Source organism: Paraburkholderia ferrariae NBRC 106233, from assembly GCF_000685035.1.
Taxonomy (GTDB): domain Bacteria; phylum Pseudomonadota; class Gammaproteobacteria; order Burkholderiales; family Burkholderiaceae; genus Paraburkholderia; species Paraburkholderia ferrariae.
This window is the reverse complement of record NZ_BAYB01000049.1, coordinates 1-52,631: the sequence shown is the minus strand read 5'-3', so window position 1 is coordinate 52,631 and position 52,631 is coordinate 1. Positions and strand designations below refer to the sequence as shown.

The following is a 52,631-nucleotide window of genomic DNA, read 5'->3' as shown; positions in this document are numbered from 1 at the left end:
GACTACCGTCACCTGGCCTCTGCTTACCGAATTACGCTAAAGTCGCTGGGACGTAGGTATCTGAGGACCGGCAACGGTCATGCTCACGCTGCAGCCTCCGTCGATTCATGAACAGAAGACACCAGGCTGTCACGCGTGATGTCGGCGATGGATCGGGCCCCGGTCAACGTCATCGCGACCTGCATTTCCCTGGCAATGAGGTCGAGCAGGTTGGCGACGCCTTTCTGCCCGGCTGTCGCAAGCGCATAGATGAAGGCGCGGCCGAGAAGCACGGTGTCGGCGCCCTGCGCGAGCATGCGCACCACGTCGAGGCCCGAACGGATGCCGGAATCCACCAGGATGGTGAGATCGCCCTTGACCGCATCGGCGATGGCCGGCAGCGCCCGAGCCGTGGAAAGCACCCCGTCGAGCTGACGGCCGCCGTGATTGGACACGACGATGCCATCGGCACCGAAACGCACGGCCTCTCTTGCGTCCAGCGGATCGAGAATCCCTTTGAGAACCATGGTCCCTTTCCAGGATGCACGAATCCACTCAAGGTCACGCCAACCGATCGACGGATCGAAATTGGTCCCGAGCCAGCCGACGTAGTCTTCCAGCTTCGTCTTGCGTTTCAGATAGGCCGAGACGTTGCCCAGATCGTGCGGACGGCCCATGACACCGACATCCCAGGCCCAGCGCGGATGCACGACGGTCTGCAGGATCCGGCGCAGTGCAGCGTTCGGCCCCGACATGCCCGAATGGTTGTCGCGATAGCGCGCGCCCGGCACGGGCATGTCCACGGTAAAGACCAGGGTGCGTACACCGGCATTCCACGCTCTGTCGAGCGCGTTTTTCATAAAACCCCGGTCCTTGAGCACGTAGAGCTGGAACCAGATGGGGCGCTCCACCTGGCTCTGCACTTCTTCGATGGAGCACACGGAAACCGTGGAAAGAGTAAAAGGGATGCCCTTTGCAGCCGCCGCGCGCGCGGCCTGCACTTCGCCGCGCCGCGCGTACATGCCGGTCAATCCGACGGGGGCAAGTGCCACTGGCATGCTCAATGTCTGGCCGAAGACCTGGGTCGATAAATCGACTTCCCCGACCTCTTTCAGAACCCGCTGACGCAGCGCCAGCTTGTGGAGATCCCCGGAGTTGCGCCGCAGCGTGTCCTCGGCATAGGCGCCGCCGTCAATGTAGTGGAAGAGGAAAGGCGGCAGGCGGCGCCGGGCAGCCTTGCGATAATCCAGTGTCGATGAAATGATCATGGTCGGGTTTCTTTCTCCAGGGTAACTTGCCGGAGCGCACGGAAAGACCTGCGCTGACGCGCCGCAGCATCTTCGATGAACTGCAGGCGGCTCCCTACAAAAACAGGGTGCCCAGTGACGGCGTCGCGTGCGGCATCCTCGCGGCCGTCGACGACGGCGTCGAGGATCTGGCGTACAGGCCAACCTTCTCGCGACGCAAACTTAGCTCAGTGCCGGGGCGGATGCGCTCACCCGGGTAGCATGCCTGTCAGCACATATGCCTGAAGCGCAGTGATGACGCACACGACCAGCAAAAACAGCAGGCTGTGACGGAGTGTGAAGCGGAACAGTTCGGCTTCCTTGCCGGCCAGGCCGGTCGCCGCACAAGCCACCGCAATCGACTGCGGAGAAATCATCTTCCCCGTCACGCCGCCGGTCGTGTTGGCCGCGACGAGCAAGGTGTTAGAGACGCCGATCTGATGCGCAGTGGTGTGCTGGAGCGAGCAGAACAGCGCGTTCGACGAGGTATCGGAGCCCGTGAGGAAAACTCCCAGCCAGCCAAGGATCGGTGAAAAAAACGGAAATGCGGCGCCCGTGCCGGCCAGCAACAAGGCCAGAGTCGATGACATGCCCGAGTAGTTCGCGACGAAGGCAAAGGCTAGCACCAGGCCAATCGAAAGAACTGGGCGCCGCAGCTCCACCACCGTTTCACCGAAGAGCGAGATCGCATCGCGCGGTTTCAGACGCAGCAGCAGGATCGAAATGATCGCCGTGAGCAGAATCGCGCTGCCGACCGCAGATAGCAGGTCAAGCTTCAGCACCGCCTCATAGGCCTTGGGCGTTGCGACGATGGGCGCAGCCTTGATCACCAGCTGGTCAAGCCCGGGCACCTTGAATTTCAGAACCGTAGCGGCCAGGACGCCGTGGCCGGCGAACAGCGCCTTGAATGCCGGCAGGCTCCATACCGTCACGATAGCGGTGAGGATGCCAAACGGCGACCACGCGCGGATGGTTTGAGCCAGCGTGTACGGGGACGCCTGCGAACTACGGGCCTGACTGAAGCTTTCCGTGCCGTGACCGAAGTTCGACAGCACCGCCGTAGCCCCCGCTGCTGCGCCGCCGGCGGCGGTCGCCGCCTGCTTGGCGGTGCGCGGCCGCCACACCTTCAGGAACGTCGCCAGTGAGACGAGACTGACGAGTGCCGACGTGACGTCCGGCAATTCGGGGCCGAGGTGGTTCGACGTGAAGTACTGTGTCACCGCGAAGCTGCCGCCGACGACCAGCGCGGCGGGCCACGTCTCTTTGACACCACGCGTACCATCCATCATGAACACCAGCCAGAACGGCACCGCGAGGGACAGGAGCGGCAACTGGCGGCCAGCCATCGCTCCAATCACGAACGGATCGATTCCGGTGACCTGTCCGGCCACAATGATCGGGATGCCCATCGCCCCGAATGCGACCGGCGCAGTATTCGCGATCAGACACAGTCCAGCGGCATAGAGTGGGTTGAAGCCTAGTCCGACCAGCAGCGCGGCGGTGATCGCCACCGGCGCGCCGAAGCCGGCGGCACCCTCGAGGAATGCGCCAAACGAGAAGCCGATCAGCAGCATCTGCAGCCTCTGGTCGTCGGTAATCGAGAGTACAGAAGCACGGATAATGTCGAACTGCCCCGTCTTCACCACAATCTTGTAGAGAAATACCGCCGTGACAATGATCCATGCAATCGGCCAGATGCCGTAAGCGAAGCCGAAACCTGCAGCGGCCAGTGCCTGCGGCATGGGCATGCGGTAGGCGAAAACCGCTACGCCGAGCGCCAGCACGAGGGTAATCCCCGCGGCGACGTGACCCTTTATGCGCAAACCAGCCAGCGCGACGAAAAAGAAGACAATCGGAATCGCCGCCACGAGGGCTGACAGCCAAAGACTGCCAAGTGGCGTGTAGATCTGGGTCCAGGGTTGCATATCGGTCTCCTCCGAAGATGCGGATCAAAGAATCGGCTTCGCCTGTTGCATATGTTCGGGCTGCATAGACGTGGTCGTTCGAATCGGTTCGTCAGCAGTGGTTGTGGATGCGTATCGGAATTGCGCCGTCCGTGCGATTCGTCGATGTCGCGGGTATTCGGTTGGGTCGCAGGAATCCCGAAGCACGAAAGGCTTGGGCGCAAGTGCGACGTGAGTCATCTAGCTCATCACGTGAGCGCAGCGGATATCTTGGTAGCCGTCAATGCGAGGCAGCTTGCGGGACTTCGCCGGCGTCGCCACTCCGCGGACGCAAGCGATCATGCGCATGCGCCGCGGTGCGAACGAACGTGCATGGGCGGCCGCGGTGGGGTGTCGTTTCGGCACGTCTCGCTCCAGAAAGGTGCCCTGCGCTGAACGCGGGTCGATAACTATTTGAGCGGATAATCTCTGACTACGCGTTAAACTTCAAATTGGTTGGACCAGTGGTTCGAGCACATGGGACGGAGGCGGATGATGACGGTGAACGACAGTGCACGGGGACAAGTCGAAGCAGTGATGCGCAAGCTCGAAACTGCCCTGCTGGACGGCACTTGGCCTGTCGGGTCACGTTTGCCCGCCGAACGGGCGCTGGCGCAACAGCACGACGTTGCACGCAACACGATTCGCGAGGCGATCCAGCGGCTTGCTGCGCGCGGCCTCGTGAAGAGCCGGCGCGGCGCGGGCGTTTTCGTCACGGACCGGTTGCGCGTGGGCATCGCGTCGCCGTGGGGTCAACTGGTCGCCGATCATCCTGCGCTGCGTAAAGACATCGTTGAGTTTCGTCGCGTGCTGGAAGGTGCTACCGCGTACTTCGCCGCCTTGCGGGCGAATCCGGGCGAGCGCAAGAAGATCCGCGCACTTATGCGCGAACTCGAGCGTTGTCACCGCGTCGATGACAACGCAGCCGAAGCAAAAGCGGACGCCATGTTGCACGACGCCATCGCCATGGCCTCGCACAACACGATGTTTCTACATCTGCATTCGAGCGTGATTGCGATGCTGCGCGAACATATCACGATCAGCGGGAACAGCTTGCGCGAGGACGGGAAGGCCTCGTCCGAGCAGCTTCTGCTGCAGCATCGCGCGGTATGCGAAGCGATTTGCGCACGCCGCCCCGAGGAAGCCCGCACCGCGATGCAAACACATATCGACTTCGTACGGAACTGGATCGACCGAAATGATTCTTAGCCCGCACGGTGGCCCAACCAGCGATCTCCGGTTTGGTCGCAGTAAGCGTCGGGTATCATCCGCGACACCTGCGCCCTTGCGCCTATCGCCGAGGTGAACCGCCCCGGGAATCGTGGAGGCTGGTTGGTTTAAGTTAATGCAGGTTCAGCGGCGGCTGTTTCAAGTTGCCGATAGTACTTTGCCTCAGCGGGCGGGATATAGCCGAGGGGTTCCAGCAAGCGATGATGATTGAACCAGGCCACCCACTGCAGCGTTGCCAGTTCAACGGTTTGCGCCGCGCTCCGAATCCCGCGCATTGATCGACCGCCATCGCCAGTGTCAGTTGTTTCATCGTTTTTGTTTTTACCGTCGCATGTCCACGCTATAACGCATGACAGCCATAAGTGGTGGACTTGATCAGCATTGCCTTAAAGCAAAAACGGCGCATGCGAACTGCATGCGCCGTCGTTAAAAGGCCTCACTGTGCAGTCAGATCGCCGCTCTTCAGATTGGCCTTGACCAGCGTCGGCAGTCGATCCAGAAATGCCGTCGGATTCGTGTACAACTGATCGTAGTAACCATTCACGTTGTTCTTGTCGACTGGAATCATATTGAGCAGCGCTTTCTTCGGATAAGGACGTCCCTGCAGATAATCGACGGCTACCTGCACGGCCTCGCCCATTTCCAGCGCGGCGTTCTGCAAGCTCGTGCCGACCATCGTGCCGCCCTGCACTTCGCGCATACCGTCCTTGATGCCGTCGATGCCGGCTACCACGATCTTGCCGTCGAGGCCCTTGGCTTTCAGCGCCTGCGCCGCGCCGATCGCCATGTCGTCGTTCTCGGCGATGATGCCGTTCACCTGTCCGCCGAAACGCGAGAGCCAGTCCTGCGTAACGTTGTACGACAGCGTGCGGTCCCATTTGCCCGGCTGCCACGCGAGTACCTTGATGCCCGGCGCTTTCGCCAGTGCCTGCTTGATGCCCTTCGTGCGATCCACTTCCGCCGATTGACCAATCGGCCCTTGCAGGATCACCACGTTACCCTTGCCGCCAAGTTTCGTGATCACCTGATTCGCCACCTGCGCGCCCGCGCCCACGTCGTCGGGGCCGACATACGATGCGAGCAACGCGTCGCTCGGCGCATTGATTGCCATGTTCACGCCGACCACCGGCACGCCGGCTTTCTTCGCCGCTTCGAATTGCGGCGCGAGTGTGGCCGAATTGACCGCGCCCACGATAATCAGATCCACCTTGCGGTTGATGAACTGCTGCATTTGCGAAATCTGCGTATTCACGTCCATGTTCGCGCTGACCCACAACAAATCCACGTTATTGGCCGCTGCGATCTTCTCCGCACCCTGCTTGCCCCATGCAACCCACGAAGGCATACCGTACACGGCGAAACCGATCACGGGCTTGTTCCTGTCGGCGTGCGCGCCGAAAGGAGTCAATGCAAGCATCGACGCCGCCAGCAGCAATGCATTCCTTCGCGATACCATCGTTTTCTTCAAGTTCATGTCTGCCTCCATCCGTTTTTTAGGTAGGCCGGGTTTCAGGCTCCGGCCACTTCACGCGTTACTACGAAGACTTCCGGTTGACGATCACGTCGATGAAAACGGCGCTGACGATGATGCAGCCCTTCACGATGTTCTGATAGAACGGCGAGACGTTCATGATGTTCAGACCGTTGTCCATCACACCAATAATCAGGATCCCAAAGCACGCCCCTTTGATCGATCCGCGTCCGCCGGAAAGACTGATCCCGCCGATCACCGCCGCCGCAATCGCATTCAGTTCATAGCCCGCACCCGTGGTTGGAATACCGGCCGTCACACGCGAGGCCAGCAATACGCCGCTCACGGCCGCCAGTAATCCGCTGATTGCGTACACGCTTGCCTGCACGACCCGCACTTTCACGCCCGCCACGCGCGCCGCCTGCGCATTGCCGCCTACCGCGTAGATATGCATGCCCAACTGGGTTCGCGACAGCACGATGTGCGAGACGACGATCACGACGATCATCACCAGCACCGAGGTCTGCAGAATGCCGACGCTGCCGGACAAACCGAGAAACGTAGTGGACAGGCCGGAAATAGGCTGACCGTCACTGATCACCGACGCGACGCCGAGCATCACCGTCATCGTGCCGAGCGTGGTGACGAAGGCCGGCAATCTGCCGAATGCGATCAGGATTCCGTTCACTGCGCCGATCGCCGCGCCCGCCGCCAATGCCGCAGCGACGGCGGCAACAGTGAAACCCATACCGTCCTGCTGCGCGATCAGCGCCGCGATCACGCCGGTCAATCCGACGATGCTGCCGACCGACAGATCGATACCACCCGTCAGAATCACGAACGTCGCACCCGTCGCGAGCAATGCGTTCGTCGAGACCTGCGAGAGAATCACGCCCATGTTCGAGAAGGTCAGGAATTCGCTATTCGATAGCGAAATGCCCGCCATAAACACCACCATGATCACCACCAGCAGATACCGCACGAGCATTCTCTGCCAGCCGCCCAGCAGGCTCCTCGCCCGTTGAAGCGTCGAATGATTGTCCAGCTGCAAGGTTCCGTTTTCAGCGTTCATCTGCCGCTCCCATCGCAAGGCGAAGAATGGTTTCCTGATCCAGTTGATGCCGCGGCAATTCGCCGACGATGCGTCCCGCGCGAAACACCAGCACACGGTGGCTCAGATTCAGCAATTCGGGCATGTCCGACGATGCCAGCAGAATGCTGACGCCGCTTTTCGCAAGCTCGATGATCTGGTTGTAGAGATCGCTGCGCGCCGACACGTCGATGCCGCGCGTCGGCTCGTCGAGAATCAGCACCTTCGGTCGCTGCGTGATCAGCCAGCGCGCCAGCGCGATCTTCTGCTGATTGCCGCCGGACAGATGCGTGACCTTCTGATTCAGGCTCGAATAGCGCACGCCGGCCGTATTCAACGCGTCGAGCGCGGCACGTCGACGCGGTTTGCGCCTGAGCAGCCCGAATGCATTCCTGAATGCGCCGATATGCGGCAGCGTGGTGTTGTCGAGTACATTCATTTCGACCACAACGCCGGCCAGTTTGCGATCTTCCGGCACCATCGCGATGCCGCCGCCGAGCGCCGCACGTACGTTGTTACGCGGCAGCGGCACGCCGTCCAGTTCGACCGATCCGCTCGAATGACGCAAGCCGAAAATGGCTTCGAGCAATTCGCTGCGCCCCGCACCGACGAGTCCGCCGAGCCCGAGGATCTCGCCTTCCGCCAGCGAGAAACTGTTCTCGGCGCCGAAGCCCGCTACGCTCAAACCGTCCACCTTGAGACGCGCTTTCGCACCGGCCGCCACGCTTTGCAGATCCGGAAACAGGTTGTTGATTTCGCGTCCCACCATGGCCGCGACGATCTGCGGCTCGGTGATGGTATTGGCCGGCTGCTGCGTGATCAGTTGCCCGTCACGCAGCACCGCGACGTAATCGGCAACCGTCGCGATCTCTTCCATACGGTGCGTGGTGTAGAGAATGCACGCCTCTTTGCGACGCAACCGATCGATCACACGGAACAGGTGCTCGGTTTCGCGCGACGACAGCGACGACGTGGGCTCGTCCATCAACACGATGCGCGCGTTACGCGAGGTGGCCTTGATGATCTCGACCAGTTGCGTGGCGGCAATGCTCAGGCGCCGCATCGGCATGCGCGGATCGACATCCAGTTCGACCGATTCGAGCAATGCTTCGGCCTTACGGATCATCTGCCGGCGATTTAGAAAGCCGTAGCGGTCGCGGATTTCCTGGCCGATCAACAGGTTCTCGTACACCAGCATGTCGGGAATGGGCAGCAGTTCCTGCGGAATGATCGAGATGCCTGCCAAGCGCGCATACAGCGGACTGAAATGCGCGATCCGTTCGCCGCCGATATGAATCTCGCCCGCATCGGGCGCAATCTGGCCGGTCAGGATCTTGAACAGCGTCGACTTGCCCGCGCCGTTTTCGCCGGCCAGCACCGTCACTGCGCCCGCCGGAAACGACGCCGTGATGTTGCGAAGCACGGGAATGCCGTCGTAATGCTTCGATACGCCCTGGCAATCGATCGCCGCCGTATCGATCAGACGCGCGGCAGCCGCACCATTTGCGTTGCCTGCGCCGTCCGCATCGTCTGTTTCATGCAGATGACTGGATGTCGCGCGCGGCGCCGCCGCGTACGACATCACGGCATGTTCTGCAGCCATAGATTGCTCCACTGAGTTCGGGTTGAACACGCCACGCATGCGTCGCGCGGCTAAACCAGTGTCTCCTCGGATTGGCGCAAGTCGGCGGCCGCGCGCCATTGGCGCAATTCATAAACGGTGCCGGGGCGCGCCGCCACTTTGCCGCTGGTATCGGCAAGACGTCGGCGGAAGCTGTGAATCGGCGTGGCGCGCGGATCGACGATCACTTCGATCACGCTCGGGCCGTCGAACGCGAACGCGGCGTCGAATGCAGCGGCGAGTTCCGATGCTTCGTTAACCTTGATACCGAGCAGACCCATCGCGTCCGCGGCGGCCGCGAAGTCCGGCTTGTTGCCGAACGACAGATCGACCGATTGACGCAACTCGGAGAAGAAGATCTCCTGCCACATCTGCAGCCAGCCCAGCGTGCCGTTGTTCAGCACCACGTTGACGACCCGCATGCGGTTTTGCGCGAGCGTGGCGAGTTCTCCGACCGAGAACGAATGGCCGCCGTCGCCCGCCACGGTCACGGCATAACCGCCGGTTGCACGCAGCACGGCGCCCGCGCCGATTGCCGCCGGAATCGAGTAACCGAGTCCGCCCTGACCGCGTGCATAGAGAAACTGACGGCCGCTCTGCTGCGCCGGAATGTATTGCGCGATCCAGCCGGCCGACCAGCTCGCGTCGCTAATCACGACGTCGGCGGCTTTCAGACGCTCGCGCACTTCGTGCATCACGCGCTGCGGTTTGAGCGGCAACGTGTCCGTCGTGGAATCGATGCGCAGCTTGTTTTCCAGCGCGGCCTTTCGCGTCGCGATGAAATCGAGCCATTCGGGTTGCGCTTCCACACCGGCTTCGCGCAACGCCGCGTGCAGGTCTTCGATCGTGAGACGAATGTCGCCGCACAGCGCGACCGTCGGCTCGAAGGTGCGTCCGTGTTCGGTCGGGTCCGCGTCGATCGTGATCGTGGCCTGACCGGCGAGCGGCAACGTCCAGTTCATCGCCGTGTTCTGGCTCGCCTTGCTGCCGCACCAGATCAGCAGATCGGCCTCCTTGATCAACTCGATCGCGCCGGCCGAGCCGAGCGGATTCAGCACGCCCGCGCTATACGGACGCGATTCCGGTACCGCGCCCTTGCCCGACAGACTCGTGACGACGAGTGGCTTCAGCCTATCCGTCAATGCAGTCAGTACATCCGAGGCGTCCGAACCGTGGACGCCGCCGCCCGCGATAATCGCCGGCCTGCGCGCACGCGATATCAATGCCGCGGCGCGCGCCACGTCGTCCTGCGGCGGACGGTAACGAACCGACGGCGCGTGAATGCAGCGCGCCTCGATCGGCGTGGCGAGATTCTCCGGATACGGCGCGTCCATTACGTCGTGCGGCACGATGATGACGACCGGACCGGGACGCGGCGACGTCGCGATCCGGAACGCGCTGCGCACGACGTCCGGCAGCGCCTCGACGCTCGGCACGGTAAACGTAGCCTTGGTGATGGTCTGGAAAAACGCCTGCTGATCGAAGCCTTGCGATGCCACACCCTTGTGGCGCAGCGTCACCCAGTCGAGCGGCAGTTCGCCTACGATGGCGATCATCGGAATCGACGCGTTAAAGGCCTCGACGAGGCCGTCGGGCAATTTGGTGGCGCCCGGCCCGACCGTGACGTCGCACACGCCCGGTTTGCCGGTCAGACGTGCGTAGGCATCTGCCGCATACGGCGCGGAACGCTCGTCGCGCACGAGAATGTGCTGGATCGCCGGTGAGAGTCGCGAGATGCCGTCGTGCAGCGCGGTGGTCTGGCCGCCCGGCATGCCGAAAACGTACTCGACACCATAATCCAGCAGCATTTTTGCAAGAAGATCGCCCACGTGTATCATACGCACTCCTATACGATTTAAAAGTTTCGAATCAGATCACGGTTGAAGTGAATTCGAATAAGCCGGTTTGACGCGCCCTCGCGGGAGCCTAGTGTTGATTCAGCGCGGAAAGCGCGTTCACATGTGCCTTGAAGCGGTCGAATTTGCGCTGATACACGCCCTGCCATTCCGCACGCGGCGCGATGTGCTGCGTAACGTGAACCATGTTGTCGATCGCGCTATGCCAGTTCTCATACTCGCCGAGACCGACCGCTGCCGCCATCACCGTGCCGAGCGCGCCGAGTTCGCTGCAGCCGGTAATCTCCACCGGCAGACCCAGCACGTCCGCGAAAATCTGTGCCCACGGTTCGCTGCGCGCCGCGCCGCCGGTCAGGCGAATCGAATCGACTGGTGCAATATCCTTGCCGGCCGACAATGCTTCGATATCCAGACGATGTGCGAACGCGATGCCCTCGAAAATGGCCCGCACGATATCTGCGGACGTATGCGCGGCTTCGAGTCCGATGAAACCGGCCGGTGCGCTGTCCGGTCCGCCGAACAGAAACGGCATGAACAGAATGTTATTCTCGCGATCCATCGCGCTCTGCACGCGGCTGCTCAGCGACTCGTAGATCGTGCGCCCCGAGTCTTCGGCTGCTGCGGCCACCACAGGTCCAAGCACCGACTTGCAGTACCACTCGAAATTGCTGGCGGACGTGGGCGAGCCTTCTGTCGCGAGATAGAGGTTGTCGATCGGGTAAGGGCTTTGCAGCAAAGGCAAGCGGTCGAGCCGAGGCGATGCGTGCAACGTGGAATTGATGCTGAAGGTACCCGCCACCACGCTCATCTGGTTGGGCGCTTTCACGCCCGAGGCCAACGCCGCGGAGACCACGTCCACCACGCCGCGAATCACGGGCGTGCCTTCGAGCAGCCCCGTCAGCCCGGCAGCGGTCGCGGTGACCTTGCCGGCCACGTCCGTGCCCGGTGCGATGTCCGGCAACTTGCCGAACCATCCGTCGATACCGAGCGATTCGAAGAATTCCAATTCATAGCGCTGCTTCGTGACGTCGCTGAGACCGGCGATGCCTGCGTCGGTCGGGTCGGTATCGAACACGCCGCACAACTTGCCGCGCAGGAAGTCCTTACAAAATAGAATCCGATGAGTGCGTTGGCACACTTCGGGTTCGCGCGCTGCGAGCCAACTCAACAGCGGCGCGGGTTGCCCGCTCCACAGGCGTTGCTGCACACGCAGTTCGTTCGGTGCTGCAACGCGGTCGCGGGTCCATCCTTCTATTACGTGATTGGCGCGCGAATCCGTCGACATGATGCCGGGGCGCGTGGGGTTGCCGCGCTCATCCACCAGGTACAGACCAGCGCCATAACCCGAGGTGCTGATCGCGACGATGTCCGACGGCGCAACGCCGGTGTTCTGCAGCAATGCGCGAATTGCTTCGGCCGCTTCCTGCCACATTCTGTCGGCGTCACGTTCGGTATGGCCCGGCGCCGAAAAGCGAATCGGGTTGCGCCGTCTTTCCGCGCCAATCTCCTTGCCTTGCAGGTCGAACAGGACGGCCTTCGTCATCGTATTGCCGGCGTCGAGTCCTACTAAATAGCGGGTCATCGCAGGTGTCTCCTTCTTGCTCAACTTGTCGTTACAAGTTCTAGTTTGAGTGGATTCTATATGCTCGATTCGGCAAGTCAATTAAAAAGCAGTGCAGCATTGATAGGGGTTTTCACTGCGTATCGCCGCGGCTGCGTGACAACTAGCATAGCGACAACGACGATTTGTAATTACAAGCTGAAGAGCGTTCCGCGTACCGTCGCAATCCAGGAGACCCGATGAGATCCCGAGCTTCAGTCCTCACGACGCTGCGAGCCCAACCTGCTGTCGACGTGCTGATCGTCGGGGCCGGCATCAACGGTATCGGCCTGTATCGCGATCTCGCTGCGCAGGGAACCGCGGCACTCCTGATCGATCAGTCGGATTTTTGCAGCGGCACGAGCGCTGCGCCGTCGCGTCTCGTGCATGGCGGCTTGCGTTATCTGGAGACGGGCGAGTTCGCGCTGGTACGCGAATCGGTGATCGAGCGCAACCGGCTGCTGCAGAACGCGCCGCATCTCGTGAAGCCGCTGGCGGTGTGGGTGCCGTTGCGCGAGCATTGGGCGGGTCTGCTGAAAGCGCCGGCCCGGCTATTCGGCTGGACGCGCACGCCGGGCGCGAAGGGTTCGCTGGTGACGAAGCTCGGGCTCGTGGTGTACGACTGGTTCGGGCGCGGCAATCAGGCCACGCCGCGTCACCAGATGATTGGCCGCGCCGACGTGCAGCGGCTGATGCCCGCCATGGACCGCTCCGTGCGCATGGCCGCGCAGTTTTACGATGCACGTCTCGTACATCCCGAGCGCCTCGCGCTGGAACTGATCGACGACGCGGAAGCGGATTGCCCTGAATCGCTCGCCATTCCTTATCTTTCGCTCGAAGATTCGAAAGATGGCGCGATCACGTTGCGCGATCTGCCCAGCGGGCAGACCTTCACGGTGCGCGCAAAGCTCGTCGTGAATACGGCAGGACCATGGGTGGATCGCGTCAACGAGCGGCTCGGCATTACGGGGCGCTTGATCGGCGGCACGCGTGGTTCGCATCTCGTGCTGCGTCATGCGGCGCTCGCCGCGCAACTCGCCGAGCGCATGATCTACTTCGAAACGCCGGATCATCGCATCTGTCTCGCGTACGGCATCGGCAACGGCAACGTATTGCTCGGCACGACGGACATCGGCACGCAGGACCCGGACGACAATCGCTGCACGTCGGCGGAAGTGGGTTATCTCTTCGACGCGCTGAAATCGATCATGCCGCACATCGACGCGTCGGCCGCGCATATCGTGTTCCAGTACGCGGGCATACGTCCGCTGCCGCATGCCGACGCCGACGTCACGGGTGCGATCAGCCGCGATCACAGCCTGCACGCATTCGAACCGACGAGCGATCGCCCTTACACGGTACTCGCGCTAGTGGGCGGCAAATGGACCACGTATCGCGCATGCGCCGAACAGATTGCCGACGACGTGCTGGCCCGTTTGCAACGCAGCCGCGTACGCAGCACCGCGTCGCTGCCTGTCGGCGGCGGTGCCGACTGGACTCACGACGCGCGCGAACTCGAATCGCGTATCGCCACGCTATCGCAACGCTTTAACGTGCCGCCCGAAACCGTCCGCACGCTTGCCAGACGCTACGGCTCGATGTGCGCGACGGTGCTCGAATCGGTCGCGCAACGCGGCGGCGAGCCGGCACGCGCGGCACGCGGCTACTGGAGCGGCGAACTCGTGCACCTGATCCGCCACGGGCGCGTCACGCATCTCGACGACCTCGTATTGCGGCGCACGCTACTCGTACTCGACGGCCAATGTACCCTCGATACGCTGACCGAACTCGCCGCCTGCATGGCCGCGGAACTGAACTGGAATAGCGACGAAACCGCCGCTGAAATCGACCGTGCCGCTACCCTATTGCGCGAACGTCACGGTGTTAAGATAGCGCACGCCCCCGCTGCGCTTCGTTCACGACCGACTGCACCGCTCCAATGAAATCCGACGTTGCCACCATGCTGCCGCCTGCTACCGAATCCGGCACCACGGCACCGCGCCAGCCGCTTTGGTCCCAGGTCAAGCATGCCATCCTCAGCCTGATTCAGGACGACCATCTACCGGCCAACGCGCCGCTGCCTTCCGAAAGCGATCTATGTCAGCGCTTCGGCGTGTCGCGTACCGTCGTGCGCGAAGCGATGAATCAATTGGTCTACGAGCACGTTATCTACAAGCGCCAAGGCAAAGGCGCGTTCGTCGCGGGGCGCCGCGAGAGTCAGGAATTCGTCGGCTCGATCATCGGTTTCTCCGACGAGTGGTTCGAGAAGCATCGCGCGGTAGACCGCCGCATTTTGCGTCAGGTCAGCACGTTTCCCTGCTCGCGCGCGCGTGAATTGCTGCAATTGCCCGAAGGCCAGGGACCCGGGTCGCGCGTGATCGAAGTGTCGCGTGTGCTGAGCGTCGAGGGCATCCCGCATATGCTCGTCACCATTTCCATTCCCGAGCGTCTCGTGCCCGGTCTCGACCAGGTGCCGTTGCAAACACGTTCACTGTACGACGTGCTGCGTCGCCAGTATGGTCTGCACTTCCAGAATGCCGACCGCTGGATTGAAGCGGTAACCACCACCGCCGAAAATGCCCAACTACTCGAAGTAACGACCGCGACGCCCCTGATCGCGATCGAGTCCTGCGCGCATTCCGATTCGGGCCAACCGATCGAATACTGGAAAGCACTCTGCCGTACCGACGTGGCCTCGCTGCATTTCCAGATTCGCCGCTAGAACGATGAAAATGACTGGCAAGCCAAAACTGGCAGCCATCAAAGAAGACCTTCATGGCCAGCTGCGCCGCGCGCATTAATCCGCTGCTGACGGCGGCCATAGCGTCCCGCAGCGCTGCCTCGTCGAATGATCCCTCTCGGGTAAGCTCATCATCCACCGAGAGCTGCAAGAACTTGAGATAGTCCAGACCGAGCACACCGGCGGGTAGTCAGGCTGATGAACTGACAGGCGAGCGTGGATCGCTTGGCATCTTGATGGCAGATTATGCAGGATAACTTACTTATACGAACAGGAAATCCGGTCGTGCCATGCACCTCGAACTGGCCGTGCCAGTCCAGTTCACTCGTCAGCCATGAGATGGCGAATCACGAGTGCCGGGTCAGCGATATCCAGAATCAGCCTGCGCAGGATGCGCTTGCGCATGTGCTCCTCGTCGAGAGTCCAGGGTGCACCCTTCTCGCTCAGATAGCGAGCGAGGGCGTCCCGGTTGTCCGCACCAGCTGGCAGGTCAAGCCGCACGGCCAGCAGTCCCGCCACGACATCATCGATCTCGACGTCGAGCGGTCTTGAGTCAATGCGAAGTTCGAGTTTCATGACGGTCTCCGGTAAAAAGCGGTGCCGCATGACGGAGAGGTGGCCGCGCAAATTCGGACAGCCGGATAAGTGGATAGCCCGGGGCCTGCGCCAGCGATAATGTTGGCAAAGGAATCGAGGAAATGACGAAGAGAACCCGACGGACGCACTCAGCGGCGTTCAAAGCGAAGGTGGCACTGGCAGCGGTCAAAGGCGAGCGGACGCTGGCCGAACTGGCGCAGCAGTTCGATGTGCATCCGAACCAGATCACAGAATGGAAGCGGCAGTTGCAGGAGCGCGCGGCAGACGTGTTTGGCGCGGCAGGCACGCCGTCGAGCGAGCCACCGGTGGATGTGAAAACGCTGCACGCGAAGATCGGCCAGTTGACGCTGGAGAATGATTTTTTAAGCGGCGCGCTCACCAGGTCGGGATTGCTGAGCGCAAAGCGATGATCGACCGTACGCATGCGCTGCCGGTTTCGCAACAGACGCGGCTGGTTGGCATCGCGAGATCGAGCGCGTATTGCCGACCGCAGCCGGTCAGCGAGGCCGATCAGTTGCGGATGCGACGAATCGACGAACTGCACACGGAGTTTCCATTTGCCGGAGCACGGATGCTGGCGCGCCTGTTGCGCCGGGAAGGCCATGAAGTGGGTCGTCGTCGCGTGCGCACGCTGATGAAGCGCATGGGCGTCGAGGCGCTCTACTGCAAGCCGGACACGAGCCGCCGCAACGCACAGCACAAAACCTGGCCGTATCTGCTGCGTGGCCTGAAGATCGAGCGGGCCAACCAGGCGTGGGCGCTCGACACGACCTACATTCCGATGACACGCGGCTTCGTGTACCTGACGGCAGTGGTGGACTGGGCGAGCCGCAAAGTGCTCGCCCACCGTGTCGCCATCACGCTGGAAGCCATGCATGCTGTCGAGGCGCTGGAAGAAGCGTTTGCCCGCTATGGGCTGCCCGACATCGTGAACACCGACCAGGGCAGCCAGTTCACGGCGGGCGGGTTCACCGAGGCTGTGCTGAGCCGAGGCATCCGGCTGTCGATGGACGGCCAGGGTTGCTGGCGCGACAACGTGTTCGTCGAGCGAGTGTGGCGCAGCATCAAGTACGAGGAGGTGTATCTGAAAGCCTACGAGTCGGTCAGCCATGCCCGGCGCTCCATCGGCGAATACATCGAGTTGTATAACCGGAAGCGGCCTCATTCGAGCCTGGCGGATCGCACGCCGGATGAGGCATACTTCGCGACGCTGCCTGCGATCAAAACGGCAGCATGATCGCCTCGGATGTTCCACTTAAAAATCTCAGAAGACTGTCCAAACGAGCGAGGCCACCTCTAGGCACGGAAGTCGTCGGGCACTCAGGCCATGCGTCCTGGCTTTAGCTCTGCTACGCTTTTTAGCGGCTAAAATGCTGCGCCCCTCAAGTGTCAATGAAATCCGAGGCAATGCCTCGACGCTCGAGCAACGCGCAACTTACTGCTGGAGTTCGACGGCTAGCCGCAGCAAGGGCGTAGACAGCTCTCGCATCAAGCTGTCTGCAATCTCTGCTGGACTCGCGTTTTGAGCGTTCTCAATCGGATCGCGCCCCTTTCGAATTGGTAGCTGGATTCTTAAGAACTGGAACTCGTGTCGATGCAGCATGATTTCGAACTCCGAACCTACGAAGTCCGGCGTGTCCCAAAGCTCTTCGTGGGTGAATCCGCCTTCATTTACTCGCGAAAGCACAGCATCAAGCGTTCCAAAAAATCTCTCCGTCCCCTCGTACCACTCCGCACGAAGGCATTCTGGTTCTAAAAGAACGTGCAGAAGCTTTTCTAGGCCTTCAACTTCTTCGCGATGCGCGGACCGCACAATGAAAGCATGCGTTATCGAATGCGGGCATCCGGTCTGAATGTTTGACAGGCGACGCTGAATGCTTGATGTCAGACCGAGCTTTACGTAGATCTTGCTTTCACCGCGGCAGGCGATTAAATAAACATAGTGTGTGTCCATCGGTACGGCCTCCCTGGCTGTCGAACCGCAGATTTCAACTGGCTAGCCCCTTCGGCTGTTTCAACGTCCACTCGTCGATCATGTCCGCCCAGTCCTGCAACATCGCCGTGCGCTGTTCGCGATACTCGGCCTTGTTGTATACGGCCCTAACTCCCCTCTGCTCGTGCGCCAAGCACTTCTCGATCCAGTCCGTGTTGTAGCCGGCCTCATGTAGGAGCGTGCTGGCCGTTCGCCGCAAATCATGTGGCCCGAACTTGGCGAGCGACTTCCCCTCCTTCTGCGCCAGCCGGTACGTCAGCGTCAGCACCTGATTAAGCGTGGCGCTGCTCATGGGTAAATCCGAGTCATACCGCGACGGCAGCACGTAGTCCGAACCACCAGCGAAGGTTTTCAGGGCAATGAAGATATCCAGTGCCTGCCGGGATAGGAACACCAAGTGCGGATAGCGTCGCTTCATCCGCTCCTTTGGGATCGTCCAAAGCGCGTCACTGAAACTGATCTCGCTCCACGTCGCGTTGGTCAGTTCGCTCTTGCGCACCATCGTCAGCAGCAGCAGCTTGGCGGCCGCTCGGATGGATGGCGTCGTGCCGATGCGCTCTATGTACTGGTACATCAAGCCGATTTCTTCGGGTATCAGCGCACGGTCGCGCGGCTCAAACCTGGCGATGGATGTTGGTCGCACCAGCTCTGCCGGGTTCTCGACCTTCTGGCCGCGCTCTATGGCCCAACGATAGACCTGCAACACTACCTCACGCGCATGCACCGCGGTTGCCGGTGCGCCTCGCTCCACGATAGCATCGGTCAGCGCCCGCAGATCCTCGTGGGTGATCTCTATCAACTTCTGATTGGCGAATTTCGGCTTCAGCTCCCGCTCGAAGACCGAGCGACGCATGTCGCGAGTTGACTCGGCCATTTGGTAGCCCCGCAGCCACTTTTCCGCCCAGGCTCCGAATGTCTCGGCGTCCTTGACGCGGGCCTTGTCCCGCGCCTTCTCCTTTGCTGGCGACTTCCCGGCCGCAATCATCTTCTTGGCCTCGCTCAGCCGCTCGCGGGCTTCCGCCAGGGTAATGCCGCCGGCACCGTAGCGGCCGAAGGTGACGGTCTCTTGCCTGCCGTGGATCGAGTAGTTGTAGCGGAACGAGATCGCCCCGGCCGCCGTTACGGCCACATAGAGGCCGTAACGGTCATTCACCTTGTAGAGCTTGTCCTTCGGCTTGATGTTGCGCAACTTGGTATCGGTCAGCATGATCCGTGCTCAGATTCCGTTCAAATACCATGATCCGAGCGCCGTCCAATTCTGGAGCAAAAACGCATAAAATCAATACGTTATACAGAATCAATACCATGCCTCCCCGTGAGGCGGGCACATGGTATCAGCGGCACATCATGGCATCACGTCGAAACGATACCACCATCTATGCCATAAAAAAACCGTGCTTGAGGATGCCGAAAGGTGCCAGCCATTGCCAGACACAAGCACAAAAAAGCCCGCAAAATCGCGGGCTTAGGGGTATTTTACTGCCAGTGGGTGCCGGCCGATGCCGGACGTCCAATCACTCCCACTCAATCGTCGCCGGCGGCTTCCCCGAAATATCGTACACAACCCGATTAATCCCACGCACCTCATTAATAATCCGGTTCGACACATGCCCCAGCAGTTCATGCGGCAGATGTGCCCAATGCGCGGTCATGAAATCCTGCGTCTGCACCGCACGCAGCGCCACCACGTACTCATACGTGCGCCCGTCGCCCATCACGCCCACGCTCTTCACCGGCAGGAACACCGCGAACGCCTGGCTCGTCAGGTCGTACCACGACTTGCCCGTTTCCTTGTCGATGGTGTTGCGCAGCGTCTCGATGAAAATCGCGTCCGCACGGCGCAGCAGGTCGGCGAATTCGCGCTTCACTTCGCCGAGAATCCGCACGCCCAGGCCCGGGCCCGGGAACGGATGGCGATACACCATCTCGTGCGGCAAGCCTAGCTTCACGCCCAATTCGCGCACCTCGTCCTTGAACAGTTCGCGCAGCGGTTCGAGCAGCTTGAGATTCAGCGTCTCCGGCAGGCCGCCCACGTTGTGGTGGCTCTTGATCGTGTGCGCGGCGTTCTTGCCCTTGCCCGCCGATTCGATCACGTCCGGATAGATCGTGCCCTGGGCGAGCCACTTCGCGTCGGTGAGCTTGCCCGCTTCGGCCTGGAACACTTCGACGAATTCCGCGCCGATGATCTTGCGCTTCGCTTCCGGATCCGTTACGCCGGCGAGCTTCGAGAGGAACGGCCCGCTCGCGTCCACGTGAATCACCTTCACGCCGAGGTTCTCGGCGAACGTCTTCATCACCTGCTCGGCTTCGTTCAGGCGCAAGAGGCCGTGATCGACGAACACGCAGGTCAACTGGTCGCCAATCGCGCGATGCAGCAGCGCCGCCGCCACCGACGAATCCACGCCGCCCGAAAGGCCCAGGATCACATGCTCGTCGCCCACCTGCTTGCGGATGGTCTCGACGGCCTCTTCGATGTAGTGGCCCATCTCCCAGTCGGCCTTCGCCGCGCAGATGCCGAGCACGAAGCGTTCGAGCATCGCGCGGCCCTTCACGGTGTGCGTGACTTCCGGATGCCATTGCAGGCCGTAGAAGTGGCGCGCTTCGTCGGCCATCGCGGCGATCGGGCACGACTCGGTCGAGGCCATGAGCTTGAAGCCTTCCGGCATGTCGGTGACCTTGTCGCCGTGGCTCATCCAGACCTTGAGCATGCCGTGGCCTTCCGGCGTCTGAAAATCTTCGATGCCTTCGAGCAGGCTCGTGTGGTTGCGCGCGCGCACTTCGGCGTAACCGAATTCGCGCAGGTGGCCGTTATCGACCTTGCCGCCCAGTTGCTCGGCCATCGTCTGCATGCCGTAGCAGATGCCGAGCACCGGCACGCCCAGTTCGAACACGGCCTGCGGGGCGCGCGGTGTGTCGGAGGTCGTGACCGAGTTCGGGCCGCCCGAGAGGATGATGCCCTTGGGCGCGAAGTCGCGAATGAACGCGTCATCCACATCGTACGGATGCACTTCCGAGTAGACGTGCGCTTCGCGCACGCGGCGCGCGATGAGTTGGGTGACTTGCGAACCGAAGTCGAGAATCAGGATTTTGTCGTGCATGGCAGCGGACGAGACCTAAAAAGAACGGATACGGAAAGCCGCGCGCTTAAGGCACGCAGCGTGAATAAGGAAAGCGAACGGCCGCCCTTCGAACGGCAGTCAAGACCAGGGTGCGGGCGCAAGGCGGCTGGGGCAGCGGGCTGTCGGGGCATCCAGGGCCGCTCAGCCACGAAGCGGCGGCCTCGGTGCGCCGGCAGCCTCGTCGCGGGCCGCGCGGCGCGCCGCTTCGGCTTCCACCGTGGTGTGGCTCCCTGCGAGGGGCGCCACGGGCGATGCAGGCGACGACGCGGGTTCCGATACTGACGCTGGCACAGGCGGCGCAGCGCGCTCGACGGGCGGCTCTACTGGCGCCGCAACCGCAGAGGTTGCAGGCGCCGCCACACCGGCGAATACCGGCGCCGCGTAAGTGACGGGCTCCTGCCGGCGCTCGCGCTTTGCTGCGTCGCGTGCGTCGCGCTCCGCTGCTGCGGCTTCGGCCGCAAGCGCCTTCTCGCGCCGCCTGACCGCCGCGGCGAGGCGCGCCAGCCCGAACCCCACCAGTATCAACCAGGCGCCCAGGGCACCCGCCAGCAACTGGCCGAAACCCGTGAGCCGCGGCGTATGCAGCCCGATCAGCCAGACCAGCAGCAGCACGCCGGCAATCCAGTCGAGATGGCCCGCCACCCGGCCGACCGGCGCGGTCATCGCTCCGTCGAACGCCGCGCGCGCGGCCAGCCACGCAAAACCCAGCAGCACCACGCCGAACACCTGTCCGACGAACGCCGGCTGCGGCTGCACCAGCTGCAGCGCGTCGAAGAGCGAGGCCCACGGAGTCAGCAGGAACAGCACTCCGAAACCCAGCAACATCAACGCATCGACAATCAGCACAACGCGCAGCAGCGGCTTCATGGGCGATCAGTCCACGTGGTAGTTGGGCGCTTCCTTGGTGATCTGGACATCGTGAACATGCGACTCGCGCATGCCCGCCGACGTGATCTCGACGAACGCCGCCTTCTCGTGCATTTCGTCGATCGTGCGGCAGCCGCAGTAGCCCATCGAGGCGCGCACGCCGCCGATCAACTGGAACAGGATCGCGTTGACCGAGCCCTTGTAGGCAACGCGGCCTTCGATGCCTTCCGGCACGAGCTTGTCGATGTTCGCCGAGTTGTCCTGGAAGTAGCGGTCCGCGGCGCCGTCCTTCATCGCGCCGACCGAGCCCATGCCGCGGTACGACTTGTACTGGCGGCCCTGGTAGAGGAACACGTCGCCCGGCGACTCTTCGGTGCCCGCGAACATGCTGCCCATCATCACGGCGTTCGCGCCGGCCGCGAGCGCCTTGGAGACGTCGCCCGAGTAGCGCACGCCGCCGTCGGCAATGCACGGCACGCCGGTGCCCTTGAGTGCTTCCGACACGTTGGCGATCGCGCTGATCTGCGGCACGCCCACGCCGGCGACGATCCGCGTCGTGCAGATCGAGCCCGGGCCGATGCCGACCTTCACGCCGTCCGCGCCGTACTCCACGAGCGCGCGCGCGGCGTCGGCCGTCGCGATGTTGCCGCCGATCACTTCGACGTGCGGGAAGTTGCGCTTGACCCACTGGACGCGTTCGAGCACGCCCTTGCTGTGGCCGTGCGCCGTATCGACCACGATGACGTCCACGCCGGCCTGCACCAGCAACTCGACGCGCTCTTCGTTGTCCGGGCCCACGCCCACGGCCGCGCCCGCGCGCAGCTTGCCATGCTCGTCCTTGCAGGCGGCCGGGTGTTCGGTCTGCTTGGTGATGTCCTTCACGGTCATGAGGCCGCGCAGTTCGAAGGCGTCGTTGACGACCAGCACGCGCTCGAGGCGGTGGCTGTGCATGAGCGCCTTGGCTTCGGTGAGCGGCGTGCCTTCCTTGACCGTCACGAGGCGCTCGCGCGGCGTCATGATGGTGCGTACCGGCTCGTCCAGGCGCGTTTCGAAGCGCAGGTCGCGGTTCGTGACGATGCCGATCAACTGCGCGCCTTCCACCACGGGGAAGCCCGAAATGCCATGCTGCTGCGACAGGGCGATCACGTCGCGCACCTTCATCTGCGGCGGAATCGTGATCGGATCGCGCACCACGCCCGACTCGAAACGCTTCACCTTCGCCACTTCACGCGCCTGCTCGGCGGGCGTGAGGTTCTTGTGGACGATGCCGACGCCGCCCTGCTGCGCCATCGCAATGGCGAGACGGCCTTCGGTCACCGTATCCATGGCGGCCGAGACGAGCGGAATGTTCACGGAGATATTGCGGGTCAGCCGGGTCTTCAGGCTGGTATCGCGCGGGAGAACGTCGGAGAAGGCGGGGACGAGGAGCACGTCATCGAACGTGAGTGCTTTCTGGATCAGACGCATGGCAAATCCTATAGGCGCAAAAGCAGATTATACGGGATAGCGCCCTGGAAATCATCAGTATCAACAGTAGCTTAGCGGCGATTTCGGTAAACGCGGCCGTTCGCGCGCGGGATTTTCCGGGCCCTTTCCGGCCCCCCAGGGTCCGGCCCTTTGCATGCCGGTGCAGGATGAAACAAGACACCCGGCCGGCGCCCCGTTAAGCTCGCGGCCAGTCAGATCGATGGGAGCATTCGAAAATGCAGCGTGGAGTGTTGTACGGCGTGCTTGCCGGCGCGTTATGGGGCACCGTGTTCGTCGTGCCGCGCCAGTTGCCGGAGTTTTCGCCCCTGCTCCTGAGCGCGGGGCGCTACGTGATGTATGGCCTCGTCTCGCTGGCGGCGCTCCTGCCGATGCTGCGCCGCGTATGGCCGCGCCTCACGCGCGCCGACCTCGTCGCGCTCGTGAAGCTCGCTTTTATGGGCAACCTGCTCTACTACCTGTTTCTTGCCACTGCGATCCACCTCGTCGGCATCGCACCGGCTTCGCTGATCGTCGGCGTGCTGCCCGTGACCGTGACGCTGCTCGGCCGGCGCGACCACGGCGCGGTGCCGCTCGCACGCCTCGTCTGGCCGCTTGCCATGATCGCGGCCGGCATCGTCTGCATCAACGTCGATGTCTTTACGGCCGCCGGCAGCGCCGCCTCGGGCGTGAGCGTGGCGACGAAGATCGCGGGCATCGGCTGCGCGGTGGGGGCGCTCGTCTGCTGGACGTGGTTCGCCGTCGAAAACGCGCGCTATCTGCATCGCAACGCGCATTTCAGCGGCAACGAATGGTCGGTGCTCTGGGGCGTGGTGACGGGCGCGCTCGGCGGCCTGCTGTGGCTCGCGATCCTCGTGCTGCCTGCCGGCGTGGTTCAGGACAGCGTGGCGGCGTCGCGCTGGACGACGTTCTGGCAGCTCAACCTCGTCCTCGCCATCGGCGCGTCGTGGCTTGGCAACGGCCTCTGGAACGCCGCGGCCAAGCGCCTGCCGCTCACCCTCTCGGGCCAGATGATCGTGTTCGAGACGCTCTTTGCCCTGCTCTACGGCTTCATCTACGACCACCGCCTGCCGCGGGTGCTGGAAGTGGCGGCCATCGTGCTGCTCGTGGCGGGCGTGAGCTGGTCGGTGCGCCAGCATTCGGGCGGCCCCGAGGACACCGCGCACGGCGACGGCCTCGTGCCCGAGGGCGATCTGCCCGGCATCGGCGACGCAGGCCGCAGCGAACGGCGCAAGACGGCCGCGTAAGGGCTCTCTCCCAGCGGAAAAGTAAACGGGCCAAAGCAGCGCATCTGCTGCTTTGGCCCGTGGCGTTCGGTAGCGTCGGCGGCTAAGGTAAGATCAACCAGGTCGATGTCGGGCTAACACCAGGTCAACACCAGGCCGACGCCAGGCTAACGCGAATCCTTGTTCAGCCACTTGCGCCCTTCCACGGATCCGGCCTTGCGGCTCTTGTCCACGCGCCGCTGGCGCGCGGCCTTCGGATCGACGATCAGCGGGCGGTAGATCTCCACCCGGTCGTGATCGGCCAGCACGGCGTCGAGCGGCTTGATCTTGCCGTAGATGCCCACCTTGAGCTTCTCGAGGTCGATTTCCGGGTGCTGCCGCAGAATCCCGCTTGCGTCGATAGCCTGCCGGACCGTGGCGCCCGGCGCCAGTTCGACCGCAATGAGCGTCTGCGTGTCGGGCAGCGCGTAGCAGACGTCGATGGAAAGGTTCGTGCTCATGGCTTGCCGTAGCGCTGGTCGGCGCGCTTCACGAAGGAATCGACGAAGGTGCTCGCAATGTGATGAAACACCGGCCCGATGAGCTTTTCCAGAATGATGTTAGAAAACTCGTAGTGCAGCGCGAACTCGATCTTGCAGGCGTCGGCACGCAGCGGCGTGAAGCGCCAGTAGCCCGTGAATTTGCGGAACGGGCCGTCGGCGAATTCCATGTCGATGCGTTCGGGCCGCTTTTGCGTGTTGCGCGTGGCGAAGTGCTGCTTGATGCCCTTGAAGTGGATGTCGATCTTCGCCTCCATGCCGTTTTCGTCCTGGCGGCGAATCTCGATGCCGCCGCACCACGGCAGGAAGTTGGGGTAGTCGGCCACGTCGGTCACGAGGTCGAACATCTGTTCCGCCGAATGGCGAATCAGCACGGTTTTCTGGACATCCGCCATAAGGTGGCAACGCGTGACAAGGTGAGGAAAGCGCTCGCGGGCCGGCTTTGCTGGTTCGCGGGCCCGCTTTGCTAAAATCGTAATTTTAAACGAGTTGGGCCTTTTCCATTTTTCTATGAGCATCATCGACAACAGAAAAGCGTTCTTCGACTATTTCATCGAAGAGCGCCACGAGGCAGGGCTCGTGCTCGAAGGATGGGAGGTCAAGGCGCTGCGCGCGGGCCGCGGCCAGATCAAGGAGGGCTACGTCGTCATCAAGGAAGGCGAGCTGTTCCTGATCGGCACGCACATCAGCCCATTGCCGGAAGCCTCGACTCACATCCATCCCGACCCGGTTCGCACGCGCAAGCTGCTCCTGCACCGGGACCAGATCGACAAGCTGATCGGCAAGGTCGAGCAGCGCGGCTATACGCTCGTGCCGCTGAACTTCCACTACAAGGATGGCCGCGTGAAGTGCGAAATCGGCCTCGCCAAGGGCAAGAAGCAGCACGATAAGCGCGAAACCGAGAAGAAGCGCGACTGGGAGCGGGAAAAGGCGCGCCTCATGCGCTCGCCGACCTGATGCCGGCTTGACGCCGCGCCGCTTCACCCCGATTCATGAAGAAACGGGCCGCATACGCGGCCCGTTCTCGTTTGGGATCGACAATCGACGGAGGAGCGTGCGCCGTTTCGCCGCGGCTCAGGCGCCCTTCACCTGCTGCTCGCGCATGCCCGAGCGGTTCACGATCGTGAGCGCCGAGGCGATCATCGTCGAAAGATCGCCCATGTCGCCCGGCACGATCAGGGTGTTGCCCTGCTTGGCGAGATTGCTGAACGCATTCACGTACTGCTCCGCGACCTTGAGGTTGACGGCGTCCATGCCGCCCTGGGTCTGGATCGAGCTGCCGATTTTCTGGATGGCCTGTGCATTGGCCTCCGCCACCGCGAGAATCGCGGCCGCCTGGCCCTGCGCCTGGTTGATCGCCGCCTGCCTCTCGCCCTCCGACTTCTGGATCGCGGCCTCGCGCGCGCCCGCCGCGAGATTGATCTGCTCCTGCTTGCGGCCCTCGGAAGCCGCGATCAGCGCGCGCTTCTCGCGCTCGGCCGTGATCTGCGCCTGCATGGCGTGGAGAATCTCCTTGGGCGGCGTGAGATCCTTGATCTCGTAGCGCAGCACCTTCACCCCCCAGTTCGAGGCCGCCTCGTCGAGCGCCGACACCACGCTATGGTTGATGAAGTCGCGCTCTTCGAAGGTCTTGTCGAGTTCAAGCCGCCCGATCACCGAGCGCAGCGTGGTCTGCGAGAGCTGCGTGATCGCGAACACGTAGTTGCTCGATCCGTACGACGCCTTCATCGGGTCGGTCACCTGGAAATACAGCACGCCGTCCACCTGCAACTGCGTGTTGTCGCGCGTGATGCAGACCTGACTCGGCACGTCGAGCGGAATCTCCTTGAGCACGTGCTTGTACGCGACGCGATCCACGAATGGCAGCACCATCGAGAGCCCCGGCGTGAGCGTGGCGTGATAGCGGCCGAGCCGCTCGAGCACCCACGCGTGCTGCTGCGGCACGATCTTGATGGTCTGCGCGATCAGCACGATGACGATCACCAGCAGAATCAACCCGACGACTGGAACTTGCATGAATGGCCTCTCTTCTCTTCGGTGTAATCGGAGTAACAGTGGCGGCAGCAGAACAACCACGGCAATCGCGCGGCCCCGCAGCGCTCGCAACGAGCAAACAAGACTCAGGCGTGCCGGGCCCCGCCGTGCGCAGCGTGGCGGCGCACCCCAACGATGAGGCAACTGCCGCGCATCGCCTTGATTTCATAGAGATGCGCGTCTTCGGGCTCGCCGGGCGCGAGTTCGACATCCCATTCGGCGCCGCGATACATGGCCCGCGCGCGGCGCTCGTGCCAACCCGCCACACTGAGCGATTCGCCGATGTCGAGATTGACGCCCGGATCGCGCGAGGCGTCGGTATTGCGCCGGCGCCGGCCAAAGCGCGAGCGGCGCAGCGCGATCACCGCAATCAATGCGACAGCGGCCGCAATCGCAAGCTGGAAGTCGAGCGGCACGCCCAGTTCGTAAGCGAGCACGCCGGCGAGAAAGCCGAGCGCGATCATCAGCAGGTAGAACGTGCCCGTCATCAGCTCGGCGACAACCAGCACACCCGCGCCGACCCACCAGAACAAACCATGTGGACCCACGTCAGTCTCCCAAAGTAAAACACCCCGGCTTGACCGGGGTGTTATAGCACGAAGCTGACACTTTTTTCCGTGCGGTGCCGCCGCGGCCTCGGCCACCCCGACTTTCGTCAAGGCGGCGTCTGCCGCAGCCTTACTTGCCCTGCGCGCTTGCCAGCGCCTGCCACGTCTCGATCACCGTATCCGGGTTCAGCGAGATCGAGGCAATGCCTTCCTCGGCCAGCCACTGGGCGAAGTCCGGGTGATCGGACGGCCCCTGGCCGCAGATGCCCACGTACTTGTTCAGGCGAAGGCAGGTTTCGATCGCGCGCTTGAGCATGAACTTCACAGCCGGATCGCGCTCGTCGAAATCGACGGCGAGCAGTTCCATGCCCGAGTCCCGGTCGAGGCCGAGCGTGAGCTGCGTAAGGTCGTTCGAGCCGATCGAGAAACCGTCGAAGAACTGCAGGAACTCTTCGGCGAGGATCGCGTTCGACGGCACTTCGCACATCATGATGAGCCTGAGGCCATTCACGCCGCGCTTGAGACCGAACTTCTCGAGCAGGCCCACCACGCGTTCCGCCTGCTTGAGCGTACGCACGAACGGCACCATGATCTCGACGTTCGTAAGACCCATCTCTTCGCGCACGCGCTTGAGCGCGAGGCATTCCATCTCGAACGCCTGGGCGAAGTCCTCGGCGATGTAGCGCGAGGCGCCGCGGAAGCCGAGCATCGGGTTCTCTTCGTCCGGCTCGTAGCGCGAACCGCCGATCAGCTTCTTGTACTCGTTCGACTTGAAGTCCGACAGACGCACGATCACGGGCTTCGGATAGAACGCCGCCGCAATCGTCGCGATGCCTTCTGTCAGCTTGTCCACGTAGAACGCGCGCGGCGAAGCATGGCCGCGGGCAACGCTCTCGACGGCCTTCTTGAGGTCCGCATCGACGTTCGGGTACTCCAGAATCGCCTTCGGGTGCACGCCGATGTTGTTGTTGATGATGAACTCGAGGCGCGCCAGGCCCACGCCGGCATTCGGCAACTGCGAGAAGTCAAACGCAAGCTGCGGGTTGCCGACGTTCATCATGATCTTGACCGGCACCGGCGGCAGTTCGCCGCGCTGGATTTCGCTCACTTCGGTTTCGAGCAGGCCGTCATAAATGCGGCCTTCGTCGCCTTCCGCGCACGACACGGTCACGAGCGCGCCGTCCTTCAGCACGTCGGTCGCGTCGCCGCAGCCCACCACGGCCGGCACGCCCAGCTCGCGCGCGATGATCGCGGCGTGGCAGGTACGGCCGCCACGGTTCGTGACGATCGCCGAAGCGCGCTTCATCACCGGTTCCCAGTTCGGGTCGGTCATGTCGGCCACGAGCACGTCGCCCGGCTGCACGCGTTCCATTTCGGACGGATCGTGAATCACCTTCACGCGGCCCGCGCCGATCTTCTGGCCGATGGCGCGGCCCGTGGCCAGCACCTGCGACTGACCCTTGAGCTTGAAGCGCTGTTCGACCTTGCCGGCGGCCTGGCTCTTCACGGTCTCGGGACGCGCCTGGAGAATGAAGATCTTGCCGTCGCGGCCGTCCTTGCCCCACTCGATGTCCATCGGACGCTGGTAGTGCTGCTCGATGATGACGGCATACTTCGCCAGCTCGATCACGTCCTCGTCGGTGATCGAGAAGCGGTTGCGCTGTTCGTGCGACACGTCCACGGTCTTCACGCGGCCCGGCTCGCCCGGCTGCGTGAATTCCATCTTGATGAGCTTCGAGCCGATCGAGCGGCGGATGATCGGGGCCTTGCCCTGGGCGAGCGTGGTCTTGAAAACATAGAACTCGTCCGGATTCACGGCGCCCTGCACGACCGTTTCGCCAAGACCGTAGCTCGACGTGATGAAAACGGCGTCCTTGAAGCCCGATTCCGTATCGAGCGTGAACATCACGCCCGCGGCGCCGCAGTCCGAGCGGACCATGCGCTGCACGCCGGCCGAAAGCGCGACTTCGGCATGCGTGAAACCCTTGTGGACGCGATAGGAAATGGCGCGGTCGTTGTAGAGCGACGCGAACACGTGCTTGAGGCGGTCGAGCACATCCTCGACGCCCACCACGTTCAGGTAGCTTTCCTGTTGACCGGCAAACGAGGCGTCGGGCAGGTCTTCGGCGGTCGCCGACGAACGCACCGCGAACGAGAGTTCAGCCGGCGAGCCGTTCTGCAGCGTTTGGAAGCCCGCGCGGATGTCCGCTTCGAGCTTCGCCTGCAGCGGCGCATCGATGATCCATTGACGGATTTCCTTGCCGGCTTCGGCCAGCGCCTTCACGTCGTCGACGTCGAGCGTCTCCAGACGAGCGGCGATCCGTTCGGTCAGGTTGTTGTGTTTCAGGAAGTCGCGGAAAGCGAGCGCCGTCGTGGCGAAGCCCGTGGGCACGCGCACGCCGGCTTCAGCCAACTGGCTGATCATCTCGCCGAGCGAGGCGTTCTTGCCGCCCACGATCTCGACATCGGTCATCCGCAACTGCTCGAAAGGCACTACATACGCCTGATCCTTTGCAACGGTGTTAGTCATACAAGCCCCTAAGTGTGAAAAAAATTCACGATTGCGCAAGTGGGCTCGAACGCGGTCCGCTCACAGGAAGCGGATTCGCGTCTTGCGCAACCTGTTGGAGAAGCAATCGCAATCGGCTCAAGCCGCTCAATGGGCCCGAGCAGCACCTTCGAAGCTTGCATCCAATGAAAGGAAAAGCACGAAGATGCAAACGATTACGCGAAGTTAGGCGGAATCGCTGCAAGTTGACGTCAGAATGAGCCACGATGGGCTGCCGTTTGACGTGGTTGCACTGCAATTGCTTATCCAACAGGTTGCCGCTATTCTACCGTGCCGACTCTCGAAAATGTGTCTGTCGGTGAGAATCGCGCCTCGGAACGCTGCACCTCGCGCCGCCCGGGCGCGCCGCCCCTCCTCCAGCGCCTGTAGCAGCGCACGTACCCAGCTTCAAACGATGCCGCCCACCGTATTCATCGTCTCCGACGGTACCGGGATTACCGCCGAGACCTTCGCGCACTCGATCCTCTCCCAGTTCGACCAGAAGTTCCGCCTGATCCGGGTTCCGTTCGTGGATTCGTCCGACAAGGCCTACTCGACCGCCGAGAAGATCAACGAAGCGGCCGTGCAGGAAGGCCGCCGCCCGATCGTCTTCACGACGCTCGTGGACAGCCATTCGAACGAGATCGTCAAACGCTCGAACGCCCTCGTGCTGGACATGTTCCAGACCTTCGTGGAGCCGCTGGAGCAGGAGCTGGAGCTCAAGTCGAGCCACGCGATGGGCCGCGGCCACCAGAACGCCGACACCGACGAGTACAAGAACCGCATCGAGGCGATCAACTTCTCGCTCGCGCACGACGACGGCCAGTCGGACCGCAATCTCGCCGACGCCGACGTGATCCTCGTGGGCGTTTCGCGCAGCGGCAAGACGCCGACGAGCCTGTATCTCGCGATGCAGTACGGCGTGAAGGCGGCGAACTATCCGCTCATCCCCGACGATTTCGAGCGCGGCAAGCTGCCCAATTCGCTGCTGTCGCATCGCTCGAAGATCTTCGGCCTGTCGATCGACCCGCAGCGCCTCACGGAAATCCGCAACGAGCGCCGCCCCGGCAGCAAGTACGCGGCGCTGGAAAACTGCCGCTACGAAGTCAACGAGGCGGAGGCGATGATGCGCCGCGAGGGCATCAAGTGGCTGTCCTCCACGCACAAGTCGATCGAGGAAATCGCCACGACGATCCTCCAGGAAATCCGCATCGACAAACCCGCTTATTGAGGCCCGCTGATTGAGGCCCGCTCATTGACGCCCGGGTCCGGAATCCGGACTTCAAAGCGAAAACGCCTGCCCGGCTTGAACCGGGCAGGTGTTTTTTGTTTCAGAGGCGCTAAGCACTCAGCGTGCGTGACGCTGCTGCCGGCACTGCTCGAAGAGGCACACCGCCGCCGCCGCGGCCACGTTCAGCGACTCCATGCCGCCCGGCTGCGGGATCGTCACGCGGTGCGCGGCCGCGTCGCGCCAAGTCTGCGACACGCCAGCCCCTTCGTTGCCGAACACCCAGGCCAGCGGCCCGGTCAGGTCGCATTCGTCCAGCGCCACGGCTCCGTGCGAATCGGTGATGACGACGGGCACGCCCAGCAGTTCCGCCAGCGCCGCCGGTTCCACGTTCTCGAACACGTCCAGCAGAAAGTGCGCGCCCATGGCCGAGCGCAGCACCTTCGACGACCACACGTAAGCGGTGCCCGGCGTGCAGAAGACCCGGTCGATGCCCGCGGCCGCCGCGCTGCGCAGGATCGAGCCGACGTTGCCCGCGTCCTGCACGCCGTCGAGAATCACGCAGGTGGACGACACACGGTGCGGCAGCGCGGCTTCGGGCGTATCGACGAGCAGCAGCATGCCGACGCCATGCACGACGTTCGAAAGCTGGCCGAAGAGCGCGTCGGGCAGCGTCACGACGCGCCGCTCGTCGATGCGCGCGACGATGGCCTGCGCCTCTTCGTGCGCGAGCGCGCCGTCGGTCACGATGCAGTATTCGGGCTGGCCGCCGCCGTCGAGCCAGGCGCTCGCCAGGTGGAAGCCTTCGAGCAGCGCCTGGCCGCTCTTGCGCTGTTGATGCGTCGAGCCGGCCAGCGCCTTCAGGCGCTTGTAGAGCGGATTGTCGCGTGAGGTAATGGCTTTCACGGGCGGCCTGCCGATGGAATCAAAGATGAAGGAAAAGAGGCGCCGCGCGTAGCGGCGCCATATCGCGCCATATCGCGCCAACGCGTCAGAACGGCGCGCTTGAGCCTGACGACGCGCAGGCGTCGCCGGCCTCGAAACCGTCCGCCGCGCGTTCCGCCGACGCCATGCCGGTCAGCACGATGCCTTGCAGCGCATAGGCTTCGCGCACCGGCGCAAACGAGCGGCGATGGTGCACGCAGGGGCCATGCTCGCGCAGCGCCGCCAGATGCTGCGGCGTGCCGTAGCCGGCGTGCGCGTCGAACCCATAGAGCGGATGCGCCTCGTGCAGGTCCAGCAGCAGGCGGTCGCGCGTCACCTTCGCGATGATGGACGCCGCCGAAATGCTCGGCACCAGCGCGTCGCCGCCGATCACGGCTTCGCTGCGCACCGGCAGCACCGGGCAGCGGTTGCCGTCGATCTTCGCGAGCGTGGGCGTCACGGGAAGCCCCTCGACCGCGCGCCGCATGGCCAGCATCGTCGCGTGCAGGATATTGAGCGTGTCGATCTCCTCGACCGTCGCCGATGCCACGCACCAGGCGAGCGAACGCTCGACGATGAGGTCGTAAAGCACGTCGCGCGTCCTGGCGCTCAGGGCCTTCGAGTCGTCGAGCCCCTCGATGGGGCGCGCCGGATCGAGAATCACCGCCGCCGCCACCACGGGACCGGCCAGCGGGCCTCGCCCTGCCTCGTCCACGCCGCAAATCACGTCCTCGGGCGACTCGAACAGCAAGCCGGCCTGCTGCGCGAACGCATGGCGCGTCGCGCGCTTCGCCGCCGCCTTCGAAGGGGCTTTCGAGGGCACCTTGCCGGCACCCGCACCCGCTGCCGGCGCGCTGGCGCGGCCACGCCGGGCCGCGCCCTTCGCTGCACTATTCGACCCGTCGCCCGTCATGCCCGTCCTCTGCGGCTTTCCACGATGCCCGCCACCACTTCCGCGGCGCGCTGCGACGTGTTCTGGCGCAGCGCCAGATGCATCTCGGTGAAAATTTCTGTCAGCGTGCGCCGGTTCGCCTCGTCGTGCAACTGGGTGAGCGTGGCGTCGGCGAGCGCCTCGGGCGTCGCGAAGTGCTGCAGGATTTCGGGCACGACGAAGCGGCCCGCGAGAATGTTCGGCAGACCCACATAGGGCAGATAGCCCTGGCGGCGCATGATCTCGCCCGTGAGCCAGGGCACCTTGTACGAGATGACCATGGGCTTCTTGAGCAGCGCCGCTTCCAGCGTCACCGTGCCGCTCTTCACGAGAATCGCATCGGCGGCCGTCATCGCGAGCTGCGACTGGCCGTCGATAATCGTCAGCGCAAGCCCCTGGTGCGCATTCGCGAGTTCCTGCAACTGCGCGTGGATCGCGGGCGTCGCCGCCGGCATCACGAAGCGCAGGCCCGGCTCGCGCTGCTGCATGATCTGCATCGCGTCGAAGAACGTCGGCCCGATCAGGTTGATCTCCGAGCGGCGGCTGCCCGGCAGCACCGCGATCACGGGCCCGCTCTCGGGCAGGCCCAGCGCGCGGCGCGCACCCGGCACATCGGGCTCGAGCGGAATCTCGTCGGCGAGCGGATGGCCCACGTACGACGCCGCCACGCCGGCCTTCTCCAGAATCGCCGTCTCGAACGGGAACACGCACAGCATGTGATCCACGGACTTCTGGATCTTCTTGATGCGGCCGCCCCGCCACGCCCAGATCGACGGGCAGACGAAATGGATCGTGGGAATGCCGGCCGCGCGCAGCGAATGCTCGAGGCCGAAATTGAAGTCCGGCGCATCGACGCCGACGAACGCATCGGGCGGATCGGCCAGCACCTGATGCTTGAGCTCGCCGCGAATGCGCAGGATCTCGGGAATATGCCTGAGCGCCTCGACGTAGCCGCGCACCGTGAGCTTGTCCATCGGCCAGTGCGCGTCGAAACCGGCGGCCATCATGCGCGGGCCGCCAATTCCGTAGTACTGCGTCGTATCGGGCAGACGGCCCGCGAGTCCGCTGAGCAGCGACGCGGCGAGCAGATCGCCGGACGGCTCGCCGGCCACCATCGCGAGCCGCAGAGGGCGGGTCGAGAGCGCCATCGGTTAGCGGATGATGCCGCGTTGCGACTGCTCGACGAAGTCGATCAGCGCCTTCACATAGGCATCGCCGTCGCCGCCGGCGCCCGCCAGCTCCGCGAGCTGGACCTTCGCCTCTTCGAGCGAAAGCCCGTTCTTGTAGAGCGTGCGGTAGGCCGAGCGCAGCGCCGAAATCGCGTCGGGCGAGAAACCGCGGCGGCGCAGGCCCTCGACGTTGATGCCGTGCGGCACCGCCTTGTTGCCGGCGGCGATCACGAACGGCGGCACGTCCTGCACGAGCGCCGAAGCGCCGCCCACCATCGCGTGCGCACCGATGCGCACGTACTGGTGCACGCCGGTCATGCCGCCGATCACGGCGTAGTCGTCCACGATCACGTGGCCCGCGAGCTGCGCATTGCTCGACATGATCACGTTGTTGCCGAGACGGCAGTCGTGGCCCACGTGCACGTAGGCCATGATCCAGTTGTCGTCGCCGATGATCGTGACGCCGGTGTCCTGCACCGTGCCCGTATGCAGCGTCGTGAACTCGCGGATCATGTTGCGGTTGCCGATCACGAGCTTCGTGGGCTCGTCCTGGTACTTCATGTCCTGCGGACGCCCGCCCACCGATGCGTAATGACCGATGCGGTTGTCTTCGCCGATCGTCGTATGGCCTTCGAGCACGCTGTGCGACCCGACCACGGTGCGCGCACCGATGCTCACGTGCGCGCCGACGATGGCATACGGGCCGATCTCGGCCGTCTCGTCGACCTGCGCGCCCGTTTCGACGATTGCAGTGGGATGAATCCTGCTCATTCGCCCTCGCTTCGATTTCAGTTGCGTGCCGGCGCACCGCATGGCGCGCGCGGACACTACGCGACGCGCGTTATTGCGCGGGCGCGTCGTTCTTCTTCACGGTGCACATCAGCTCTGCTTCGCAGGCGACGACGCCGTCCACTTCCGCACGCGCCTTGAACTTCCAGATGCCGCGCATGTAGCGCTCGAACGTGGCGTTCAGGATCAGCTGGTCGCCCGGCTCCACCACGCGCTTGAAGCGCGCACCGTCGATGCCGACGAAGTAGTAGAGCGTGTTCGTGAAGTCCTGCTGCTCTTCCGAGAAGGTGAGGAGCGCGGCGGTTTGCGCGAGCGCCTCGAGGATCATCACGCCGGGCATGACCGGACGCGTGGGGAAATGGCCCGTGAAAAAGGGCTCGTTGACCGTCACGTTCTTCAACGCCGTGATGCTCTTGTGCGGCTCCAGCTCGAGAACCCGGTCCACCATCAGGAACGGATAGCGATGCGGCAGCAGCGTGAGGATCTTGTGGATGTCGAAGTTGAGTTTTTCGATGTTCATGGTGTTTCTGCTCACGCAGGAGTTGCGCGATGACTAGCGGTGCCGATGCCGACGCCGCGCGCGCTTGCGCGCAGTATGCGCTACGCACGCGAAATCGGGCATGCGGATCTGCCCGGAGCGCGATCCGGCCGCGAAAACCAGCGTCCTGCACTGCACGCCGGCCACAGCCGTCTCGCCCCAAGTACCCCGGAAATGCCTTTGTTAATGCGCCTTTGCGACTCAGGCGCCGCCTTGCGGCTTGTCGGCGAGCGCCGCTTCGAGCGCCCGGATGCGGTCGCGCAGCTTGTCGATATTGCGCAAAAGCGCGGCGCTCTTGTTCCAGTCCGCGTGATCCACGGCCGGAAACGCGCTGGTGTACATGCCGGGCTTCGTCAGCGACTTCGAGACGCCCGACTTCGCCGTGACGATCACGTAGTCGGCAAGCGTCACGTGCCCTGCAATGCCCACCGCGCCGCCGATCATGCAATGCCGCCCGATCGTGGTGCTGCCCGCGATACCGGCACAGCCCGCGATCACGGTGTACGCACCGATCTTGCAGTTGTGCCCGATCTGCACCAGGTTATCGATCTTCACGCACGCTTCGATAATCGTGTCGGCCATGGCGCCGCGGTCGATGGTCGTGTTCGCACCGATCTCCACGTCGGGACCGATCGACACGCCGCCCACCTGCGGGATCTTGACCCAGCTACCCGTGCGCGCCTCGCCCTCGCCCTGGAAATCGGGGGCGAAGCCGAAGCCGTCCGAGCCGATCACGGCGCCCGCATGCACGATCGCACGCTCGCCGATGCGGCAGCCGTGATAAACGGCCACGCCCGGGTACAGGTGCGAATCCGCGCCGATCTGCGTGCCGCGGCCGACGAACACGTTCGCGTCGAGGCGCACGTTCTCGCCGATCACGGCGCCCGCCTCGACCGTCACGTTCGGGCCGATCACCGCGCTCGCAGCGACCTTTGCCGTGGCGTCGACATTCGCGCCCGGGTGCACGCCGGGTTGCACCTTCGGCGCCGCGAGGTCGATGAACGCCTGCGCGACGCGCGCGAAATAAGCATACGGATTGGGTGTGACGATGAAGTTGCGGGCGCCGTGCGCATCGGCCTCGCTCGAAGCGACCTTCGCGAGATCGTCCGGGCTGATGAGCACCGCGCCGGCGCGGGTCGTTTCGACCTGCGCCAGGTACTTCGGATTGGCGAGGAACGCCAGTTGTTGCGGACCGGCCTGGTCGAGCGGTGCAAGCGAGCCGACGCGCTGCGCCGGGTCGCCGACCACTTCACCGCCAAAACGCCCGGCGAGTTCCTCAAGCGTGAAAGCCATGCTCGTGCTGCTCCTGCCTTGTTCTTTGCGTCAATTGGTGCTGCTGGCACCCGATGCCGGGATCGCGCCGTTTGCGGAAGCGAGCGCCTTCAGCACCTGATCGGTGATGTCGATGCGCGGACTCACGTAGACTGCTTCCTGCACGATCAGGTCGTAGTGCTGCTGCTCGGCGATCTGCTTGATCACCTTGTTGGCCTTGTCCAGCACCGCCGCAAGCTCCTCGTTGCGGCGCTGGTTCAGGTCCTCGCGAAACTCGCGCTGCTTGCGCTGGAAGTCGCTGTCGAGTTGCGACAGGTCGCGCTGCTTCTGTGCGCGATCGGTCGCCGACATCGACGGCCCGTTCTTGTCGAGCGCGTCGGACATGGCCTTCAGGCGCTGCGCCATGTCCTGCAAATCCTTGTCGCGCTTGGCAAACTCGGCTTCCAGCTTGGTTTGCGCAGCCTTCGCGGGGGCGGATTCGCGCAGGATGCGGTCGGAGTTGACCGCCGCGATTCTCGCCTCCTGGGCCTGGGCCGCGCCCGCGCCGAAAGCGAATACCGCCAGCGACAGCGCCATGGCCCCGAACATCCGTCTTGAAAACATACCCGTTAGCAAAGTCATCCTCTCGATTCTCTGGATTCCCGTTCCTGCCGTGCCACGCCTTCGCGCGGCACCGCTCAGAACGCCGTCCCGATCTGGAACTGGAACTTCTGGTACTGATCGCCTTCGTGCTTCGTGATCGGAAAGCCCATGCTCAGCTTGAGCGGCCCGATCGGCGAAATCCACGCAAGACCCACACCGTAGCTGTAACGCAGGCCATTCGCGCCGACGCTGTTGCCTTCGGTCCCCCAGACGTTACCACCATCGAGGAACGTGAAGACGCGCAGTGTACGGTCATAGCCCGTGCCCGGCAGCGGAAACATCAGTTCGATATTGCCGACCACCATCTTCGAACCGCCGATCGGGTCGCCCGTCGTCTTGTCGCGCGGACCCAGCGAACTCGGCTCATAGCCGCGCACCGAACCGATGCCGCCGGCGTAGTAGTTCTTGAAGATCGGATACGGCTTGCCGCCCAGGCCGTTGCCGTAGCCGGCCTGAACGTTCATGCCGAGCACGAAGCCGCGCGCAAACGAATAATAGTACTGCGCCTGCACGTCGGCCTTGTAGTACTCCGTACTGCCGACGGGCGTGCCGAATTCGGCGTTCGCCTGCGTGAAATAGCCCCGGCTCGGCACGAGCGCGCTGTCACGCGCGTCGCGCGACCAGCCCATCGTGAGCGGCACGTTGTTCGACACGCGGCCGAACTCGGCCACGTAGTCGAGGTAGCTTTGCGGCGTGTACTGGTCGGTGTCGAGGCGGTCCTGCTCGAAGCCCGCGCCGAAGTACACCGTATCGACCTCCGAAAACGGAATGCCGAACTTCAGGTCGCCGCCGGCCGTGACGATCTTGAAGCTCGAATCGGTCGAGTAGTAGAGCGGCTGGTACGTGCGGTAGTAGACGTCGGTAATGCGCTTGATGCCGTCCACCGTGAAGTACGGATCCACCTGCGTGACAGCCAGCGTGCGGTACGACCTTGCGGTGTTCACGTTCACGGAGAGCGAGGTGCCCGAGCCGAACACGTTGTCCTGCGACACGCCGGCCGACAGCACGACCTTGTCCGTGGACGAAAAGCCCGCACCGAGCGTGATCGCGCCGGTCGGCTTTTCGGCCACCTTCACGTCCACGTCCACCTGGTCCGCGGTGCCCTCCACGGGCACCGTGCTCACGTCCACGTCGGTGAAGTAGCCGAGGCGGTTGACGCGGTCCTTCGAAAGCGCGAGGCGGTTCGAATCGAACCACGCGCTTTCGAGCTGGCGCATTTCGCGACGCACGACTTCGTCGCGCGTACGCGTATTGCCGACCACGTTGATACGGCGCACATAGACGCGGCGGCCCGGATCGATCTGCAGCGCGAGATCGACGGTATGGTTCGCCCGGTCGATCTGCGGCACGGCATTCACGGTCGCGAATGCGTAGCCGTATTCGCCGAGCTTGTCGACGAGCGCCTTCGTGGTCGCAGTGAGTTTCGCGGCCGAGAACGTTTCGCCCGCCTTGATCGTGATCAGCTTGTCGAGTTCGGCCCCGCGGTCGAGCAGGTTGCCCGACAGATGGATGGCCGACACCTTGTAGGGCTCGCCTTCGTGAATCCCGATCGTGAGGTACATGTCCTTCTTGTCGGGCGAGAGCGAAACCTGGGTCGAGTCGATGTTGAACTCGAGATAGCCGTGATTCAGGTAGTACGAGCGCAGGCTTTCGAGGTCGCCCGTGAGCTTGTCCTTCGAATACAGGTCGGCCTTCGTGTACCACGAGAACCAGTTCGGCGTGGAGAGCTGCATCTCGGAGAGCAGCGTGCCGGTGCTGTACACCTTGTTGCCGATGAAGTTGATCTGGCGGATCTTCGCGCTCGGACCTTCCACGACGGAGAACAGCAGGCCCACGCGGCTGCGCTCGATCGGCGTAACGGTGGTCGTCACTTCGGCCGCGTAATAGCCGCGCGTGAGGTACTGGCGCTTGAGCTCCTGCTCGGCGCGATCGACGAGCGCCTTGTCGTAATAGCGGCCCTGCGCGAGCCCGACCGACTTGAGCGCCTTCGTGAGGTTGTCCTTGTCGAACTCGTGCAGACCCGAAAAGTCGATCGAGCCCACCGCCGGACGCTCCTGAACCTGGACCACCACCACGTCGCCTTGCGCCGCGATCTTCACGTCGTTGAAGAAGCCCGTTGCGTAGAGCGCGCGGATCGCCCCGGAAGCCTTGTCGTCGTTGAACGTGTCGCCCTGCTTGATGGGCAGGTAGGCGAATACGGTGCCCGGCTCGATGCGTTGCAGGCCTTCGACGCGGATGTCCTGAACCACGAAAGGCGTGGTTGCTGCGTGAACAACCAGTCCATGTGCGGCAACCGCCGCTGCTGCAACCGACTTCGGAACCAGGCGATGAGGTCTAAACAACGTGCTTCCCCAAGTATGTATAGCTGCATCCGGCCGCCCGAGGACGCCGCCAGACACTTTAAAAATGGATTAGCCTGGCCAGATCGTTGAACAATGCGATCGCTGACAATGCGACGATGCAGGCCAGCCCTGCCCGCTGCAGCACGAGCTGCCAGCGATCCGAAACGGCTTTGCCCGTTACGGCTTCAACCACGTAATATAACAGATGCCCCCCGTCCAAAACCGGAATTGGGAGCAGGTTGAGCACCCCCAGGCTAATGCTGACAAGGGCGAGGAACGAGAGGAACGCCGACGGCCCGAGCCGCGCGCTCTTGCCCGCATAGTCGGCAATCGTGACCGGGCCGGACAGATTCTTCAGCGACGCTTCGCCCGTAATCATGCGGCCGAACATCCGCAGCGAATACGCCGCGATGTCCCACGTGCGATACGCGCCGAGGCGCAGGCTTTCAACGGGCCCGTAGCGCACGTCCACCGAAGGCGCCTGCGCGGAGAGCGCCGCGCCGATACGGCCCACCTGCTCGCCCGTTTCGTCGTCGGTCTGAACCTGGGGCACGACTGTGAGCGTGACGCTCCGGGCCGGCTGGCCTTGCTGCGCCTGCCCGCCCTGCTGCCCTTCGTCCGCTTGCCCGCGCAGCACCTCGATGTGCAGCGGCTTGCCCGCATGGCCCTTCACATATGCGATGAATGTGTTCGCGCTATCGACCGGACGCCCGTCGATCGCCTGCAGACGATCGCCCTTCTGCAGCCCCGCCTGCTCAGCCGCGCTGCCCGGCTCGACGCCCGCGACCTGCAGCGTGCCGCCGCCCGGCTCGAGGCCGAGGCGCGACATGAAGTCGTCGTCGAGATCCTTGCCGCTCAGGTTGGAGAGGTCGAGCGGAAAGTCGTAGGTCCCGCCGCCGTCACGAGCAACGAGCACGACGCGGCTGCGATCGAATGCCGCAGACATCAGCTTCCAGCGCAGATCCGACCACGAGCGCACGGCTTCCGTATCGCTGCCGTTTGCATCGCTGACCGAAACGATTTTCTCGCCGCCCTGGAAACCCGCCCTCGCGGCCGCGCTCTGTGCGGCAGGCGCGGCGACGATCGCCGCCGGCTCGTTCACGCCGGTCGCGAAAACCAGCGAAAACAGCGCGATGGCCAGCAGGAAATTGGCAATGGGGCCGGCCGCTACAATCGCGATACGCTTGCCCACCGACTGGCGATTGAACGCCTGCGCGAGATCATCCGGCGCAATCGTGCCGGGCGACTCGCGCTCGTCGAGCATCTTCACGTAGCCGCCCAGCGGCAGCGCCGAAATGGTCCACTCGGTGCCGCTCTTCTTGCTGACCCACTGCAGGAGCGGCCGGCCGAAGCCGATCGAAAAGCGCAGGACCTTCACGCCGCACAGGCGCGCGACGCTGTAATGCCCGTATTCGTGCACGACGACGAGCACGCCGATCGCCACGACAAAAGCCACCAGTTCGGTGAGCAGGTTCATCCGTATCTCCTGCTAACAGCGTGCCAGTCCTCGCGAGGCCCGGGCGCGAGCCTCGGCGGACACCCTTGCCGGCGCCCCCGCCCGTGCTCCTGAAAGCGCTTCAGGCCGGCACCGGCAAGCTGTCGATGAGGGTGTGCGCCGCACGGCGCGCGGCGGCATCGGCTTCGAGCACGACGTCGAGACTCGACGCGCTCGTGTTTCCGAGTGCGTTGAGCACGGCATCGACCGTCTGCGCGATCGCCATGAAACCGATGCGGCGGTTGAGAAACGCCTCCACCGCGACCTCATTGGCCGCATTGAGCGTCGCACTCGCGACGCCGCCTTCCGCGAGCGCCTTCATGGCGAGCGCGAGGCAGGGGAAGCGCTGGTAATCGGGCTTCTCGAACGTGAGCGTGGCCACCTGCGTGAGATCGAGCTGCGCGACGCCCGAATCGACGCGATCCGGGAACGCCAGCGCGTGCGCGATCGGCGTACGCATGTCGGGATTGCCCAGTTGCGCGAGCACCGAACCGTCCGCATACGACACCATCGAATGGATCGTGCTTTGCGGATGGATCAGCACCTCGATCCGCTCGCCCGGCAAATCGAACAGGTAGTGCGCCTCGATCACCTCGAGGCCCTTGTTCATCATCGTCGCCGAATCGACCGAGATCTTGCGGCCCATCGACCAGTTCGGATGCTTGCAGGCTTCCTCGGGCGTCACGTCGACGAGCGTGGCCGGCTCGCGCGTGCGAAACGGGCCGCCCGACGCGGTGAGGACTATTTTCGAGACGCCGCCGTGCTGGGCCGCGTCGAGCGGCAGGCACTGGAAAATCGCGTTGTGCTCGCTGTCCACGGGCAGCAGGACCGCGCCGTGATCGTGCACCGCGTCCATGAAGATGTCGCCCGACATCACGAGCGCTTCCTTGTTGGCGAGCAGAATGCGCTTGCCGGCGCGCGCCGCCGCGAGCGTGGGCGCAAGACCCGCCGCGCCGACGATGGCCGCCACCACGGTGTCGCAGCCGTCGCTCTTCGAAACGTCCACGAGCGCTTGCGGCCCGTAGGTCACGATGGTGCGGCAACCCGCCTCGCGCAGCTTCTTCTCGACCTGCGCGGCCGTTGCGGCGTCGCCGACCACGGCCACTTCGGGCGCAAAGCGCAGGCACTGCTCGACGAGCTTGTCGCCGTTGCGGTGCGCCGTGAGCGCGTACACCGAGAAGCGTTGCGGATGACGCGCGACGACGTCGAGCGTGCTGTCTCCGATCGAGCCCGTGGATCCGAGCAATGTCAGTCGTTTTTGCATATTCAATTCTCTAGCCGAGCGCTTCTAGCCGAGCAGCAGCATGGCGAGCGGCAGCACCGGCAACAGCGCGTCGATGCGGTCGAGCACCCCGCCGTGGCCCGGCAAAAGGCCGCTCGAATCCTTCACGCCGGCCTGGCGCTTCATCATCGACTCGAACAGGTCGCCCACCACGCTGAAGGCGACCAGCACGGAAAGCACGAAGAGCGCGCGGCCGACCCCGAGGGCGGCCGCCAGCGCGGAATACAGCGTCGGCTCGAACGCGTGCAGCACGATCGCGGCCACCGACACCGCCATCACGGCGGCCCAGCCGCCCGCCGCGCCCTCCCAGGTCTTGCCCGGGCTGATGGCGGGCGCGAGCTTGTGGCGCCCGAAGGCCTTACCGGCAAAGTATGCGCCGATATCGGCCAGCCAGACGACCAGCAGCAGCGACAGCACGAACGCCACGCCCGCCGTGCGCGCCGCAACAAGGGCATGCCAGCACGCGGCGAAGATTACGAGGCCCGCGGCCAGCAGGAACGTGCGCCAGGCGCCGGCGGCGAGCACGGGCTTGCGCAGCAGCACGTAAGGGCCGGCCACGATCCAGAAAATGCCCGCGGCCTGGAAGAGCGGCCGCGGCGCATCGAGCCGCGTGGAGAGCGCGACGACGGCCGCCGCGATCGCGGCATAGACGAGGGAGCCGGTCGAACCGGCCTTCAGGAGGCGCGCCCACTCCCACGCGGCAAACACCACGACGACGCCGATCAGCGCGCCGAACGCCGCCACCGGCGCGAACAGCGTGACCGGCAGGAAGACGGCCAGCAGGACGATCGCCGTGATGACACGGGTCTTTAGCATGAAAGCGAGTCGGCGTTCTGGGATTGTTTCTGGGTATCGAGCTGGGCGCTCGTGCGACCGAAGCGGCGTTCGCGCTCGGCATAAGAATCGATCGCGCGGCCGAGGGCCGCGGCGTCGAAGTCAGGCCAGTACGTATCGGTGAAATAGAATTCGGCGTAAGCGAGCTGCCACAGCAGGAAATTGCTGACGCGCTGCTCCCCGCCCGTACGGATGAAGAGATCCGGTTCCGGCGCATAGGCCATGGCGAGGTGCTGCCCGAGCGTGTCCTCGGTGACCGCCACCGGCTCGCCGGCGCGGGCGCTCTCCTCCACCAGCTTGCGGGTGGCCTGCATGATGTCCCATCGGCCGCCGTAATTCGCGGCGATCGTGAGCGTGAGACGCGTATTGCGGGCCGTCTTGGTTTCGGCGCGGCGGATCAGGTCCTGGATGCGCTCGTTGAACATCGACAGGTCGCCCACCACGCACAGGCGAATGCCGTTCGCGTGCAGACGCCCGACCTCGCGCTCGAGCGCCGTGACGAAGAGGCGCATCAGGAACGACACCTCGTCGGTCGGACGGCGCCAGTTCTCCGAGCTGAACGCGAACAGCGTCAGATACTCGACGCCGCGCTCGACACAGGCTTCGACGACCGAGCGCACGGCGTCGACGCCGCGCGTATGCCCCGCGACGCGCGGCAGGCGGCGCTGCGTCGCCCAACGGCCATTGCCGTCCATGATGATCGCGATGTGGCGCGGCACGGCCGCCACGTCGGGCACGCGAACGGTTGAGCTGGTATAGGTCATGGCCGTCGGACTCAAACTGCAATAAGGAAGGAAACCCTGGCGGGACTGAGAGCCTTGCGGCCTCAGACCGTCATGATTTCCGCTTCCTTGGTCTGGACGAGCTTGTCGATCTCGGTCACGAAGCGGTCGGTCAGCTTCTGGACGTCGTCGCCCGCACGGCGCTCGTCGTCTTCCGAGATTTCCTTGTCCTTCACGAGCTTCTTGAGCTGCTCGTTGGCGTCGCGGCGCAGGTTGCGCACGGCCACCTTGGCCGTTTCGCCTTCGCTCTTGACGATCTTGGTGAGCTCCTTGCGGCGCTCTTCGGTCAGCGCGGGCATCGGCACGCGGATCATGTCGCCGTGCGTGGCCGGGTTCAGGCCCAGATCCGACTCGCGGATCGCCTTTTCGACGGCCTGGACCATCTTCTTTTCCCACGGCTGGACGCCGATGGTGCGCGCATCGACGAGCGTCAGGTTCGCGACCTGCGAGATGGGCACGGGCGAGCCGTAGTAATCGACCTGGATGTGATCGAGCAGACCGGTATGCGCCCGGCCCGTGCGGATCTTGGCCAGATCGCCCTTGAACGCTTCGATCGAGCGCTGCATCTTCTGCTCGACGCCCTTCTTGATGTCAGCCACAGCCATTTTGAAACCTCCGAAACTTCTAGACGGTACAAGCCCGCGGGCGCCCCGGGGTGCCCCGGGAGCCGCGAGGCCGCATTCGAGCCTCTCGTACGGCGAGAGTTTACACGTGGACGAGCGTACCTTCGTCTTCGCCCTGAACGATGCGCTTGAGCGCGCCCGGCTTGACGATCGAAAAAACGCGGATCGGCAGCTTCTGGTCGCGGCACAGCGCGAACGCCGTCGCGTCCATGACCTGCAGGTTGCGGCCGATCGCCTCGTCGAAGCTGATCGTCGAGTAGCGGGTGGCCGTGGGATCCTTCTTGGGGTCCGCCGAATAGACACCGTCCACCTTGGTCGCCTTCAGCACGACTTCCGCGCCCACTTCCGAGCCGCGCAGCGCGGCGGCCGTATCGGTCGTGAAGAACGGGTTGCCCGTGCCGGCCGCGAAGATCACGACCTTGCCTTCTTCCAGCTGGCGAATCGCGCGGGGGCGAATGTACGGCTCGACCACCTGGTCCATGCGCAGCGCCGACTGCACGCGCGCCTCGATGCCGGCGTGACGCATGGCGTCCTGCAGCGCGAGCGCGTTCATCATCGTGGCGAGCATGCCCATGTAGTCGGCGGTCGCGCGGTCCATGCCGGCCGCGCCGCCCGCGACGCCGCGGAAAATGTTGCCGCCGCCGATCACCACCGCGAGCTGCGTGCCGAGCCGCACCACCTCGGCCACGTCCGCCACCATTCGTTCGATGGTGGCGCGATTGATGCCGAAGGCATCGTCGCCCATCAGGGCTTCACCGGAGAGTTTGAGCAGGACACGTTTATAGGCGGGTGTGGGCATGGGGTATCCAGATCGCGCGGAAAGGCAATAACTTGAAACTGTAGGGGTGAAATACGGCTTCGGGCAAGCACTGTCAGAAATGACGGTGCCAGAAGCGCCACCTTGCGCGGCGAGGGCTGGCTCGCGCTCAGGTGCCGCTACGCTGCCCGCCGCGGCGGAGACGCTCCGCCGCGGCTACTGCAATGCTGCTGGTACTGCAACTGCTGCGCTGACGGCTGCTACGGCCGTACTTTCGCGCGGACCTTATTGCTGCTTTGCAGCAGCCACTTGCGCGGCCACTTCGGCGGCGAAGTCGTCCTGGCGCTTCTCGATGCCTTCGCCGACCACGAACAGCGCGAACTTCTGGACCGACGAACCGGCGGCCTTCAGCATCTGCTCGATCGTCTGCTTGTCGTTCTTCACGAACGTCTGGTTCAGCAGCGAGACTTCCTTCAGGTACTTCTGGACCGAACCTTCGACCATCTTCGCGACGATCTCAGCCGGCTTGCCCGATTCGGCAGCCTTCTGCTCGGCGATGCTGCGCTCCTTGGCGATCAGGTCGGCCGGCACGTCGTCCGACGAGAGCGAGACCGGCTTCATTGCGGCGATGTGCATCGCCACGTCCTTGCCGACCTGCTCCTGCTCGCCCGTGTACTCGACCAGCACGCCGATGCGCGTGCCGTGGAGGTACGAAGCCAGCTTGTTCGAGGTTTCGAAACGCGAGAAGCGGCGGATCGACAGGTTTTCACCGATCTTGCCGACGAGTGCGAGGCGCACTGCGTCAACCGTCGAGCCCTCGAACGGCAGCGCCGAGAGGGCGGCGACGTCAGCCGGGTTTTGCGTGGCGACCAGTTCGGCCACCTTGTTCGCGAAGGCGAGGAAGTCGTCGTTCTTCGCGACGAAGTCGGTTTCGCAGTTCAGCTCGACCACGGCGCCGGCATTGCCGCCGACGAACGAAGCGATCACGCCTTCGGCCGTCACGCGCGATGCGGCCTTGCTCGCCTTGTTGCCGAGCTTCACGCGCAGCAGTTCTTCGGCGCGTGCCATGTCGCCGTCGGCTTCCGTCAGCGCCTTCTTGCATTCCATCATCGGCGCGTCGGTTTTCGCGCGCAGTTCTGCCACCATGCTTGCGGTAATTGCCGCCATCATTCGCTCCTTGAGTCTGTCTGGTACACGCCGACCGCCATTCGATGCAGCCGGCAGGAATTCGTTTCCGCGAGACATGCTTTTTTACAGTCTCGCTGTGCCGCCCCTATGACACGGACATGACGCGAAATCTCGCGCCTCGCACCGGGCGGCCGAAAGTCGCGGCTTAAAAAAAAGGGGCCTATGGAAAGCCCCCTTTTCTTGCCGGACACGGGGCAGCTTACGCCTCCGAATTGACCTCGACGAACTCGTCGTCGCCGTCGTTGCCGCGCACGGCTGCAACCACTTCGTTCACCGCATTCGCACGGCCTTCGAGGATTGCGTCGGCCACGCCTTGCGTGTACAGCGCGACTGCCTTGCTGGCGTCGTCGTTACCCGGGATGACGTAGTCGATGCCTTCCGGCGAGTGGTTCGTGTCGACCACGGCGATGACGGGGATGCCCAGCTTGTTGGCTTCCGTCACGGCAATCTTGTGGTAGCCGACGTCGACCACGAAGATCGCGTCCGGAATGCCGCCCATGTCCTTCACGCCGCCGATCGACTTTTGCAGCTTGGCGATTTCGCGTTCGAACAGGAGCGCTTCCTTCTTGCTCATCTTTTCGAGTTCACCTGCTTCCACGGACGCTTCCATGTCCTTCAGGCGCTTGATCGAAACCTTCAGCGTCTTGAAGTTGGTCAGCATGCCGCCGAGCCAGCGCGCGTTCACGTACGGCATGCCGGCGCGGTTTGCCTCTTCGGAGATCGTGTCGCGCGATTGACGCTTCGTGCCGACGAACAGGATCGTGCCGCGGTTCGATGCCAGTTGACGCACGTACTTCAGTGCGTCGTTGTACATCGGCAGCGTCTTTTCGAGGTTGATGATGTGAATCTTGTTGCGATGACCGAAGATGAAGGGGGCCATCTTGGGGTTCCAGAAGCGCGTCTGGTGACCGAAGTGGACACCTGCTTCCAGCATCTGGCGCATGGTAACTGCCATGTTGAATTCTCCGTGAGGGTTGGGTCTGAAGCCGGCTGCCGCATCGTTCGCACCGCCCTTTCCCGAGGAAAGGATCTGGCACGCGCGACACCCTGGATGCGCCGGCTCGCGAGTCAAATCTGATACGCTGCGCGGCTTGACTGCCCGCCGCGTATTTACTGCACTGCCACCGCCGGAGATTCATCCGCCCCCGGCGTTGTTGCCTGCTCCTGCGCTTCCTGTGCCCGCGACAGCAGCGGACACACCGCCAACCCGCCGTTTTTCCTTCAGACTTTGAAAGAATACGGGGATCGACTTAGCCGATGATTATAGCATGCGGAATGCGGCTCGCTCAAGCCAGCTATTACCCTCGGGAATGGGTGGGGGTCTTTGGCCGGGATGGATCTGGCGGTGGGTCGGCCGTTCAGGAGCGGTTTGGTCTGGGCGGCTTTGAGATTTCTGGCTCGGCAGCCGCGCCCGGGCGCGGGGGTAGCTTGATCCGGCACGCTCAGTCACACGTGCCGCTTTCTCAACTTGCCTCGCAATACCCGGAGGCTCGCACCCAGCACAATGGCAACGGCAAGGCAGCACGCAAGAAACAGCGCGAGCAGGCCCATCGTTTCGATATCGCCGGGGTCTAGTGGCTCCTGCTGGCCCGCGAGGTGGAGAAGCTCACGTATTGAAACGTCGAGCCAATACGGCATTTCGAATGAAAAGCGGCAGATGAACGCGCCCGATAAATAGGCGTCAAGGAACGTCAAGATTGCTATCCCGAATCCTCTCTACGGGTAATGCTTGCGATCCCCGAAGCCCGCCCATCGTCCCCCATAGTTCAACGCGAGACGGTTTAAGCGCGTACAATTACGCTGTTAACGGCGAGTAGATGGGTCACGGAGCACGCAGTGACCCATTTTTCATTTGGGCCATACCTTGAACCGTCTACCCGCTACGCCTTCATGAATGGTGGGAAAACTGGCAGCAAGCGCGCTCTTCGCGAGCCGGGCCGGACACCAAGCCCTTTAAAATCAAGGGGTTGATAGATTATGACAGTCTCGATCAAGAACGAACACGACATCGCGCAGATGCGCGTCGCCTGCCGGCTGGCGAGCGAGGTGCTCGACTACATCACGCCGCATGTCGCCGCGGGCATCACGACGGGCGAGCTCGACCGCCTGTGCCACGAATACATGACCAACGTGCAGGGCACGGTCCCCGCGCCGCTGAACTACCAGCCGCCCGGCTACCCGCCGTATCCGAAGGCGACCTGCATCTCGGTCAACGACGTGATCTGCCACGGTATTCCGGGCGAAAAGGCGCTCAAGAACGGCGACGCGCTCAATATCGACGTCACCGTCATCAAGGACGGCTATTTCGGCGACACGAGCCGCATGTTCATCGTGGGCGAAGGCTCGATCCTCGTGAAGCGCCTGGTCCAGACGACTTACGAGTGCATGTGGCTCGGGATCGATCAGATCCGCCCCGGCGCCCATCTGGGCGACATCGGCTACGCCATCCAGCGCTACGCCGAAGCCCAGGGCTACAGCGTCGTGCGCGAGTATTGCGGCCACGGCATCGGCACGGTGTTCCACGAAGATCCGCAGGTGCTGCACTACGGCCGCCCCGGCACGGGCATCGAACTCGTACCCGGCATGATGTTTACCGTCGAGCCGATGATCAACGCCGGGCGCCGCGAGATCCGCACGATGCCGGACCAGTGGACCGTCAAGACCAAGGATCGCAGTCTCTCGGCCCAGTGGGAGCATACGGTGCTCGTCACCGAGACCGGCTACGAAGTGCTGACCGTCTCCGCGGGCACGCCGGCCAAGCCGGCCATCGTCGCGCAGGCGGCGGGCACGGCGGCCTGAATGATCTAGTGGCCTGAGCGGCCCGGGCGCTCAGGCAGGCGCCCGGTTCCGGCGGGCGGCCATCATCAAGCGGGAGCCCTCAACGTCACCGCAAGGCCATCGCCCCCGGTCAGTATTTCGGCGGCTGGCAAGGCCGCCGCGGCCGCGAGACAATCCCGTTGTAAAAGCGACAACACAGGCGCGCGGCCCTGATCGCAGACGGTCATTGCCCGCGCCGGCGCCAAGCGCATGCCCCGGCGCCGGCGCTTGCGGTTTGCCGCCAGCCCTCGGCAGCAAACCGGCAGATCCGGCCAGAGCAGCGTCTCGGCCGGCCGATTTCCAACCCGCGCACGGATAACCCGAGCCCATGAGCGTTCCCGCCGTCGCCATCACCGATACCTCGACGCTGAAATCCGACTACAGGGCCGCCAAGGTCCCGCTGATCGAGCGCTTTCGCACCGCAGCCAACGTCGATACGCTGATGCGCGCCCTCGCCCGCGTCACCGACGAGACGCTGCGCCGCGCCTGGCACGCCTGCGATCTGCCGGCTTCGGTCGCGCTCGTCGCCGTGGGCGGCTTCGGGCGCGGCGAGCTCGCGCCGTACTCCGACGTCGATATCCTCGTGCTGCTGCCCGACAGCGAGCCGCTGGCCCCGCTCGAAGCGCGCATCGAGCGCTTCATCGGGCTCGCGTGGGACCTCGGGCTCGAAATCGGCAGCAGCGTGCGCAGCGTGTCGCAATGCCTCGAAGAGTCGGCCAACGACGTCACCGTGCGCACCTCGCTTCTCGAAGCACGCCGCATCACGGGCAGCGCGAGCCTCTTTGCCGATTTCACGCAGCGCTACCGCGACGCGATGGACCCGCGCGCATTCTTCCAGGCGAAGGTGCTGGAAATGCGCCAGCGCCACGCCAAGTTCCAGGACACGCCTTATGCGCTCGAACCCAACATCAAGGAAAGCCCCGGCGGCCTGCGCGATCTGCAACTGATCCTGTGGATCACGGAAGCCGCGGCGTTCGGCAGCAGCTGGCGCGAGCTCGAAGAGCGCGGGCTCATCACCGGCCGCGAAGCGCGCGAACTGCGCCGCAACGAAACGTTCCTCAAGGCACTGCGGGCGCGCCTGCACGTCATCGCGGGGCGTCGCCAGGACATCCTCGTCTTCGACCTGCAAACCGCCGTGGCCGAGAGCTTCGGCTTCAAGGCAACCGCGGCACGCCGCGCGAGCGAGCAGCTCATGCGCCGCTACTACTGGGCGGCCAAGGCGGTCACCCAGCTCGCGACGATCCTGATCCAGAACATCGAGGCGCAGCTCTTCCCGAGCACGAGCGGCGTCACGCGCGTGCTCTCCGATCATTTCGTCGAGAAGCAGGGCATGATCGAGATCGCCAGCGACGACGTGTTCGAGCGCGAACCGCATGCGATCCTCGAAGCCTTCCTGCTCTACGAGCAGGTCCAGGGCGTGAAGGGACTCTCGGCGCGCACGCTGCGCGCGCTCTACAACGCGCGCGAAAAGATGGACCAGCACTGGCGGCGCGATCCGGAGAACCGGCGCCTCTTCATGGAGATCCTGAAGCAGCCGGCCGGCATTACGCACGCGCTGCGGCTCATGAACCAGACCAGCGTGCTGGGCCGCTACCTGTTGAACTTCCGCCGCATCGTCGGGCAGATGCAGCACGACCTCTACCACGTGTACACGGTCGATCAACACATCCTGATGGTGCTGCGCAACATGCGCCGCTTCGCGGTGGCCGAGCACGCGCACGAATACCCGTTCTGCAGCCAGTTGATCGCGAACTTCGAGCGCCCCTGGGTGCTTTACGTCGCCGCCCTCTTCCACGACATCGCCAAGGGGCGCGGCGGCGACCACTCTGAGCTCGGCATGGCCGACGCGCGGCGCTTTTGCCGCGAGCACGGCATCGAGGGCGACGACGCCGCGCTCGTGGTCTGGCTCGTGCAGCATCACCTGACGATGAGCCAGGTCGCGCAAAAGCAGGACACGAGCGACCCCGAAGTCATCAAGCGCTTTGCCGATCTGGTGGGCTCCGAGCGGCGCCTCACGGCGCTCTATCTGCTTACCGTCGCCGACATCCGCGGCACGAGCCCGAAGGTGTGGAACAACTGGAAGGGCAAGCTGCTCGAGGACCTCTACCGCTCGACGCTCGCCGTGCTGGGCGGCGCGCGGCCCGACACGCATTCCGAACTCAAGACGCGCCAGGAAGAAGCCATCGCGCTGCTGCGTCTCGAAACGGTGCCGGAAAACGCGCACGACGCGCTATGGAACCAGCTCGACGTGGGCTATTTCCTGCGCCACGACGCCGCCGATATCGCCTGGCAAACGCGCGTGCTGTATCGTCACGTGCAGACCCCGACGCCGGTCGTGCGGGCGCGTCCCTCGCCCATCGGCGAAGCGTTGCAGGTGCTCGTCTACGCGAAGGACCGTCCCGATCTCTTCGCCACAATGTGCGCCTACTTCGACCGCAGCGGCCTCTCGGTGCTCGACGCCCGCGTGAGCACGACGCGCCACGGCTACGCGCTCGACAACTTCATCGTCGCCCACACCGAGGGCGACGTGCATTACCGCGACATCGCGAACCTCGTCGAACAGGAACTCGCGGAGCGCCTCACCGCCACCGACAGCCCGCTGCCCGAACCGGCGAAGGGCCGTCTGTCGCGCCTCTCGCGCACGTTCCCGGTCACGCCGCGCGTGGACCTGCGGGCCGACGAGCGTGGCCAGTACTACATCCTGTCCGTGTCGGCCAACGACCGGCCGGGCCTTCTTTATTCCATCGCGCGCGTGCTGGCCGAGCACCGGGTCGGCGTCCATGCGGCGCGGATCAATACGCTCGGCGAGCGCGTCGAAGACGTGTTTCTGCTCGACGGCACCGGTCTGTCCGACAACCGCCAGCAGATCCGCCTCGAAACCGAATTGCTGCGCGCGATAGCCGTGTGAAATAACCATGTCCACCCGAGCCCGACTCACCGCCAAACATCCGCGACCGGCCACGCCCGAGCGCGCCCCCGTCCGCCGCGGGACCACGACCGCGCGCAAGCCCGTGCGGCCGGCCGCCCCGGCCGAGCCCGCGCCGCGAGCGGCAAAGCCCGCCGGTGCGCAAGGCGCGGCGCGTTCGTCCGAGCGAACGGGCGCGAAATCCACGCCGCCTCGCGAACGCAACGCGAACAGCCGCCCGGCGCGGACCGCGCCCGGCGAGCGTCCGGCCCGGCCGGCCTCGAAACCTTACGGTAAAGCCGGCGCCGCCACCGGGGACCGCGCCAGACCGGCCGGCGCCC

44 protein-coding genes and 1 pseudogene are annotated in these 52,631 nt (G+C 64.0%); 9 read left to right on the top strand and 36 right to left on the bottom strand.

Annotated elements, in window-relative coordinates:
* Window positions 1–83 precede the first annotated feature (83 nt).
* The gene (gene lldD / locus BFE01S_RS33715) at window positions 84–1,247 is read right to left on the bottom strand and encodes an FMN-dependent L-lactate dehydrogenase LldD (protein WP_028229288.1); all 1,164 of its coding nucleotides are present in this window, start codon (window positions 1,245–1,247) and stop codon (window positions 84–86) included.
* Window positions 1,248–1,474: 227 nt separating this feature from the next.
* Window positions 1,475–3,190, bottom strand: coding sequence for a lactate permease LctP family transporter (locus tag BFE01S_RS33710; RefSeq protein ID WP_028229287.1), 1,716 nt, complete (start codon window positions 3,188–3,190; stop codon window positions 1,475–1,477).
* Window positions 3,191–3,703: 513 nt separating this feature from the next.
* Between BFE01S_RS33710 and BFE01S_RS33705 the strand changes: the two genes are divergently transcribed.
* A complete protein-coding gene (locus tag BFE01S_RS33705; RefSeq protein ID WP_028229286.1) occupies window positions 3,704–4,417 on the top strand; it encodes a FadR/GntR family transcriptional regulator in 714 nt (237 codons plus the stop codon).
* A 128-nt stretch (window positions 4,418–4,545) separates the two neighbouring features.
* On the opposite strand, the pseudogene BFE01S_RS44840 reads toward BFE01S_RS33705, so the two are convergent.
* From BFE01S_RS44840 to BFE01S_RS33680, 6 genes and pseudogenes are all read right to left on the bottom strand, one after another.
* Window positions 4,546–4,689 (bottom strand): annotated as a pseudogene (locus BFE01S_RS44840) (IS3 family transposase); the annotation flags it as partial.
* A gap of 185 nt (window positions 4,690–4,874) precedes the next feature.
* Window positions 4,875–5,912: a substrate-binding domain-containing protein gene (locus BFE01S_RS33700; RefSeq protein WP_028229285.1), complete on the bottom strand. Its 1,038-nt coding sequence runs from the start codon at window positions 5,910–5,912 to the stop codon at window positions 4,875–4,877.
* A 61-nt stretch (window positions 5,913–5,973) separates the two neighbouring features.
* Window positions 5,974–6,981 carry an ABC transporter permease gene (locus BFE01S_RS33695; RefSeq protein ID WP_052421067.1) on the bottom strand — a complete coding sequence of 336 codons (1,008 nt, stop codon included), beginning with the start codon at window positions 6,979–6,981 and terminating at the stop codon, window positions 5,974–5,976.
* Window positions 6,971–8,602, bottom strand: a complete 1,632-nt coding sequence (locus tag BFE01S_RS33690; protein WP_218002932.1) for a sugar ABC transporter ATP-binding protein — start codon at window positions 8,600–8,602, stop codon at window positions 6,971–6,973. Before BFE01S_RS33690 ends, BFE01S_RS33695 begins: the two co-directional genes overlap by 11 nt.
* Window positions 8,603–8,652: 50 nt before the next feature.
* Window positions 8,653–10,449 (bottom strand): thiamine pyrophosphate-binding protein, encoded by a 1,797-nt coding sequence (locus BFE01S_RS33685; protein WP_218002931.1) that lies wholly within the window; start codon window positions 10,447–10,449, stop codon window positions 8,653–8,655.
* Window positions 10,450–10,546: 97 nt separating this feature from the next.
* Window positions 10,547–12,058, bottom strand: coding sequence for an FGGY-family carbohydrate kinase (locus tag BFE01S_RS33680; RefSeq protein WP_028229281.1), 1,512 nt, complete (start codon window positions 12,056–12,058; stop codon window positions 10,547–10,549).
* A gap of 218 nt (window positions 12,059–12,276) precedes the next feature.
* Between BFE01S_RS33680 and BFE01S_RS41275 the strand changes: the two genes are divergently transcribed.
* Entirely contained in the window at window positions 12,277–14,019 is a 1,743-nt protein-coding gene (locus BFE01S_RS41275; RefSeq protein ID WP_042339577.1) for a glycerol-3-phosphate dehydrogenase/oxidase, read from the top strand.
* Entirely contained in the window at window positions 14,016–14,798 is a 783-nt protein-coding gene (locus tag BFE01S_RS33670; protein WP_028229280.1) for a GntR family transcriptional regulator, read from the top strand. Before BFE01S_RS41275 ends, BFE01S_RS33670 begins: the two co-directional genes overlap by 4 nt.
* Before the next feature lie 339 nt (window positions 14,799–15,137).
* Here the strand turns inward: BFE01S_RS33670 and BFE01S_RS33665 are convergent, their stop codons facing one another.
* The gene (locus BFE01S_RS33665) at window positions 15,138–15,392 is read right to left on the bottom strand and encodes a hypothetical protein (protein WP_028229279.1); all 255 of its coding nucleotides are present in this window, start codon (window positions 15,390–15,392) and stop codon (window positions 15,138–15,140) included.
* Window positions 15,393–15,514: 122 nt separating this feature from the next.
* Here BFE01S_RS33665 and BFE01S_RS33655 point away from each other — a divergent pair.
* A protein-coding gene (locus BFE01S_RS33655) for an IS3 family transposase (RefSeq protein WP_407668258.1) occupies window positions 15,515–16,650 on the top strand; the annotation gives its coding sequence in 2 pieces (ribosomal slippage) (window positions 15,515–15,779 and window positions 15,779–16,650; 1,137 coding nt in all).
* A gap of 198 nt (window positions 16,651–16,848) precedes the next feature.
* Here BFE01S_RS33655 and BFE01S_RS33650 read toward each other — a convergent pair.
* From BFE01S_RS33650 to guaB, 5 genes are all read right to left on the bottom strand, one after another.
* A complete protein-coding gene (locus BFE01S_RS33650) occupies window positions 16,849–17,367 on the bottom strand; it encodes a GIY-YIG nuclease family protein (protein WP_084170386.1) in 519 nt (172 codons plus the stop codon).
* Window positions 17,368–17,401: 34 nt separating this feature from the next.
* A complete protein-coding gene (locus tag BFE01S_RS33645) occupies window positions 17,402–18,613 on the bottom strand; it encodes a tyrosine-type recombinase/integrase (RefSeq protein ID WP_028229275.1) in 1,212 nt (403 codons plus the stop codon).
* Window positions 18,614–18,920: 307 nt separating this feature from the next.
* Window positions 18,921–20,504: a glutamine-hydrolyzing GMP synthase gene (guaA, locus tag BFE01S_RS33640; RefSeq protein WP_028229274.1), complete on the bottom strand. Its 1,584-nt coding sequence runs from the start codon at window positions 20,502–20,504 to the stop codon at window positions 18,921–18,923.
* 162 nt (window positions 20,505–20,666) lie between these two features.
* Window positions 20,667–21,392 (bottom strand): hypothetical protein, encoded by a 726-nt coding sequence (locus BFE01S_RS33635; RefSeq protein ID WP_028229273.1) that lies wholly within the window; start codon window positions 21,390–21,392, stop codon window positions 20,667–20,669.
* A gap of 6 nt (window positions 21,393–21,398) precedes the next feature.
* On the bottom strand, window positions 21,399–22,859 hold the full coding sequence (gene guaB, locus BFE01S_RS33630; RefSeq protein ID WP_028229272.1) for an IMP dehydrogenase: 1,461 nt from the start codon (window positions 22,857–22,859) through the stop codon (window positions 21,399–21,401).
* A 236-nt stretch (window positions 22,860–23,095) separates the two neighbouring features.
* Here guaB and BFE01S_RS41270 point away from each other — a divergent pair, with 236 nt between their 5' ends.
* Window positions 23,096–24,124 carry a DMT family transporter gene (locus BFE01S_RS41270; protein WP_042339574.1) on the top strand — a complete coding sequence of 343 codons (1,029 nt, stop codon included), beginning with the start codon at window positions 23,096–23,098 and terminating at the stop codon, window positions 24,122–24,124.
* A 146-nt stretch (window positions 24,125–24,270) separates the two neighbouring features.
* On the opposite strand, the gene BFE01S_RS33620 is transcribed toward BFE01S_RS41270, so the two are convergent.
* Together BFE01S_RS33620 and BFE01S_RS33615 are read right to left on the bottom strand one after the other, a co-directional pair.
* Complete coding sequence (locus BFE01S_RS33620) at window positions 24,271–24,603, bottom strand: RnfH family protein (RefSeq protein ID WP_028229271.1); 333 nt, start codon at window positions 24,601–24,603, stop codon at window positions 24,271–24,273.
* Complete coding sequence (locus BFE01S_RS33615; protein WP_028229270.1) at window positions 24,600–25,037, bottom strand: type II toxin-antitoxin system RatA family toxin; 438 nt, start codon at window positions 25,035–25,037, stop codon at window positions 24,600–24,602. Before BFE01S_RS33615 ends, BFE01S_RS33620 begins: the two co-directional genes overlap by 4 nt.
* 115 nt (window positions 25,038–25,152) lie before the next feature.
* Here BFE01S_RS33615 and smpB point away from each other — a divergent pair, with 115 nt between their 5' ends.
* The gene (gene smpB / locus BFE01S_RS33610) at window positions 25,153–25,599 is read left to right on the top strand and encodes an SsrA-binding protein SmpB (RefSeq protein ID WP_028229269.1); all 447 of its coding nucleotides are present in this window, start codon (window positions 25,153–25,155) and stop codon (window positions 25,597–25,599) included.
* A 117-nt stretch (window positions 25,600–25,716) separates the two neighbouring features.
* On the opposite strand, the gene BFE01S_RS33605 is transcribed toward smpB, so the two are convergent.
* The 3 genes from BFE01S_RS33605 to ppsA form a co-directional block, all read right to left on the bottom strand.
* The gene (locus BFE01S_RS33605; RefSeq protein WP_028229268.1) at window positions 25,717–26,658 is read right to left on the bottom strand and encodes an SPFH domain-containing protein; all 942 of its coding nucleotides are present in this window, start codon (window positions 26,656–26,658) and stop codon (window positions 25,717–25,719) included.
* Window positions 26,659–26,762: 104 nt separating this feature from the next.
* Entirely contained in the window at window positions 26,763–27,224 is a 462-nt protein-coding gene (locus BFE01S_RS33600) for an NfeD family protein (RefSeq protein ID WP_028229267.1), read from the bottom strand.
* Window positions 27,225–27,354: 130 nt separating this feature from the next.
* A complete protein-coding gene (gene ppsA, locus BFE01S_RS33595) occupies window positions 27,355–29,754 on the bottom strand; it encodes a phosphoenolpyruvate synthase (RefSeq protein WP_084170384.1) in 2,400 nt (799 codons plus the stop codon).
* A gap of 433 nt (window positions 29,755–30,187) precedes the next feature.
* On the opposite strand from ppsA, the gene ppsR reads away from it, so the two are divergent.
* The gene (gene ppsR / locus BFE01S_RS33590; protein ID WP_028229265.1) at window positions 30,188–31,003 is read left to right on the top strand and encodes a posphoenolpyruvate synthetase regulatory kinase/phosphorylase PpsR; all 816 of its coding nucleotides are present in this window, start codon (window positions 30,188–30,190) and stop codon (window positions 31,001–31,003) included.
* 117 nt (window positions 31,004–31,120) lie between these two features.
* Here the strand turns inward: ppsR and BFE01S_RS33585 are convergent, their stop codons facing one another.
* From BFE01S_RS33585 to BFE01S_RS33505, 17 genes are all read right to left on the bottom strand, one after another.
* Window positions 31,121–31,906, bottom strand: a complete 786-nt coding sequence (locus BFE01S_RS33585) for a TrmH family RNA methyltransferase (RefSeq protein WP_028229264.1) — start codon at window positions 31,904–31,906, stop codon at window positions 31,121–31,123.
* An 85-nt stretch (window positions 31,907–31,991) separates the two neighbouring features.
* Window positions 31,992–32,837: a ribonuclease HII gene (gene rnhB / locus BFE01S_RS41265; RefSeq protein WP_084170382.1), complete on the bottom strand. Its 846-nt coding sequence runs from the start codon at window positions 32,835–32,837 to the stop codon at window positions 31,992–31,994.
* Window positions 32,834–34,003: a lipid-A-disaccharide synthase gene (gene lpxB / locus BFE01S_RS33575; RefSeq protein ID WP_028229263.1), complete on the bottom strand. Its 1,170-nt coding sequence runs from the start codon at window positions 34,001–34,003 to the stop codon at window positions 32,834–32,836. Before lpxB ends, rnhB begins: the two co-directional genes overlap by 4 nt.
* 3 nt (window positions 34,004–34,006) lie before the next feature.
* Window positions 34,007–34,795, bottom strand: coding sequence for an acyl-ACP--UDP-N-acetylglucosamine O-acyltransferase (lpxA, locus tag BFE01S_RS33570; RefSeq protein ID WP_028229262.1), 789 nt, complete (start codon window positions 34,793–34,795; stop codon window positions 34,007–34,009).
* 70 nt (window positions 34,796–34,865) lie between these two features.
* Window positions 34,866–35,333, bottom strand: coding sequence for a 3-hydroxyacyl-ACP dehydratase FabZ (gene fabZ, locus BFE01S_RS33565; protein WP_028229261.1), 468 nt, complete (start codon window positions 35,331–35,333; stop codon window positions 34,866–34,868).
* Between the two features lie 219 nt (window positions 35,334–35,552).
* A complete protein-coding gene (gene lpxD, locus BFE01S_RS33560) occupies window positions 35,553–36,644 on the bottom strand; it encodes a UDP-3-O-(3-hydroxymyristoyl)glucosamine N-acyltransferase (protein WP_028229260.1) in 1,092 nt (363 codons plus the stop codon).
* Window positions 36,645–36,674: 30 nt separating this feature from the next.
* Window positions 36,675–37,238, bottom strand: coding sequence for an OmpH family outer membrane protein (locus tag BFE01S_RS33555; protein ID WP_156967256.1), 564 nt, complete (start codon window positions 37,236–37,238; stop codon window positions 36,675–36,677).
* Between the two features lie 62 nt (window positions 37,239–37,300).
* The gene (gene bamA, locus BFE01S_RS33550) at window positions 37,301–39,607 is read right to left on the bottom strand and encodes an outer membrane protein assembly factor BamA (RefSeq protein WP_028229258.1); all 2,307 of its coding nucleotides are present in this window, start codon (window positions 39,605–39,607) and stop codon (window positions 37,301–37,303) included.
* Between the two features lie 58 nt (window positions 39,608–39,665).
* On the bottom strand, window positions 39,666–41,084 hold the full coding sequence (gene rseP / locus BFE01S_RS33545) for an RIP metalloprotease RseP (protein ID WP_028229257.1): 1,419 nt from the start codon (window positions 41,082–41,084) through the stop codon (window positions 39,666–39,668).
* A 100-nt stretch (window positions 41,085–41,184) separates the two neighbouring features.
* Entirely contained in the window at window positions 41,185–42,366 is a 1,182-nt protein-coding gene (locus tag BFE01S_RS33540) for a 1-deoxy-D-xylulose-5-phosphate reductoisomerase (protein WP_028229256.1), read from the bottom strand.
* A 24-nt stretch (window positions 42,367–42,390) separates the two neighbouring features.
* Window positions 42,391–43,200, bottom strand: coding sequence for a phosphatidate cytidylyltransferase (locus tag BFE01S_RS33535; RefSeq protein ID WP_028229255.1), 810 nt, complete (start codon window positions 43,198–43,200; stop codon window positions 42,391–42,393).
* The gene (gene uppS / locus BFE01S_RS33530) at window positions 43,194–43,982 is read right to left on the bottom strand and encodes a polyprenyl diphosphate synthase (RefSeq protein WP_028229254.1); all 789 of its coding nucleotides are present in this window, start codon (window positions 43,980–43,982) and stop codon (window positions 43,194–43,196) included. Before uppS ends, BFE01S_RS33535 begins: the two co-directional genes overlap by 7 nt.
* A 62-nt stretch (window positions 43,983–44,044) precedes the next feature.
* Window positions 44,045–44,605, bottom strand: a complete 561-nt coding sequence (frr, locus tag BFE01S_RS33525; protein WP_028229253.1) for a ribosome recycling factor — start codon at window positions 44,603–44,605, stop codon at window positions 44,045–44,047.
* Between the two features lie 100 nt (window positions 44,606–44,705).
* Entirely contained in the window at window positions 44,706–45,422 is a 717-nt protein-coding gene (gene pyrH, locus BFE01S_RS33520) for a UMP kinase (RefSeq protein WP_028229252.1), read from the bottom strand.
* 243 nt (window positions 45,423–45,665) lie between these two features.
* Entirely contained in the window at window positions 45,666–46,547 is an 882-nt protein-coding gene (tsf, locus tag BFE01S_RS33515; protein WP_028229251.1) for a translation elongation factor Ts, read from the bottom strand.
* A 220-nt stretch (window positions 46,548–46,767) separates the two neighbouring features.
* Window positions 46,768–47,523: a 30S ribosomal protein S2 gene (gene rpsB, locus BFE01S_RS33510; RefSeq protein ID WP_028229250.1), complete on the bottom strand. Its 756-nt coding sequence runs from the start codon at window positions 47,521–47,523 to the stop codon at window positions 46,768–46,770.
* A gap of 491 nt (window positions 47,524–48,014) precedes the next feature.
* Window positions 48,015–48,263 (bottom strand): hypothetical protein, encoded by a 249-nt coding sequence (locus tag BFE01S_RS33505; protein WP_028229249.1) that lies wholly within the window; start codon window positions 48,261–48,263, stop codon window positions 48,015–48,017.
* A gap of 282 nt (window positions 48,264–48,545) precedes the next feature.
* On the opposite strand from BFE01S_RS33505, the gene map reads away from it, so the two are divergent.
* Together map and BFE01S_RS33495 are read left to right on the top strand one after the other, a co-directional pair.
* A complete protein-coding gene (gene map / locus BFE01S_RS33500; protein ID WP_028229248.1) occupies window positions 48,546–49,367 on the top strand; it encodes a type I methionyl aminopeptidase in 822 nt (273 codons plus the stop codon).
* A 346-nt stretch (window positions 49,368–49,713) separates the two neighbouring features.
* On the top strand, window positions 49,714–52,293 hold the full coding sequence (locus BFE01S_RS33495; RefSeq protein ID WP_042339562.1) for a [protein-PII] uridylyltransferase: 2,580 nt from the start codon (window positions 49,714–49,716) through the stop codon (window positions 52,291–52,293).
* The last annotated feature ends 338 nt before the right edge of the window (window positions 52,294–52,631 follow it).

Coding starts and splice junctions, on each gene's coding strand:
- smpB (WP_028229269.1), top strand. CDS start 25,153: ATGAGCATCATCGACAACAGAAAAGCGTTCTTCGACTATTTCATCGAA.
- BFE01S_RS33690 (WP_218002932.1), bottom strand. CDS start 8,602: ATGGCTGCAGAACATGCCGTGATGTCGTACGCGGCGGCGCCGCGCGCG.
- uppS (WP_028229254.1), bottom strand. CDS start 43,982: ATGACCTATACCAGCTCAACCGTTCGCGTGCCCGACGTGGCGGCCGTG.
- BFE01S_RS33645 (WP_028229275.1), bottom strand. CDS start 18,613: ATGCTGACCGATACCAAGTTGCGCAACATCAAGCCGAAGGACAAGCTC.
- BFE01S_RS33650 (WP_084170386.1), bottom strand. CDS start 17,367: ATGGACACACACTATGTTTATTTAATCGCCTGCCGCGGTGAAAGCAAG.
- lpxD (WP_028229260.1), bottom strand. CDS start 36,644: ATGGCTTTCACGCTTGAGGAACTCGCCGGGCGTTTTGGCGGTGAAGTG.
- BFE01S_RS33615 (WP_028229270.1), bottom strand. CDS start 25,037: ATGGCGGATGTCCAGAAAACCGTGCTGATTCGCCATTCGGCGGAACAG.
- BFE01S_RS33635 (WP_028229273.1), bottom strand. CDS start 21,392: ATGAAGCCGCTGCTGCGCGTTGTGCTGATTGTCGATGCGTTGATGTTG.
- BFE01S_RS33535 (WP_028229255.1), bottom strand. CDS start 43,200: ATGCTAAAGACCCGTGTCATCACGGCGATCGTCCTGCTGGCCGTCTTC.
- lpxB (WP_028229263.1), bottom strand. CDS start 34,003: ATGGCGCTCTCGACCCGCCCTCTGCGGCTCGCGATGGTGGCCGGCGAG.
- tsf (WP_028229251.1), bottom strand. CDS start 46,547: ATGGCGGCAATTACCGCAAGCATGGTGGCAGAACTGCGCGCGAAAACC.
- ppsA (WP_084170384.1), bottom strand. CDS start 29,754: ATGACTAACACCGTTGCAAAGGATCAGGCGTATGTAGTGCCTTTCGAG.
- ppsR (WP_028229265.1), top strand. CDS start 30,188: ATGCCGCCCACCGTATTCATCGTCTCCGACGGTACCGGGATTACCGCC.
- BFE01S_RS33665 (WP_028229279.1), bottom strand. CDS start 15,392: ATGAAACTCGAACTTCGCATTGACTCAAGACCGCTCGACGTCGAGATC.
- BFE01S_RS33695 (WP_052421067.1), bottom strand. CDS start 6,981: ATGAACGCTGAAAACGGAACCTTGCAGCTGGACAATCATTCGACGCTT.
- rpsB (WP_028229250.1), bottom strand. CDS start 47,523: ATGGCAGTTACCATGCGCCAGATGCTGGAAGCAGGTGTCCACTTCGGT.
- BFE01S_RS33620 (WP_028229271.1), bottom strand. CDS start 24,603: ATGAGCACGAACCTTTCCATCGACGTCTGCTACGCGCTGCCCGACACG.
- rseP (WP_028229257.1), bottom strand. CDS start 41,084: ATGAACCTGCTCACCGAACTGGTGGCTTTTGTCGTGGCGATCGGCGTG.
- rnhB (WP_084170382.1), bottom strand. CDS start 32,837: ATGACGGGCGACGGGTCGAATAGTGCAGCGAAGGGCGCGGCCCGGCGT.
- BFE01S_RS33670 (WP_028229280.1), top strand. CDS start 14,016: ATGAAATCCGACGTTGCCACCATGCTGCCGCCTGCTACCGAATCCGGC.
- BFE01S_RS33540 (WP_028229256.1), bottom strand. CDS start 42,366: ATGCAAAAACGACTGACATTGCTCGGATCCACGGGCTCGATCGGAGAC.
- BFE01S_RS33495 (WP_042339562.1), top strand. CDS start 49,714: ATGAGCGTTCCCGCCGTCGCCATCACCGATACCTCGACGCTGAAATCC.
- BFE01S_RS41275 (WP_042339577.1), top strand. CDS start 12,277: ATGAGATCCCGAGCTTCAGTCCTCACGACGCTGCGAGCCCAACCTGCT.
- guaA (WP_028229274.1), bottom strand. CDS start 20,504: ATGCACGACAAAATCCTGATTCTCGACTTCGGTTCGCAAGTCACCCAA.
- frr (WP_028229253.1), bottom strand. CDS start 44,605: ATGGCTGTGGCTGACATCAAGAAGGGCGTCGAGCAGAAGATGCAGCGC.
- map (WP_028229248.1), top strand. CDS start 48,546: ATGACAGTCTCGATCAAGAACGAACACGACATCGCGCAGATGCGCGTC.
- BFE01S_RS33700 (WP_028229285.1), bottom strand. CDS start 5,912: ATGAACTTGAAGAAAACGATGGTATCGCGAAGGAATGCATTGCTGCTG.
- lldD (WP_028229288.1), bottom strand. CDS start 1,247: ATGATCATTTCATCGACACTGGATTATCGCAAGGCTGCCCGGCGCCGC.
- pyrH (WP_028229252.1), bottom strand. CDS start 45,422: ATGCCCACACCCGCCTATAAACGTGTCCTGCTCAAACTCTCCGGTGAA.
- lpxA (WP_028229262.1), bottom strand. CDS start 34,795: ATGAGCAGGATTCATCCCACTGCAATCGTCGAAACGGGCGCGCAGGTC.
- BFE01S_RS33705 (WP_028229286.1), top strand. CDS start 3,704: ATGACGGTGAACGACAGTGCACGGGGACAAGTCGAAGCAGTGATGCGC.
- BFE01S_RS33710 (WP_028229287.1), bottom strand. CDS start 3,190: ATGCAACCCTGGACCCAGATCTACACGCCACTTGGCAGTCTTTGGCTG.
- guaB (WP_028229272.1), bottom strand. CDS start 22,859: ATGCGTCTGATCCAGAAAGCACTCACGTTCGATGACGTGCTCCTCGTC.
- BFE01S_RS33605 (WP_028229268.1), bottom strand. CDS start 26,658: ATGCAAGTTCCAGTCGTCGGGTTGATTCTGCTGGTGATCGTCATCGTG.
- BFE01S_RS33680 (WP_028229281.1), bottom strand. CDS start 12,058: ATGACCCGCTATTTAGTAGGACTCGACGCCGGCAATACGATGACGAAG.
- BFE01S_RS41270 (WP_042339574.1), top strand. CDS start 23,096: ATGCAGCGTGGAGTGTTGTACGGCGTGCTTGCCGGCGCGTTATGGGGC.
- fabZ (WP_028229261.1), bottom strand. CDS start 35,333: ATGAACATCGAAAAACTCAACTTCGACATCCACAAGATCCTCACGCTG.